General features: G+C 38.4%; 52 protein-coding genes (2 of these 52 cut by a window edge). 20 read left to right on the top strand and 32 right to left on the bottom strand.

Annotation, left to right across the window (positions count from 1 at the left end):
- The 4 genes in view from ESB04_RS06355 to ESB04_RS06370 are tightly spaced (at most 14 nt apart) and all read left to right on the top strand, a layout consistent with a single transcriptional unit that may run on beyond the window.
- A protein-coding gene (locus ESB04_RS06355) for a glycosyltransferase family 39 protein (RefSeq protein ID WP_129026888.1) crosses the window boundary here: on the top strand, positions 1-1,146 show its 3' portion. It extends 447 nt beyond the left edge of the window; the window shows 1,146 of its 1,593 coding nt (coding positions 448-1,593); the start codon falls outside the window, past its left edge; it ends in the stop codon at positions 1,144-1,146.
- Positions 1,094-2,104 carry a glycosyltransferase family 2 protein gene (locus tag ESB04_RS06360; protein WP_235832187.1) on the top strand — a complete coding sequence of 337 codons (1,011 nt, stop codon included), beginning with the start codon at positions 1,094-1,096 and terminating at the stop codon, positions 2,102-2,104. The genes ESB04_RS06355 and ESB04_RS06360 overlap by 53 nt, the downstream gene beginning before the upstream one ends.
- A gap of 4 nt (positions 2,105-2,108) precedes the next feature.
- Positions 2,109-2,774: a lysoplasmalogenase gene (locus ESB04_RS06365; RefSeq protein ID WP_129026889.1), complete on the top strand. Its 666-nt coding sequence runs from the start codon at positions 2,109-2,111 to the stop codon at positions 2,772-2,774.
- Between the two features lie 14 nt (positions 2,775-2,788).
- Entirely contained in the window at positions 2,789-5,713 is a 2,925-nt protein-coding gene (locus ESB04_RS06370) for an FAD-binding and (Fe-S)-binding domain-containing protein (protein WP_129026890.1), read from the top strand.
- A gap of 9 nt (positions 5,714-5,722) precedes the next feature.
- Here ESB04_RS06370 and nagB read toward each other — a convergent pair whose 3' ends face one another.
- Together nagB and ESB04_RS06380 are read right to left on the bottom strand one after the other, a co-directional pair.
- Positions 5,723-7,624, bottom strand: a complete 1,902-nt coding sequence (gene nagB, locus ESB04_RS06375) for a glucosamine-6-phosphate deaminase (RefSeq protein ID WP_129026891.1) — start codon at positions 7,622-7,624, stop codon at positions 5,723-5,725.
- Between the two features lie 10 nt (positions 7,625-7,634).
- Positions 7,635-7,841, bottom strand: a complete 207-nt coding sequence (locus tag ESB04_RS06380) for a helix-turn-helix transcriptional regulator (RefSeq protein ID WP_129026892.1) — start codon at positions 7,839-7,841, stop codon at positions 7,635-7,637.
- Positions 7,842-8,039: 198 nt separating this feature from the next.
- On the opposite strand from ESB04_RS06380, the gene ESB04_RS06385 reads away from it, so the two are divergent.
- Together ESB04_RS06385 and ESB04_RS06390 are read left to right on the top strand one after the other, a co-directional pair.
- Positions 8,040-10,415 (top strand): TonB-dependent receptor, encoded by a 2,376-nt coding sequence (locus ESB04_RS06385; protein WP_129026893.1) that lies wholly within the window; start codon positions 8,040-8,042, stop codon positions 10,413-10,415.
- A gap of 7 nt (positions 10,416-10,422) precedes the next feature.
- On the top strand, positions 10,423-11,337 hold the full coding sequence (locus ESB04_RS06390; RefSeq protein ID WP_164969610.1) for a DUF4249 domain-containing protein: 915 nt from the start codon (positions 10,423-10,425) through the stop codon (positions 11,335-11,337).
- 3 nt (positions 11,338-11,340) lie between these two features.
- On the opposite strand, the gene porT is transcribed toward ESB04_RS06390, so the two are convergent.
- From porT to ESB04_RS06410, 4 genes are all read right to left on the bottom strand, one after another.
- On the bottom strand, positions 11,341-12,009 hold the full coding sequence (gene porT, locus ESB04_RS06395) for a type IX secretion/gliding motility protein PorT/SprT (protein WP_129026895.1): 669 nt from the start codon (positions 12,007-12,009) through the stop codon (positions 11,341-11,343).
- Positions 12,010-12,013: 4 nt separating this feature from the next.
- A complete protein-coding gene (gene ubiE, locus ESB04_RS06400; RefSeq protein WP_129026896.1) occupies positions 12,014-12,739 on the bottom strand; it encodes a bifunctional demethylmenaquinone methyltransferase/2-methoxy-6-polyprenyl-1,4-benzoquinol methylase UbiE in 726 nt (241 codons plus the stop codon).
- Between the two features lie 72 nt (positions 12,740-12,811).
- Positions 12,812-13,738 (bottom strand): AEC family transporter, encoded by a 927-nt coding sequence (locus ESB04_RS06405; RefSeq protein ID WP_129026897.1) that lies wholly within the window; start codon positions 13,736-13,738, stop codon positions 12,812-12,814.
- A complete protein-coding gene (locus ESB04_RS06410) occupies positions 13,735-14,946 on the bottom strand; it encodes a sensor histidine kinase (protein WP_129026898.1) in 1,212 nt (403 codons plus the stop codon). Before ESB04_RS06410 ends, ESB04_RS06405 begins: the two co-directional genes overlap by 4 nt.
- A 141-nt stretch (positions 14,947-15,087) precedes the next feature.
- Here ESB04_RS06410 and ESB04_RS06415 point away from each other — a divergent pair, with 141 nt between their 5' ends.
- From ESB04_RS06415 to ESB04_RS06425, 3 genes are all read left to right on the top strand, one after another.
- Positions 15,088-15,429, top strand: a complete 342-nt coding sequence (locus tag ESB04_RS06415) for a PadR family transcriptional regulator (RefSeq protein ID WP_129026899.1) — start codon at positions 15,088-15,090, stop codon at positions 15,427-15,429.
- Positions 15,430-15,441: 12 nt separating this feature from the next.
- On the top strand, positions 15,442-17,877 hold the full coding sequence (locus tag ESB04_RS06420; RefSeq protein WP_129026900.1) for a PspC domain-containing protein: 2,436 nt from the start codon (positions 15,442-15,444) through the stop codon (positions 17,875-17,877).
- A 69-nt stretch (positions 17,878-17,946) separates the two neighbouring features.
- Complete coding sequence (locus tag ESB04_RS06425; protein WP_129026901.1) at positions 17,947-18,663, top strand: head GIN domain-containing protein; 717 nt, start codon at positions 17,947-17,949, stop codon at positions 18,661-18,663.
- Here the strand turns inward: ESB04_RS06425 and ESB04_RS06430 are convergent.
- Positions 18,660-19,268 (bottom strand): DUF1684 domain-containing protein, encoded by a 609-nt coding sequence (locus tag ESB04_RS06430; RefSeq protein WP_129026902.1) that lies wholly within the window; start codon positions 19,266-19,268, stop codon positions 18,660-18,662. The genes ESB04_RS06425 and ESB04_RS06430 overlap by 4 nt on opposite strands.
- Before the next feature lie 48 nt (positions 19,269-19,316).
- Between ESB04_RS06430 and ESB04_RS06435 the strand changes: the two genes are divergently transcribed.
- Positions 19,317-19,904 carry a riboflavin synthase gene (locus tag ESB04_RS06435; protein ID WP_129026903.1) on the top strand — a complete coding sequence of 196 codons (588 nt, stop codon included), beginning with the start codon at positions 19,317-19,319 and terminating at the stop codon, positions 19,902-19,904.
- Here the strand turns inward: ESB04_RS06435 and argH are convergent.
- The 5 genes from argH to ESB04_RS06460 form a co-directional block, all read right to left on the bottom strand.
- Positions 19,890-21,233, bottom strand: coding sequence for an argininosuccinate lyase (gene argH / locus ESB04_RS06440; RefSeq protein WP_129026904.1), 1,344 nt, complete (start codon positions 21,231-21,233; stop codon positions 19,890-19,892). The two genes, ESB04_RS06435 and argH, sit on opposite strands and share 15 nt — an antisense overlap.
- 2 nt (positions 21,234-21,235) lie before the next feature.
- Positions 21,236-22,327, bottom strand: a complete 1,092-nt coding sequence (locus tag ESB04_RS06445) for a M20 family metallo-hydrolase (RefSeq protein WP_129026905.1) — start codon at positions 22,325-22,327, stop codon at positions 21,236-21,238.
- Positions 22,328-23,113 (bottom strand): acetylglutamate kinase, encoded by a 786-nt coding sequence (gene argB, locus ESB04_RS06450; RefSeq protein WP_129026906.1) that lies wholly within the window; start codon positions 23,111-23,113, stop codon positions 22,328-22,330.
- A gap of 4 nt (positions 23,114-23,117) precedes the next feature.
- Complete coding sequence (locus ESB04_RS06455; protein ID WP_129026907.1) at positions 23,118-24,092, bottom strand: Rossmann-fold NAD(P)-binding domain-containing protein; 975 nt, start codon at positions 24,090-24,092, stop codon at positions 23,118-23,120.
- A gap of 88 nt (positions 24,093-24,180) precedes the next feature.
- Positions 24,181-24,735 (bottom strand): GNAT family N-acetyltransferase, encoded by a 555-nt coding sequence (locus ESB04_RS06460; RefSeq protein WP_129026908.1) that lies wholly within the window; start codon positions 24,733-24,735, stop codon positions 24,181-24,183.
- A gap of 143 nt (positions 24,736-24,878) precedes the next feature.
- Here ESB04_RS06460 and ESB04_RS06465 point away from each other — a divergent pair, with 143 nt between their 5' ends.
- The gene (locus tag ESB04_RS06465) at positions 24,879-27,491 is read left to right on the top strand and encodes a TonB-dependent receptor domain-containing protein (RefSeq protein WP_129026909.1); all 2,613 of its coding nucleotides are present in this window, start codon (positions 24,879-24,881) and stop codon (positions 27,489-27,491) included.
- A gap of 96 nt (positions 27,492-27,587) precedes the next feature.
- Here the strand turns inward: ESB04_RS06465 and ESB04_RS06470 are convergent, their stop codons facing one another.
- A complete protein-coding gene (locus ESB04_RS06470; RefSeq protein ID WP_129026910.1) occupies positions 27,588-28,562 on the bottom strand; it encodes a polyprenyl synthetase family protein in 975 nt (324 codons plus the stop codon).
- An 86-nt stretch (positions 28,563-28,648) separates the two neighbouring features.
- On the opposite strand from ESB04_RS06470, the gene ESB04_RS06475 reads away from it, so the two are divergent.
- Positions 28,649-29,536, top strand: coding sequence for a patatin-like phospholipase family protein (locus ESB04_RS06475; protein ID WP_129026911.1), 888 nt, complete (start codon positions 28,649-28,651; stop codon positions 29,534-29,536).
- Positions 29,537-29,601: 65 nt separating this feature from the next.
- Here ESB04_RS06475 and frr read toward each other — a convergent pair whose 3' ends face one another.
- Genes frr through ESB04_RS06490 form a run of 3 tightly spaced genes read right to left on the bottom strand, consistent with a single transcriptional unit; the run spans position 29,602 to position 31,639 of the window.
- Complete coding sequence (frr, locus tag ESB04_RS06480) at positions 29,602-30,162, bottom strand: ribosome recycling factor (RefSeq protein ID WP_129026912.1); 561 nt, start codon at positions 30,160-30,162, stop codon at positions 29,602-29,604.
- Between the two features lie 15 nt (positions 30,163-30,177).
- Positions 30,178-30,888 carry a UMP kinase gene (pyrH, locus tag ESB04_RS06485; protein ID WP_129026913.1) on the bottom strand — a complete coding sequence of 237 codons (711 nt, stop codon included), beginning with the start codon at positions 30,886-30,888 and terminating at the stop codon, positions 30,178-30,180.
- A 55-nt stretch (positions 30,889-30,943) separates the two neighbouring features.
- The gene (locus tag ESB04_RS06490) at positions 30,944-31,639 is read right to left on the bottom strand and encodes a fatty acid desaturase (protein ID WP_129026914.1); all 696 of its coding nucleotides are present in this window, start codon (positions 31,637-31,639) and stop codon (positions 30,944-30,946) included.
- Positions 31,640-31,721: 82 nt separating this feature from the next.
- Here ESB04_RS06490 and ESB04_RS06495 point away from each other — a divergent pair, with 82 nt between their 5' ends.
- Positions 31,722-33,479, top strand: a complete 1,758-nt coding sequence (locus ESB04_RS06495) for a family 43 glycosylhydrolase (protein WP_129026915.1) — start codon at positions 31,722-31,724, stop codon at positions 33,477-33,479.
- Here the strand turns inward: ESB04_RS06495 and ESB04_RS06500 are convergent.
- From ESB04_RS06500 to dusB, 3 genes are all read right to left on the bottom strand, one after another.
- Positions 33,471-34,739: a DUF2851 family protein gene (locus ESB04_RS06500; RefSeq protein WP_129026916.1), complete on the bottom strand. Its 1,269-nt coding sequence runs from the start codon at positions 34,737-34,739 to the stop codon at positions 33,471-33,473. The genes ESB04_RS06495 and ESB04_RS06500 overlap by 9 nt on opposite strands.
- Positions 34,740-34,839: 100 nt before the next feature.
- Positions 34,840-35,739 (bottom strand): DMT family transporter, encoded by a 900-nt coding sequence (locus tag ESB04_RS06505; protein WP_129026917.1) that lies wholly within the window; start codon positions 35,737-35,739, stop codon positions 34,840-34,842.
- On the bottom strand, positions 35,732-36,724 hold the full coding sequence (gene dusB / locus ESB04_RS06510) for a tRNA dihydrouridine synthase DusB (protein WP_129026918.1): 993 nt from the start codon (positions 36,722-36,724) through the stop codon (positions 35,732-35,734). Before dusB ends, ESB04_RS06505 begins: the two co-directional genes overlap by 8 nt.
- A 33-nt stretch (positions 36,725-36,757) precedes the next feature.
- On the opposite strand from dusB, the gene ESB04_RS06515 reads away from it, so the two are divergent.
- The 4 genes from ESB04_RS06515 to ESB04_RS06530 all read left to right on the top strand — a co-directional run bounded on the left by ESB04_RS06515 (position 36,758) and on the right by ESB04_RS06530 (position 39,540).
- Complete coding sequence (locus ESB04_RS06515; RefSeq protein WP_129026919.1) at positions 36,758-37,711, top strand: CPBP family intramembrane glutamic endopeptidase; 954 nt, start codon at positions 36,758-36,760, stop codon at positions 37,709-37,711.
- Positions 37,708-37,914, top strand: coding sequence for a hypothetical protein (locus tag ESB04_RS06520; protein WP_235832188.1), 207 nt, complete (start codon positions 37,708-37,710; stop codon positions 37,912-37,914). Before ESB04_RS06515 ends, ESB04_RS06520 begins: the two co-directional genes overlap by 4 nt.
- Positions 37,915-37,922: 8 nt before the next feature.
- The gene (locus ESB04_RS06525; RefSeq protein ID WP_129026920.1) at positions 37,923-38,753 is read left to right on the top strand and encodes a phosphatidate cytidylyltransferase; all 831 of its coding nucleotides are present in this window, start codon (positions 37,923-37,925) and stop codon (positions 38,751-38,753) included.
- A 61-nt stretch (positions 38,754-38,814) separates the two neighbouring features.
- Positions 38,815-39,540: a peptidase associated/transthyretin-like domain-containing protein gene (locus ESB04_RS06530; protein WP_129026921.1), complete on the top strand. Its 726-nt coding sequence runs from the start codon at positions 38,815-38,817 to the stop codon at positions 39,538-39,540.
- Between the two features lies 1 nt (position 39,541).
- Here the strand turns inward: ESB04_RS06530 and ESB04_RS06535 are convergent, their stop codons facing one another.
- The 10 genes from ESB04_RS06535 to ESB04_RS06575 all read right to left on the bottom strand — a co-directional run bounded on the left by ESB04_RS06535 (position 39,542) and on the right by ESB04_RS06575 (position 50,064).
- Complete coding sequence (locus ESB04_RS06535) at positions 39,542-41,653, bottom strand: carboxypeptidase-like regulatory domain-containing protein (RefSeq protein WP_129026922.1); 2,112 nt, start codon at positions 41,651-41,653, stop codon at positions 39,542-39,544.
- On the bottom strand, positions 41,650-42,813 hold the full coding sequence (locus ESB04_RS06540) for a hypothetical protein (protein ID WP_129026923.1): 1,164 nt from the start codon (positions 42,811-42,813) through the stop codon (positions 41,650-41,652). Before ESB04_RS06540 ends, ESB04_RS06535 begins: the two co-directional genes overlap by 4 nt.
- A complete protein-coding gene (locus tag ESB04_RS06545) occupies positions 42,810-43,646 on the bottom strand; it encodes a SagB family peptide dehydrogenase (RefSeq protein WP_129026924.1) in 837 nt (278 codons plus the stop codon). The genes ESB04_RS06540 and ESB04_RS06545 overlap by 4 nt, the downstream gene beginning before the upstream one ends.
- Before the next feature lie 4 nt (positions 43,647-43,650).
- A complete protein-coding gene (locus ESB04_RS06550; RefSeq protein ID WP_129026925.1) occupies positions 43,651-44,370 on the bottom strand; it encodes a tetratricopeptide repeat protein in 720 nt (239 codons plus the stop codon).
- 3 nt (positions 44,371-44,373) lie between these two features.
- The gene (locus ESB04_RS06555) at positions 44,374-45,657 is read right to left on the bottom strand and encodes a YcaO-like family protein (protein ID WP_129026926.1); all 1,284 of its coding nucleotides are present in this window, start codon (positions 45,655-45,657) and stop codon (positions 44,374-44,376) included.
- 4 nt (positions 45,658-45,661) lie between these two features.
- Positions 45,662-46,528 carry a TOMM precursor leader peptide-binding protein gene (locus ESB04_RS06560; protein ID WP_129026927.1) on the bottom strand — a complete coding sequence of 289 codons (867 nt, stop codon included), beginning with the start codon at positions 46,526-46,528 and terminating at the stop codon, positions 45,662-45,664.
- Between the two features lie 55 nt (positions 46,529-46,583).
- Complete coding sequence (locus ESB04_RS12395) at positions 46,584-46,736, bottom strand: hypothetical protein (RefSeq protein WP_164969611.1); 153 nt, start codon at positions 46,734-46,736, stop codon at positions 46,584-46,586.
- A gap of 196 nt (positions 46,737-46,932) precedes the next feature.
- The gene (pgeF, locus tag ESB04_RS06565; RefSeq protein WP_129026928.1) at positions 46,933-47,679 is read right to left on the bottom strand and encodes a peptidoglycan editing factor PgeF; all 747 of its coding nucleotides are present in this window, start codon (positions 47,677-47,679) and stop codon (positions 46,933-46,935) included.
- A complete protein-coding gene (locus ESB04_RS06570; protein ID WP_129026929.1) occupies positions 47,672-48,310 on the bottom strand; it encodes a gluconate 2-dehydrogenase subunit 3 family protein in 639 nt (212 codons plus the stop codon). The genes pgeF and ESB04_RS06570 overlap by 8 nt, the downstream gene beginning before the upstream one ends.
- Positions 48,310-50,064 (bottom strand): GMC family oxidoreductase, encoded by a 1,755-nt coding sequence (locus ESB04_RS06575; RefSeq protein ID WP_129026930.1) that lies wholly within the window; start codon positions 50,062-50,064, stop codon positions 48,310-48,312. The genes ESB04_RS06570 and ESB04_RS06575 overlap by 1 nt, the downstream gene beginning before the upstream one ends.
- Before the next feature lie 220 nt (positions 50,065-50,284).
- Here ESB04_RS06575 and mutS point away from each other — a divergent pair, with 220 nt between their 5' ends.
- A complete protein-coding gene (mutS, locus tag ESB04_RS06580; RefSeq protein WP_129026931.1) occupies positions 50,285-52,921 on the top strand; it encodes a DNA mismatch repair protein MutS in 2,637 nt (878 codons plus the stop codon).
- A 48-nt stretch (positions 52,922-52,969) separates the two neighbouring features.
- Here mutS and ESB04_RS06585 read toward each other — a convergent pair whose 3' ends face one another.
- Genes ESB04_RS06585 through ESB04_RS06595 form a run of 3 tightly spaced genes read right to left on the bottom strand, consistent with a single transcriptional unit; the run spans position 52,970 to position 55,286 of the window.
- Positions 52,970-53,851 carry an NAD kinase gene (locus ESB04_RS06585; protein WP_129026932.1) on the bottom strand — a complete coding sequence of 294 codons (882 nt, stop codon included), beginning with the start codon at positions 53,849-53,851 and terminating at the stop codon, positions 52,970-52,972.
- A 2-nt stretch (positions 53,852-53,853) separates the two neighbouring features.
- Positions 53,854-54,549, bottom strand: a complete 696-nt coding sequence (locus tag ESB04_RS06590) for a CBS domain-containing protein (RefSeq protein ID WP_129026933.1) — start codon at positions 54,547-54,549, stop codon at positions 53,854-53,856.
- A complete protein-coding gene (locus ESB04_RS06595) occupies positions 54,525-55,286 on the bottom strand; it encodes an alpha/beta fold hydrolase (protein ID WP_129026934.1) in 762 nt (253 codons plus the stop codon). Before ESB04_RS06595 ends, ESB04_RS06590 begins: the two co-directional genes overlap by 25 nt.
- 86 nt (positions 55,287-55,372) lie before the next feature.
- On the opposite strand from ESB04_RS06595, the gene ESB04_RS06600 reads away from it, so the two are divergent.
- Together ESB04_RS06600 and ESB04_RS06605 are read left to right on the top strand one after the other, a co-directional pair.
- Complete coding sequence (locus tag ESB04_RS06600) at positions 55,373-56,581, top strand: protoporphyrinogen/coproporphyrinogen oxidase (RefSeq protein ID WP_129026935.1); 1,209 nt, start codon at positions 55,373-55,375, stop codon at positions 56,579-56,581.
- Between the two features lie 65 nt (positions 56,582-56,646).
- A protein-coding gene (locus ESB04_RS06605) for a vanadium-dependent haloperoxidase (RefSeq protein ID WP_129026936.1) crosses the window boundary here: on the top strand, positions 56,647-57,671 show its 5' portion. Its footprint extends 289 nt past the window's final position; only the first 1,025 of its 1,314 coding nucleotides appear in the window; it begins with the start codon at positions 56,647-56,649; the stop codon falls past the right edge of the window.

Here is a 57,671-nt window from a genome sequence, read left to right on the forward strand (position 1 = left end):
CCATTTTTTGTGATATACAGCCAACAAGCCCGTAATTATACCACTAGTATCTTTTTTACCACAGCTTCTAATTTCTTTTTTTGGTCTGCCATGCAAGCGGAGCAACAGCAGAAAAACAGTAGAAATAGATGGGTAGGATGGATACTGACGAGCATTGGTGCCCTGTTTAGTACCTATTTGACAGCATTAGTTTTATTGGGTCAAGTATTGTTTTCATTCACCCAGAGAAACACTTGGAAGTTTTGGCAAAAACACATCCTCTCCGGAATTATTGTGATTTTTCCTTTTGCTTGTTGGATGCTGTGGGGTCCAGGCAAATATTTTTTAGCTTATCAAGCGGACGCAGCCAGACAATACCTAGATTATTTAAATACCAATGGACCCATCTTAGGATGGATTGAAGCGGCTAGTCCAGGAAATCTATTCAAAAGAACGGTTTCTATTCTTTCTGATCAGTTTTTATGGACCAATGATCTATATATTCGTCATGGATTCAAAATCGGGGCCGTGTGTTTGTTGCTTTTTGGGGCGGGAGTGTTTTCTTGGCTGAAAAAGTTGAACAGAGAGGCTAGGGCAGTATATATTTTGGGATTCATACAAATTATATTCCCCATACTGGTTTTGATAGCTACTGCCATTAATGCGGGTACTACCACAGGTTATTTTTTGCGATATGCAAGTTTTGGATTACCCTTTGGTATATTTATTACGGTAGGATTTGCGGAGTATATCTTTCAGCTAAATGTCTGGGCAAAAATTGTAGCCAGTATATTTTTATTCATTCAGGTGAATTACTTGGTTCAATTGATTTTGCCATTGTATAGTGACAAGCCTCAAAAATACACTTTCGCTCACGATAGAATCTCTAATCCCTACCCTTACATTGCTCAGAAAATTAAGAAATATTATCAACTTGGGGATACGGTTTTCTATCCATCTCGGATGAGTAATTTTTTAAATTCGGCTCATTTACAGACAAGGGTTGCTGATGTCAGTGACGCACAGCTGACCAATGTGTACTTTGAACCAAGTGATCTATACCTTCAGAAAATAGATACCTTAATCCAAGATTCCGTACTTTTAAAGAAAAAAAATGGCAGAAGATTGCTTATTTTTGATTTCAAAAAAGGGAAATATAGATATTAGAAGCATGACCAATGGAATTCCCCAGGTATCTTTCGTGATCCCTGTGTATAACGAGGAGAGTAATTTGCCTACCCTGGTGGAGCGCTTGACCAAAATAATGGATCAATCCCCCATATCATTAGAAGCTGTGTTGATTGATGATGGAAGCAGGGATAATTCCCGGGCCATGTTGCAACAATTGGCATTGGCTGATTCACGTTTTCATGTGGTGCTTTTATCTAGAAACCATGGTCACCAATTAGCACTCACAGCTGGTTTGTCTGTAGCTAGAGGCTCTGAAGGGGTTTTTGTGTTGGATGGCGATTTGCAAGATCCACCTGAATTATTGGAAGATTTTTATGCTAAATACAAGGAAGGTTACGAGGTAGTCTATGCCATCCGTGAAAAGCGGAAAGAACCTTGGTACAAGCGCATGGCTTACTTTGTATTTTATCGGATATTAAAGAAAATTGCTAACGTAGATATTCCTTTAGATAGTGGTGATTTCTCCTTTATCGGAAGAAAGGTGGTGGATATTCTCAACCAAATGCCAGAAGAGAGCCGATTTATTCGTGGAATGAGAACTTGGATAGGATTCAAGCAAGTAGGCATCGCATACAATAGACAGGAAAGAGCCTTTGGAGATTCTAAATATACCTTTTCCAAACTAATACAATTGGCATTAAATGGAATTTTTAATTTTAGTGAATTCCCGATCAAATTTGTATCAACATTAGGTTTCATAGCGATAAGCTCGTCTGTCGTTTATTTCATTTATGTGGTTATGAAAAAGCTCTTTTTTAGCCATGTCATTGAGGGATTTACTTCCTTATTATTCGTGATTATATTGTTTGGAGGTATTCAGCTTTTAGCTATTGGTATTTTGGGAGAATATATTTTGCGTATATTTTTTCAGTCGAAAAGTCGCCCCAATTTTATCATTGACCAGGAGATTTGCGAAGGTCAATATTTAAAATAAAGGGATGAAGGGGCCGAAATTTTTCTTGCTTTTGTATGGAGTGGCGGCTTTTTTGGACGTCTTGTTGCCCATGATATTTCCTTCTTTGTCAGAAATTAAATATTGGGCTAAACCTGCATTGATGATTTGTTTGATGGTATATGTGGGTATTAGCACGGAAGTTGATCGTAAACCTTTGGTATTAGCCGCTCTTTTTTTTGCTTGGCTGGGTGATGTGTTTCTGATGGTTCCTGGAAATAATCCCCTGTTTTTTCAATTAGGGCTAGGCGGCTTCCTAATTATGCAATGGATTTACATTTATTTGTTCAAAGGACATATTAAACAAGTTCTAGTGCCTATTAATGGAATGACCTTATTGGTTGCCATTTATGTGCTAGTTTTATTGGCTTTACTTTTGCCAAACATGAACTTTGGCCTGGCAATTCCCGTTGTGGTATATGCCATAAGTTTGGGAACTATGCTTTGGTTTGCTTCTCAAAGAAAGGCAAGTGTGAGTACATGGAATTACCAATGGGTTTTTCTAGGGGCTATTTTGTTTGTGCTTTCCGACAGTTTATTAGCCATTAATAAATTCTATCATTCATTCCCAGGTAATTCCTTTTGGGTAATGTCCACATATATCCTGGCTCAATTGCTACTCACGCAAGGTTTGGTTAAATTGCGTTCTTAAAATAAATTGACGGCATGCTTTCTACTGTTGAAACGACTCCAGTCTTGGCTGATTTAGCTGAGAAAATCCAAGGAACATTGTATACGGACTCTGTCATGCGTACTTTGTACGCTACAGATGCCTCGGCATACCGTGAGATGCCTTTGGGAGTTGTGATTCCAGAAACTAAGCAAGATTTAGAGGTCATTATTCGTTTTGCTGCACAACATACCATTCCGTTGATTCCACGTACCGCCGGGACTTCTTTGGCTGGGCAAGTGGTGGGAAAGGCTTTGATTGTAGATGTTTCTAAGTTTTTTAATAAAATTTTAGAAATCAATCCCGAGGAGTCCTATGTATGGGTAGAACCAGGAGTCGTGAGGGATGTGTTGAATGTGGAGCTCAAAAAATATGGTTTATTCTTCGGACCAGAGACATCCACAGCTAACCGTGCCATGATAGGAGGAATGTTAGGGAACAATTCATGTGGGTCTAATTCCATCGTTTATGGTTCTACCCGTGAGCATGTCTTGGAGGTAGAAGGTTTTTTATCGGATGGTACTTTGGTGAATTTCCGAGCGGAAAATCCATTTGAAACGCTAAAGAATTTGGAAGAAGGATCACGCCTGTTTACTATTTACTCCAAAACTTTAGAGGCTCTTTCTAATCCAGAAAGACAGCAAGAAATTAGAGAGGAATTTCCTAAGCCCAGCATTCATCGTAGAAATACGGGATATGCTTTGGACATGTTATTGAATTCAGAGGTTTTTGATCCGCAAATGCCTCCATTTAATTTTTGTTCCTTATTAGCGGGCTCTGAGGGTACTTTATGTTTTGCTACGAAGATTAAACTACATGTCGACAAACTGCCTCCAAAGCATTTGGGATTAGTTTGTGCGCATTTCAATACTATTGATGAAGCTTTAAGAGCTAATTTAATTGCCATCCAATTTAATCCATCGGCTTCGGAATTGATGGATCACTATATTTTAGAGTGTACTAAAGCCAATCCAGAACAAAGAAAAAATCGATTTTTTGTGGAGGGAGATCCCGGAGCCATTTTAGTGGTGGAACTTCGTTCAGATGATCCAGAGAAATTAGCTGAACAGGCTAAGGGGGTTGAAAAAGCGATGATGGCTGAAAATTTAGGCTATCATTTTCCTTTCATTACGGGGAATCAAGTGAAGAATGTGTGGGATTTAAGAAAGGCTGGCCTAGGTTTATTGTCTAATTTACCGGGAGATGAGAAGGCGGTAGCCGTGATTGAGGATACAGCGGTAGATGTGAATGATTTACCAGCATTCATTGCGGAATTCAACGAAATACTTTCAGAGAACAATTTATACTGTGTGCATTATGCACATGCCGGAACGGGTGAATTACATCTAAGGCCTATTATCAACCTTAAGACGAAAGAGGGACATAAGTTGTTTCGTCACATCGCTGAGGAAATAGCTAGGTTGGTGAAAAAGTATAAAGGTTCTTTATCTGGGGAACATGGTGATGGCCGCTTAAGAGGTGAGTTTATTCCTTGGATGGTGGGTGAGTCCAATTACCAATTGATGAGGGAATTGAAATCATGGTGGGATCCACAAGGTATTTTTAATCCCAACAAGATAGTGGATACTCCGCCCATGGATAGCTTTTTGCGGTATGAGGCAGGCCAACAAACCCCGGAGTTCAAAACAGCTTTTCGTTACCATGACCAAGATGTATTGCAACATGCAGAGCAATGCAATGGATCTGGAGACTGTAGAAAAACTCCAGTTTCAGGTGGCACCATGTGTCCATCTTTCATGGCTACGCGAAATGAAAAAGAGACGACCCGAGCCAGGGCTAATATCTTGCGAGAGTTTTTGACACGCTCTCCAAAAGAAAACCGCTTTGCTCATGAGGAAATAAAAGAGGTGATGGATTTGTGTTTGGCTTGCAAAGGATGTAAATCTGAATGTCCATCCAATGTAGATGTGGCCAAATTGAAAATGGAATTTTTGTATCAATATCAAAAGGAAAAGGGATTACCCATCCGTAGCTGGTTGGTAGGGAATTTTTCCACCATTTCTTCCATAGCTTCTAAAATCCCATTTGCCTATAATTTAGTCATGGGGACTCCTTTCTTACGAAGGATAGCCAATCAAATCGTAGGTTTCCATCCGGAGCGAAGCATGCCTTTATTGGCAAATCAAACACTGAAGGCTTGGTTGAAAAATAGAAAGGGTATTAGTTCCAGCAAAGCATTGTATTTGTTTGTGGATGAATTTACCAATTTCAATGATGCCGAAGTAGGAAGAAAAGCAGTATTGTTGCTCGAAGCTCTTGGCTATGAAGTACGGACATTAGAACATCCTATTTCGGGTAGATCTTTTTTGTCAAAAGGAATGTTAGATGAGGCAAAGCAATTGGCTCAAAAGAATGTAGAATTGTGGAGTGAATTAGTAAGTTCAGAGGTGCCTTTGGTTGGAATTGAACCTTCTGCTATTTTAACTTTCCGTGATGAATATCCCGACTTGGTAACTGATGAATGGGTAGAAAAAGCAACACATTTGGCTAAAAATGCCCTATTACTAGAGGAGTTTATAGCCCGTGAAATGGAAGCGAAACGTGTGTCTCCTAGTCAATTTACTCAAGAAAAACGTTTGATCAAATTGCATGGACATTGCCAGCAAAAGTCTATCAGTTCTTTAATACCAGCTAAGAAAGCTTTGTCTTTGCCTAGTAATTATGAGGTACAACTGATTCCTTCCGGATGCTGTGGCATGGCCGGATCTTTCGGCTATGAAAAGGAGCATTATGATTTGTCGATGCAAATCGGGGAATTAGTTCTATTCCCAACAGTCAGAGCTCAGGCTCCTGAGGTGATTATTGCAGCCTCTGGAACGAGTTGTCGCCATCAGATTCACGACGGTACACAACGCGAAGCGAAGCATGCTGCCGTGATCTTATATGAGGCTTTGGTTTAGGTCGGTTAATTAAAATCTCCAGCGAACAAAGGCTTCCATGGCCTCGTATTCAGCTAATCCTAGTTTGTTATATATATTGGCTGTGCCACGATTTCTTTCCTCTGCTCTTTGCCAGAATTCACGTGAGTCATCTCCTTGGAATACCACACCATCTTTTTGCGATTGGTGCTTGAATATACCCATACGTTTTTGGAATACTTGATCGGGTGACATGGGTACTGCCATTTCAATTTGGTCAATATCCCACTCTGCCCAGGCACCTTTGTATAACCAAACCCAGCAGTTTTTCATGTATTCACGGTGTTTTAAGCGTTGAATAGCTTCCAAAATGGCATCCAAACAAACCTTGTGAGTTCCGTGAGGATCCGCTAAATCACCTGCAGCATAAATTTGATGAGGTTGTATTTCCTCAATTAAATTCATGATGATTTGAATGTCTTCCTCGCCAATAGGTTTTTTACGCACTGTTCCAGTTTCATAAAAAGGCATTTCTAAGAAATGCGTATTCTCTTTTTTGATACCTACAAATCGACAAGTGTTTTTGGCTTCACCTTTTCTGATCAAACCTTTGATTTCTCTTACAGAAGGAATATCAATCTCAGAGTCACGTTTGCTCTTTAAAAATTTAACGGCTTCCTTATAAATTTTGTTGGCCTTTGGGTTAGAGCTTTCGAATTTCTCATTGAAATCTACCACGAATTCCGCAAACCTTAGAGCTTCATCATCAGCCACCGCTATATTTCCAGAGGTCTGATAAGCCACATGTACATCATGTCCTTGATCATGTAAACGCTGGAAAGTACCTCCCATGGAAATGATATCATCATCTGGGTGTGGGCTAAAAATGATTACTTTCTTTTTAGCAGGGAAAGCTCTTTCAGGACGATGGGTATCATCAGCATTGGGTTTACCTCCTGGCCAACCTGTAATGGTATGTTGCAGGTAGTTGAATACTTCAATATTGATATCGTAAGCCTGACCATATAATGATAACAATTCAGAAAGACCGTGTTCATTATAATCTTTGTTTGTCAACTTTAATACAGGCTTATCTAACTGTAAAGCTAAATGGGTTACCGCCTTTTTAATCATTTTACGATCCCAAATCACAGAATCTACTACCCAAGGTGTTTTAATGCGAGTGAGGGCAGCAGCGGCAGTTTCATCTAAAATGAAGGTGGCGTTATTGTGCTGCTGTAAGTAAGAGGCAGGGATGTCGGATGTCACTGGGCCTTCTACAGCGCGAGCTACACTTTCTGCTTTATGCTCTCCCCATGCAAGTAAAATCACACGCTTGGCATGCATGATTTTTTCTACACCCATGGTGATGGCTTTCTTATGCACTTTTTCCAATCCTCCAAAATCGATGGCCGCATCAATTTTCGTGCTGATATCTAAGGTCATCAGACGGGTTTTAGAATTGATTAAAGACCCAGGCTCATTGAAACCAATATGTCCATTGCGGCCAATTCCTAATAATTGAAAATCTAGGCCTCCTAATTTTTCTATTTTTTCATCATAATCCTTACAAAATTCAGGAATTTTCTCAATGGGTAGCGTGCCATCTGGGATATTGATGTTATTTAGAGGAATGTCAACATGATCGAACAATTGTTCCTTCATGAAGCGAACATAACTCTGAATGGCATCAGGTTGCATAGGATAGTATTCGTCTAAATTGAAGGTGATGACGTTTTTAAAGCTCAAACCTTCTTCTTTGTGCATTCGGATTAACTCTTGATACACTTTTTTAGGTGAGGAGCCAGTCGCTAATCCCAAGACAGCGGGTTTTTTTTCCTTGGCTCTTTCTCGAATTAGGCTGGCAATTTCATGAGCTACCGCTTTAGAAGCTTTTTCTGAATCGGAATAAATACGAGTGGGTACTCTTTCAAAACTAATGGCCTGTTCCATGGTGAAAAAATTAAGGTTTAGAGGCAATGACGATTAAATCTAGTTCAAGTATGTCAAACAATCGGAGAATGGTTTTGATGGCTGGATTTCCTTTTCCTAATTCGATGGAATGAATGGTTTTGATAGCCACACCGCTTTTCTCGCTCAGTTCATTCTGGTTTAGTCGAAGTGCACTTCTCTTTTCACGGATAATTTCGCCGAAAATTTTCAAGTCCATCTCTTTTTCTCTTGATTGTGATGTAAAAGTAGTATAAAAAATTAAAATAAAAATAAATCGGTAATATGTTACTGATTTATTTTAAAAATACACAAATGTTAAATTTTTAAAGATTATCAGTTTTTGAAACTTTATTGTCGTCTAATGGGTTTAACTTGTTATGTAATTACTAATCCCAGTGTTCAACTTATCAAATCAATGAAATTTAAAAACTTAGTAATCGTCATATTTAGTCTGCTTTGCAGTTCTGCATATGCTCAAAAATCTACTTTAAGCGGTTATATCAAAGATAGTTCAGACGGGGAAGGTCTAATCGGAGCAAATGTGTATGTCAAGGAACTCAAAGTGGGAAACCAAAGCAATACTTATGGTTTTTATAGCTTGACTCTAGCTCCGGGTGAATACACCCTGGTTTTTTCTTATACAGGCTATGAACGAGTAGAGAAAAAGATTCGATTTTCTGCTCAAAATCAGCAGTTTTCTGTAGAATTAAAGCCGCTCAACAATGAGTTGGCGGAGGTGAAAGTTACTGCTAAGGCTGTAGATGAAAATGTGAAAAGTATTGAAATGTCAGTTAATAAGATTGATATAAAAACCATCAAAAGAATTCCTGCTTTATTGGGTGAAGTAGATTTGGTGAGAGCTATTCAGCTTTTACCAGGGGTAAGTACTGTTGGGGAAGGAGCATCTGGATTTAATGTTCGTGGGGGAGGGGTTGACCAAAACTTGGTTTTGTTGGATGATGCTCCTGTATATAATTCATCCCATTTATTTGGTTTTTTCTCTGTTTTTAATCCTGATGCGGTTAAAGATGTGAAGTTGTTCAAAGGGGGTATTCCAGCTCAATACGGTGGTAGAGTTTCATCCATTTTGGACGTTAAAATGAAAGAAGGAAATACCAAGAAACTAGAAGTGAATGGGGGAATTGGGGTTATTTTTTCAAGACTTTCTGTGGAGGCCCCTTTAATTAAAGATAAAGCTTCATTCATTGTGGCGGCTCGTAGATCTTACATAGACATACTAGCCAAGCCTTTTTTAACTGGAAATAACGCCAATGCGCAATTTAATTTTTATGACCTAACGGCAAAAGTTAATTACAACATTGACTCAAAAAATACCGTTTTTTTGTCGGGATATTTTGGTCGAGACGTTTTTGGAACGGGCTTTGGATTTAACTGGGGGAATGGTACTTTATCAGCTCGTTGGAATCACGTGTTTTCTAATAAGTTATTTTTAAACGCGACCAGTTTCTACAGTAATTACGATTACTTATTGGATTCAGATTTGCAAAACAAGCGACCCAATGATTCCTTCCGCTGGACTTCTAATATTGTTAATCTAAGTTTCAAACCGGATTTTACCTATTATATCACGCCAGAAAATACCTTGACCTTTGGTGGACAGATACTTTCTTATGAATTTAAGCCAGGTAAAGCAGTTGCCTCTTCGGTAGGAGAGAAGCGTGAATTTGGGCAGGCAAACAAGAGAGGTTTGGAAACCTCCTTTTATGTAGGGGATGAATGGAAGCTTTCACCAAGTTTTTCTGCTCAATACGGTCTAAGGTACTCCCATTATTCTTATCAAAGTCTGGATGGTGAGTATTACAATCGAATAGCGGTTCCTATGACAGCGCAAAATCCCTCTGGCTATGTGCTTCAGATTTACCGAGTGAATCCAGATCAGGTTATTGCTTCTTATGGAAATTTTGAGCCTAGGGCAGCCTTGAATTGGTCATTGAGTGAAGCTTCATCCATCAAAGCAAGTTATAACCGATTAGCTCAATATGTGCACTTGATGTCCAATACAGCAGCATCCACTCCATTAGATGTTTGGACAAGTTCCACGAATAATATTAAGCCACAAATCGCCGATCAAGTAGCTTTAGGTTATTTCAAGAACTATGGGGAGAATGGGAATGACTATGAAGCATCCATTGAGGTGTATTATAAGAAGATGCAGAATCAAATTGATTATTCGGACCGTGCCAATTTGTTTTTGAATCCATATTTTGAGAAGGACCTCTTATTTGGTGATGGACGTGCTTACGGTTTGGAATTTTTTGTCAAAAAAAACGTAGGAAAGCTAACGGGCTGGTTGAGTTATACCTTAGCTAGAACAGAGCGGAAAATTGAAGGAATTAATAATAATGAATGGTATACCAGTCGATATGATCGTACCCATACCTTCAATTTAATCGGTCAATATGCTTTGTCTGCCAAGTGGTCTTTTGGTGCTAATTTTGCTTTTATCACAGGTGTACCTTATACCATTCCTGTTCAAAAATATGTTTATGAGGGTATAGCATACCCACAAACATTACCCGGAACAAGAGGCAATATTCGTGTGCCGGATTACCACCGTTTGGATGTTTCGGCAACTAAGAAAAACAAGAAGGGATTATTCGGGAAAGGAAGCTCAGAGTGGGTGTTCTCCGTCTATAATTTATACAACCGTAAAAATCCATTTTCAATTTACACCAGACCCAATGAAGACAATTCTGTTCAAACCGAAGCAGTCCAATTGTCTATCATAGGTTCATTCGTTCCTGCTGTTACATATAATTTCACGTTCTAATATGAAAATGAAGTCACTATATATTTTTTCTATTTTAGCGGTGCTTTTTTTAAGTTCTTGCGAAGAGGTGGTTACTTTAGACAGTCCAAAATCAAATAATTATTTGGTGGTGGAGGCTACATTGACCAATTTACCGGGACCTCAAAAGATATATCTTACCAAATCACAGGCCTATTTTGACAATTCGGCAGCACCCAAAATTTCTGGTGCAGAGGTTAAGGTGCGAGATAATATGGGTAAAGAGTATGTTTTTGTGGAACAAAAGGATCAGATGGGGACATACGTATGGCAACCGACTAACAATACCGAAATCTTAGGGAAATTGGGAATGACTTATCAATTATCTGTGAATTGGTCCAATGAACGTTTTACGGCATCTGCTACCATGAGACGAGTACCTACCATTGATTCTTTGTTGTATCAGTTTGATGAAGCTTCTGGTCGTCAACGTGGTGATGATAAGCCTAAAGAAGGCTATGATGCCCAGTTTTTTGCCAAAGATTTTCTTGGTTTGGGAGATTGTTATCGAGTGAAAGCGTATAAAAATGGTAAACTGTTCAATGATCCTTCCAACTTAGCCGTGATCTATGATGGGGCATTTCAGCAAGGTGCAGCTTCCGATGGATTGGTATTCAATTTACCCATTCGTAGGGCTATTTCTCCAGAGCTTTATTTGGCCAATGATTTAATCAAGGTGGAGTTGTATTCTATTTCAGAGGAACAATATAATTTTTATTCTCAGGCACGCTTAGAGTTGAATAATGCGGGCTTATTCTCAAGGCCAGCCGCTAACATCCCTACTAATGTTCAAAATCTCAATCCTTCTTCTACTTTACAAGGAGCAGGATGGTTTGGTGTGTCAGCGGTGAGTGTGATGGAAACGAAAGTGGATCCTAAGTTGGCTCGCAAAGGTCTGAAATAGGAACTACTCGAAATTGATGTACAAGGTAACGTTGTGGCTATTCAATCTACTTACATTGGAATATGGACTAGTAGTACTTGAAGGAGCCGAATAGAGGTTGGCAATTCCATGTGAAAAACGTATCTCTGGGGTAAACTTGAAATATTTAAAAAAGCCCTCAAAGCCAAAACCGTATTCAATAGCGAGGTCTATATTTTGAGCACTCAAAGCCGAACTATTTTTTTTGACATTGGCTTCTATCCCAAATTTAGAACCGGCCAATACGTACATTCGGTGATTCATTCTACGTAGGGATTTGTATTTTAAGAGCACAGGTATTTCAAACCAAGTAGATTCACGAGTGATATTGGTGTCTTCGCCATTCGCATTAATAAAGGTGATTTCTCTGTCGTACAAGGCAATATTTATACCGGATTTTAATTCGAAAAATCGATTGAAAGAGTAATTTGCCAAACCTCCAATTTGAAACCCGAAGTTTCTAGGAGATAAACTTGGAGATTTTAATAAATCTGCCTTCATGCTAAAATTCGTTGAGCTAAGACCAAAAAGGAATCCGAAATGGACCCTTTTGTCGTCATAAAATTCGTTATTGATTCGAACGTATTTATTTCCTTGGGCTAAGGAATGAAAGCCAACTAAACTGAATACAAGAAGGATAATGTATTTTTTCAAATTGCTAGTTTGATTTTTGACCTAAATAGATGGAACAGATACCTCCTGTCATTGGAATCCATTTAGTACTGACATATCCTACTTGGTGAAAGATTGAAAGAAAATTTTCGCCATCAGGAAAGGCTTGAACCGATTCAGGTAAGTAAGTATATGCTGCAGGATCCTTGGATATCATTTTGCCCAAAAGTGGCAAGATGAAAGAAGAATAAAAAGAGTATAATTGTTTCATTGGGAATTTTCTTGGATTTGAAAATTCAAGAATCAGGCAATATCCCCCAGGTTTTAATACCCGCAACATGTCAGTTAATCCCTTTTCTAGGTTTTCATAGTTTCTAACACCAAAACTAACGGTGATGGCATCAAAGCTTTCATCTTCGAAAGGTAATTTTTCAGAGTCTCCTAGTTGTAGGTGGATACGATTTTCCAAACCCATTTTTTTGATTTTCTCGATACCAAAATTGAGCATCCCTTGAGAAATATCCACTCCAATGATTTTTTCCGGTTGAATTTTCAAGGCTTCTATGGCAAAATCTCCCGTTCCAGTAGCAATGTCCAGCAAGGTCTTGATTCCCTTATTTTTCAATAAGTTAATCGCTTTTTTCCTCCAGATAATGTCAATTCCGCCGCTAAGCAAATGATTTAAAAAGTCATATTTCGGCGAAATGGAATTGAACATCTCAGCTACTTGCTCTTTTTTTCCTTGCGATTGATCTTTGTAAGGGACTACCATATTAGAAGATTGATATATTGACAAACGTATTTTGAATTCGTTTGTTTCCGCAAATTACCAAAATAATTCGGTTTAGGCGGTTGACATATGGAATATTGCCACAAGTAGCCACATGAGTGTGAAGCTAATCAACATGGAAAAATTCACTAAAGCCCCAGCAATGGAAGTGTCAAAATTCAATTCATCCGAATAAGTAATGAGGGTCATTCCTACGGGAAGAACGATACAGATTAACATCATATTTCTGAAATGTGCATCAAAAGGAAGGCTGTAGAATAAAAACAAGCCGATGGATAAACCAAGGATATATCTAATACCTAATACCTGAAAGACTTTGATAAAGGATTTTTTGGGCAACCTGACACTAAAATATATACCCATTAATAGTAAGACTAATGGCTTATTTCCTTGGGCAATGGTATCTATAACTCCATTGATAAAAGAAGGAATAGGTATTTCTAATAAATTAACCAATAGACCAATCACCATGGCTTGGAAAGGGAATAGGGACATAATACGTTTGAAAACGTGTTTCCACATGTTCCCCTTTTTAGCTTGTGCAGATAAATAATTCCCCATTCCATAGGTAAGAATGAAATTGATAAATGAATTACCAATATCAAACATGGCCGCATAGGTTAGTCCTTTCCATCCCCAAATACCCTCAATTAATGGGTAGGCAAATAAACCCAAATTATAACCCGAGCATCCCATGGTTAAAATACCTCGATACTCTGGACCTTCTTTTTTGAAAACATGAAATCCGACGAATGAGCACAATAAGGCAAATAAAATACATATGAGCGGAAGCCAAAGTAGCTCTGAAGTAAATTGAACCTTGATCATGGTGCTAAATACCAGTGCAGGAAAGGTGGTATGCATTAAAAACTTGGAAATCTTTTTAGCATCGCCCGTGCTGACAAAACCTAGGCTTTTTAGAATATAACCTATGGAAATCACCACGAGGGCAGAACCAAAAACTAAATTGGGGGAATTCATGCAGTTATAGGTGGCTTAGGCAAGGAAATTCGGAAGGTACTACCTTTATTGATTTCGGTGGATTTTAAAATAAGTTTACCCTCATGATAATTTTCAACAATGCGCTTGGCCAATGTCAGTCCAAGTCCCCAACCTCTCTTTTTTGTGCTAAAGCCTGGTGAGAAAATCTTCGACATGTTTTTATTTGAAATGCCTTTACCTGTATCTGTTATGTCGATGTATATGACATTATTTTTTCCTTCTGAAAGAATAATTTGAATATTTCCGCTTCCACTCATAGCATCTACGCCATTTTTACAAATATTTTCAATGACCCATTCAAACAAGTATCTATTTACTCTAGCGCACTGCTCTGGAGCCAAATAGCTGATTACATCTATGTTTACTTTACTTGAAATACGATTTTTTAAGTATTGAAGGAAGGTGTTAATTAGCTCCTCCAAATTTTCTTCTTTTAAAATAGGTGCCGAACCGATGTTGGAAAAGCGTGTAGTAATGGTTTCCAAACGTTGAATATCTTTACTCAATTCGATTACAATATTGGGATCCACTTGGGGTTCGTTCCGTAAGATTTCCACCCAGGCTGTTAATGAGGATAACGGTGTGCCCAGCTGATGCGCTGTCTCTTTAGCTAATCCAACCCACACTCGATTTTGCTCAGCCCTTCTTGAATAAGAGAAAAAGATATAACCTAAGAATCCAATAATGAGTACAACGAGTAATTGTGAAAGAGGATAGTAGCGAAGTAATTTCAGCAATTTTGAATTACCATAATAAATGTATTCCTTCTGAAAACCCATGTCCATTTCTATGGGCTTATTATTTTCTGCAATAATTTCAGTTAATTTTTGTTTCAGAATATCCTGTTTTGCCTCCGTGGAAAGCTGGTTTGGCATTGGAATATTGATGGAGTTTAAGTGGCCTGATCCATCTTTCCAGATCACTGGAATAGTATTGTTTTCATTGATTTTTTTGATCCGCTCAAAAAAGAAATTTATATCTGCATTTTCATCGCTCGTCATTACATAGCGGATTGTCTCTGCATAAAGCTCAATTTGCTGCTTTTCCCGCTCTTCGAGCTTAGAGACCAGTCCATCTGTAAAATACAGTGAGAAGCCTGCCATGAAAACACACACTGCAAAAAATGCCACCTTCAGCCAGGTGTCTCGATTATAAAAAGCTAGTGGTAAAGAAACTTCTTTAAACATGTGCAGATTTTTCAGCCTTAATAAAGGCTATTCATCACAAATTAGCCACCGTTTATCCAAAAATCAAAAAAAAGTTTATAAGGTACTATGTAATGCAAAGTACCTTACGTAGCTTTGTATCACATTAAAACACAGAAACCGATGGATATAGAAAATGCCAAGGTGCAGATGAGGAAAGGAATTTTGGAATTCTGTATTCTGCAGATTATTTCGCGAGGCGAGGTGTACGCTTCCAATATGTTGGAAGAATTAACCTCAGCAAAGATCATGGTAGTAGAGGGAACCTTATATCCTCTTTTAACCCGCTTAAAAAATGCTGGTTTTTTAGATTACAAATGGGTGGAATCCTCCTCAGGCCCGCCACGTAAATATTACGTATTGACAGAAAAAGGAGGAGAATTTTTAGAAGAACTTCATTTAACCTGGGATGAGTTACAAGGATCAGTGCATCAAATAACCAATCCTACTACCCCCAACTCATAAATCTATCATTGTATGAAAAAGACCCTATCAATAAATATCGCCGGTATTATCTTCCATATTGAGGAGGATGCGTTTGCCACATTGGATGCATATATCAAATCCATCCATGCGTACTTCGAGACTTTCGAAGGTTCAAAAGAGATAATAGCAGACATTGAAGCTCGAATAGCTGAGAAATTTTGGGGAATTCGTGAAGATGAAAAAACCGAAGCGATTTCTTTGGAGCACGTAAACGCCTTAATTGCTTCTTTAGGAACTGTAGCTGATTTCCAAGCTTTAGAAAGTGAGGAGGACAAGAAAGAAAGTAATCAAAACTATTCTCAAAGTCAGTCTTCCACCTCGACTAATCCTCAGTCAAAAGTGTTTAGAAGAGATTTGTCCAGAAAAATGATTGGTGGTGTAGCCTCTGGCTTGGCTCGTTACTTGCATGCTGATCCTATCTGGGTACGTTTGTGTATAATTGTGGGATTCTTTGGGTTAATTCCTTTATTCCATGTAGCTAATGTTATTTTTTGGGCATATATCATCTGCTGGATTGCTATTCCAGGTGAAATCAATTTAGAAGAGGATAAGTCATTCAGAAAATTTTATCGCGACCCTGAAAGGAAAGTAATAGGCGGTGTCATTGCAGGTTTTTCTGCTTACACTGGTTGGGATTTAGGATTATTGAGAGTATTAGCCGTTTTATCCGTTTTGTTTTTCGGTTCAGGAATTGTAGCCTACCTGGTGATATTAGCCATATCACCAGAGGCTAAAACCCTTACAGATAAGATGGAAATGACGGGTGAGCCTATTACGTTGGAGAATATTGAGAACAACATCAAAAAGAATTTTCAAAAAGAAGGAGAAGTAGAAGAAAGTACCCTTACCCGTATTTTATTAGTTCCATTTAGGTTGATTGCTGCATTTTTTGGTGCTTTCAAAGGCTTTTTTGTAGCCCTTCGTTGGATCCTCCAAATTTCAGTAGGTATCATTTTAACTATATTTGGTTTAGGTAGCATCATAGCCTTAATTACTCTTTCATCTGTGGGTTTTTCAGGTTTAGACCATGGTCAGGTACAAATTGCATTCGGTGAGGCTATTCCATTGTATTTATTGGCAAATGATTTGCCTAATTGGACTTATCTAGCATTTATCGCTGCTGTTTTACCCATATTAGTGTCTATCATCATCTCGGGAGTTTCTTTATTGGCTAATCGTAAATTTTATAATAAAACTTATCAATACATTGCTACCACCTTATGTATCATTGGCTGGATAGGACTTTTCATTGCCTTACCAACGGTCGGTAAAAATTTTGCCAGAACTGCCTCAGTGAATCAAGTGGAAGATATTTCATTAATTACTAAGCCTTACATATTGGATATTAAAAAAGAATCCCAGGAGTCAATTTGGGAGAAAATGTTGGGAAGCAGAGAGTTAGTTGATGAAATTTTAGACGAAGAAGATTTACATGATTACAATCGCGAGGGATTTACCCGTGCCCAAATTAGCATTGAAGGTTATTCCGGTACAACTATTCAGGTAATTGAATTTTCAAAATCTAATGGCAAGGATCGCTTAGACGCTGAAAAAAATGCCAGAAGTATTAAATATGGCTATTCAGTAGAGGGAGATAAAATAGTGTTTGATAGTCATTTTGGTATTACCAATCTGCGTTTCAGAAATCAGCGTTTGCGTGTCAAGGTATTAATTCCTTTTGGCCAAAGTTTCAGTATGACTCGAGATTTCGCCTATTACATTGAAAATGAGATTGATGGGGGATATTTTAATGAAAGTTCGGGAGATTTGTTTGTCGGATCCATTTGGAATTTTACACCAGAAAAAGGTTTAACCTGTTTGAATCGTGAGCCAATGGAGAACAAAGAAGAATCTTTCCATGAGGATCGTTCGAAAGGTGATGATATGGGGGCTAATTTTTCCATTAGTAAAGACCTTGAAAATTTTCAAACCATTGAAGCTTTAAATACAGAGAGTGCCAGCATACGAATTGTCCCTGGTAATAAATATCTTATTCGCTTTGATGGAACAGATAAGCCAAGTTTTTTAACTGAAGCAACTGTGAGTAATGGTGTTTTGAAATTGAACAAATTACAAGCTGGTATTCAAGTTGAAATTCATTCACCCAAGCTAGCAAAAGTTGAATTGGGAGGTAATGCCAGAACTGAGATTAATGGATTTAATCAATCGAAGTTGGAAGTGGTTTTACATGATTTTCATAGTGCTATTGTCGAAGGAAGTACAGATTTGTTAATAGCATCGACCGATCAAAACGCCGAATTAATTGCCCCCAATTTGACTGTTCAAAAGGCTGTGGTTTCCTTGAAAGATCAATCTAAAATGGAATTACAAGTTGTTAAAAGCATTACAGGGATCAAATCTTCCCAGGCAGATTTGATATACCCATCTAATTCAAATTTGAAGGCAGTGATTAAAACTCAAAAATAATTGGCCTAACAACATGCAACCATTTGCTCAATCGTTTCATCTTATCTACATTCAAACATATACAAACACATGAAAACAAAATTTAGTTTATTCATTTTATTGGGAGCCTTATTGATGTCAGTCGTGGCATGGGCTTCGCCTGAAGACTTTTCAAAAAAGTTTAAAGTATCCGGTTTTCAAAACTTAGACTTAGGTCATGCTTTTGAAATTAAAGTAGTGAAAGGAAATACATACTCCTTAGCAGCTTATGGCCGTCAGGAAGATGTAGAGGATTTAGAGGTAGATATTGATGGAAGCACACTTAAGGTTTTGTACAAGGACAGAAGTTGGGGATTTAATTGGGGAAAGAATCGTAAAAAAGTACGTTTGGTTATTTCAATGCCTCGTTTAGCCAATGCAGAGTTTTCCGGCGCTTGTCGGGTTGAAGTAGAAGGTTTTACTAATGAGGAGCAAATGAACTTCGTATTTACGGGAGCCTCTAAAGGCCAATTGCATCAAGTTAATGCTGATAAGCTCAATGTAGAACTATCCGGAGCTTCTAGATTAAATATTAGTGGACGTGTTGGGAAGTTAAATGTAGATGCTTCTGGTGCAAGCCATTTGGAAGGAACTGACTTACTAGCTCGCGATACAGATGTGGAGGCAAGTGGTGCTAGCCATGTAAGTATTCAAAGCCAAAAAACTTTACGTGTAGATGCATCGGGTGCTTCCAAAGTATCCTACAAAGGTGTACCCAACATCAGCAAAGATTTATCCGGTGCAGCATCTATTAACCAAGTAAACTAAAATTTTTCACCCGCGGAAATACTGAAGTTTAATTGGTTACTCGCCGGGGGAACAGGGCAAGCATAATCCGGATTGTACGCACAAAACGGGAAGTAAGCCAAATTAAAATCCGCCTTAAGTTTTTTACCGTTTAGATTTATTAGGGGTATATCTAAGTACCTACCGCCTCCATAGGTTTCTGTGGGGGCGGTTTTGTCTTTAAATGGAAGAAAAAAATCTCCATTATCATGTTGGTACAGTTTCATGCGAACAGCTTGGCCATTTAAATTAGCAGAAATTTCTCCCACGTAAATCATTTCTTCTTTAGTACCATCTGTCATAGGTATGGATATTTTACCCACCTGATCGCTTTTCTCTAGATCAAATTCAATTTGCCAAGTACTGGAGAAAGGATAATAATGCAAGCCTTCAAAATTTTCCTTATCCCTGATGGGTGAATCTTCTTGTTCCTTCATTGAAAGGTCTTTGTCTTTTCGATGTTTCATGACTGCTAAGGAATCCTCTTGTGATTTAGATAGGGAGCTAGTGGTGTTTTTGGGAATACTAATAACAATTAGGACCAAAGCTACTAAGGCAAGAATCAAAATCCATTTATTGAATTTCATAAGATTGGGTGTAATTTTGAATGAAACAAAAATATAAAATTTAATTCGATGTTTACAGGCATAGTGGAGGCCATGGGCACTTTGGAGAAAAGAATAGAGCGAGGAAGCAACATTGATTTCTGGTTTAGTTCACCCTTTACCCATGAATTGAAGATAGATCAATCATTGGCACATAATGGAGTATGTCTAACGGTGGTGGAAATTGATGGAATGAAGTATCGAGTAACAGCTATCGAGGAAACGTTGACGAAAACCAATTTGGGCTCTTTGGTAATAGGCCAAAAAGTGAATTTAGAACGTTGCTTGGCCGCTAATGCTCGATTTGATGGGCATATTGTACAGGGCCATGTAGATACTACAGCGGTTTGCACCAAGATTTTGACTTATGAAGGTTCATGGGAGTATTTTTTTGAATATACTGCGGCAAAAGAACATGTCACCGTCAGCAAAGGCTCCATTTGTGTTAACGGTACCAGTTTAACCGTAGTACATTCAGGTGTAAATGATTTTTCTGTGGCCATCATACCTTATACTTATGAGCACACGGTATTTCACCAACTCAAAGTGGGTGATTGGGTCAACTTGGAATTTGATATCGTAGGGAAATACGTCCAAAAAATGTTAGCCAGCAATTAATTTGGCAATGGCTTGATTCACTTTATCGAATCCAAAACGTTGAAATACTTGATTCTTTTGTGCTTGAATCTGATCTAAGCCTAAATTTCCTATACTTCCTAAATGAGTGTGGTGAATATTTCTTTGGCTTCCGTCAAATTGATTATTTTCAATCATTTGCCCTACTTGTTGGTAGGCTTCCCTAAATGGAACTCCCTGAACCACTAAGCGATTTACTTCCTCCACACTAAAAAGTAAGTCATATTTTTCTGGACTTAATAAATCTGATTTGACTTTCATATTTTCTACTAAATAGCGGGTAATTTCTAAACCGTCTTTAATTTCATCTATGGCTGGCATTAAGAGTTCCTTTGTTAACTGGAACTCCCTGTGATATCCAGAAGGTAAATTGCTAGTCAATAGCTGTAGTTGATTAGGCAGTGCCTTTAATTTATTCGCTTTTCCGCGAAGCAATTCCGCCACATCTGGGTTTTTTTTATGTGGCATGATGGAACTACCTGTTGTCAATGAATCTGGTAGTTCAATAAATCCAAAGTTTTGCGAATTATATAAGCAAACATCCATGGCCAATTTGCTCAAGGTTGTGGCAATTTGACTGATGGCAGTTAATAGGTAAAATTCAGTTTTGCCTCTAGACAACTGGGCATTAACTACATTGACATGTGGGAATTCAAACCCCAATAAGTCGGTGGTTAGCTGGCGGTCTAATGGGAAGGATGAGCCATATCCAGCCCCTGAACCTAGTGGATTTTTATTGGCTAATCGAAATGCAGCTTCAAGTAACTCCACATCTTCCACTAAACTTTCAGCATAAGCGCCAAACCATAATCCGAATGAGGAGGGCATGGCTATTTGCAAGTGAGTATATCCTGGCAGCAAATCATTTTTATGAGCTTCACTTTTAATGATAAGGAGTTGAAATAACTGTTCAACTGCTTCAGCTATTTCCTGAATTTCCGCTCTCATGAATAATTTTAAATCCACAAGAACTTGGTCGTTTCTGGAGCGTCCTGCATGAATTTTCTTGCCCATATCCCCTAATTTTTGGGTTAGTAGGAATTCTATTTGCGAATGTACATCTTCCATGCCAGACTCAATTTCAAACTCTCCTGCCTCAATGGAAGCCAAAATTACTTTTAACTCTTTAGCCAGTGGAAGAAGTTCCTCTTTTTTCAATAGCCCAACTTCCGCCAACATGGTAATATGGGCCAAAGAGCCTAATACGTCATAATGGGCCAATTGTAAATCATATATTGGATCATTTCCAATGGTAAATTTTTCAATTTTAGCATCGGTTGTTTGATTTGCTTTTTGCCAAAGTTTTGCCACGTCTATAAGGTTTTATGTTGGTATTGAACAATGGTTTCAGATAGTAAATCTTGGTAGATCTGAATACCTTGTTTTATTTCATCTAAGTAAATAAATTCATCTGCTGTATGAGATCTGCCTGAATGTCCAGGGCCAATTTTTACTGAAGGACATTTTAGTAATGCTTGGTCAGAAAGAGTAGGTGAGCCGAAAAGTTCGATTCCCAATGCTTTTGCTGCCTGGCATACTACATGATTTTCCTCCATTTTACTGGATTGAAGTCGGATGGACCTAGGCTTTAATTCTGAAGAAAGTTCCTTTTGTAAAATTTCAAGAATTTCTTCTAGTCTATAACATTCATTCACTCGACAATCGATGGTAAATTCGCAGGTGTCCGGAATGACATTATGTTGTTTGCCTCCTTGAATGATGGTAACAGTTGTCTTCACGGGTCCCAAAACAGGAGACACCTTTTTAAAAGATAAATTGGCGATTTTTTGAATATCCTGCATGGCCACATAAATTGCATTGACGCCTTCATTTCGGGCGGCATGCCCAGCAATTCCATGAGCAATAGCATCGATGACCATTAACCCTTTCTCAGCTATGGCCATTTGACAATCCGTCGGTTCACCTACAATAGCCCAATCAATTGTGGGAAAACTAGGTGATTGCAAAAGGGCTTCGATTCCATTTTTTCCTGATATTTCCTCTTCTGCCGTTGCAGCCAAAACGATATTGAAGGGTAAGTCCTTTTTATCATAAAAAGAACAAAATGTTTGTATCAAACAAACCAGGCTAGCGCCAGCATCATTGGACCCCAGACCGATGAGTTTACCCTCCTTTTCTGTCGCCTCCCATGGATGGAATGTCCAGGAGTCATTGGCTTTTACCGTATCGTGATGAGAGTTGAGTAAAATATTGGGTTTTTTAGGGTCAAAATGTGCATTGACTGCCCAAATATTGTGTAAAAATTGTTGAGGTTTTATCCCTTTTTGTTCTAAAAAAGACTGAATAATTTGAGCGGTACCTGCTTCCTCTCTGCTCAATGAAGGGCATTCTATCAGCTGTGATAGTAGGGATTTGGCTTCTATATAGTCAGAATCTTTGCACATCTATGCAGTAATTTTAGTGCCTCCTTCATTTAATAATACCTGACTTGCATGGCAAAGCCGAACGGTATTAACACCCTGAGATATGGCTTTAATAGCATTTTCTAATTTTGGAATCATTCCTGCTGTTACGATTCCTTGCTCTTTCAATTGTAGGAATGAGGCTTCATGGATATGTGGAATCACGGAGTTATCATCTTCCGGATTGCTTAATACCCCATTTTTTTCAAAACAATAGGTTAAGGTTACCTCGTAAAACTCACTCAAACCTATGGCGATAGCTTGGGCCATGGTGTCTGCGTTAGTGTTTAAAAGTTGCCCCTGTTTATCTGCTGTAATTGGGGCAAATACGGGATAATATCCCTGTTGCACTAATTCATGTAAAGCTTTTCCGTTTACTTGTTCAATATCACCTACCCAACCATAATCAATGGGATGAGGTTTTCTTTTCTTGCTAAGTACAAGTGCCGCATCTGCCCCCGTTAAACCTAGCGCGTTCTTCTGCTTAGATTGTAAGGTTGCCGTGATGGATTTATTGATCCAGCCTGCATATACCATGGTGACAATCTTTAAACTGGCAGTATCAGTTACCCTACGACCCTCAATCATTTGGCTTTGTATTCCTAGTTCTTTAGCCATTTCAGTGGCAATTTTTCCGCCTCCATGAACTAGGACAAAGGGGGATTTGATTTTGGAAATATCGGTCAAAAAAGCTTCCAATAGAGGAGGGTTGTCTATGACATTTCCTCCTATTTTAATCACCTGAAGTTTGGGAAGGGCTGCGCTCATGTGTTTAAAATAAATAGGGACTTTCTTTTTTAGCTAGTGACAAAAGCATCTCTTTGAGTACTGTCTGAGCCGCCCAAACACGATTTCCAGCTTGTTGAACTACTATGGAATGCTCAGAATCCAACACAGCGTCTTCTACCACTACATTTCTTCTGACAGGTAAGCAGTGCATAAATTTGGCATCATTGGTTAGTTTCATTTTTTCCATGGTGACCATCCAAGCGGGATCTGAGTTAAGGATTTTTCCATATTCTTGGTAAGACGACCAGTTTTTGGCATAAATAAAATCAGCCCCTTCAAATGCTTCTTTAGGGTCATAACATATTTTCGCATACCCGCTAAATTCAGGAGCTAATTCATAACCTTTAGGATGGGCAATAGTGAAGTCTACATCCGCATGATTCATCCATTCGGCAAATGAATTCGGTACACATTGAGGTAAGGCTTTTACATGCGGAGCCCAAGTTAATACAACCTTAGGTCGCTCTGTTTTTTTAAATTCTTGAATGGTAATAAGGTCGGTCAAGGACTGTAAGGGATGGCGAGTAGCAGATTCTAAGCTAAGAATGGGTCTGCCGGTATATTTCATGAATTGTTTTAATACCAATTCGGAATAATCTTCGTCTCTATTGGTTAAACTAGGAAAACTTCTAATCCCGACAATATCACAATATTGACCAATCACGGCAGCGGCTTCTGAAACGTGTTCTGCCTTGTCGCCATTCATGATGACTCCCTCGTTCATTTCCAGTTGCCAGGAGTCTGCTCCTACATTCATCACCATGACACTCATTCCTAGATTTTGCGCTGCTTTTTGCGTGGACAATCTCGTTCTTAGGCTTGAATTAAAAAATAATAATCCGATGGTTTTATTTTTTCCAATAAAACAATCGGAAAAGGGAGCTCTTTTCATTAAAAGGGCTTCATTAACCAATTGCGGAATATTATAGGCGTCGTGAATGGAAGTGAAATGATGCATAAGATGAGGTCCTTGACAGGGTTTGGCTAGTTTAATTCAGTAAAAATACCGAAAAATGCTCGAAAGGAAACAAAATAGCAGAATTAAGTTAAGCATTTCGAAGAAGGAGCTTCCAAGTAAATACTTCTAAGCCTGTTGGTTGGATGAGTGTTTTTTGACCCGTTTGAATGAATTGGTTTTTTTTCAGAACCGCTTGAGAGGCAAAATTTTCTATGGGTGTTTCTGCTACTAAATACTTGAGGTCTATATCTTGACTTGCCCATTCGATGGCATATTGAAGTGCTTCGGTGGCATATCCTTTTCCTCTAAATTTTTTATCCAAACAATAACCTACCTCGGTAAAGCCCTCATTATTGGGTAATCCCGAAAATCCAATTCCCCCTATAGAACAGGATTTTTCCATTAGGATAATTTCCCAATTTGTATACCAAATAAAATCGAAGGGAAATTTTCTAGTCATAGGAATCCAAAAATCTTGAAGAGCAGATAGGGTTTCCTCATGGTAAAACTTTTCAAGTTCCCAGGAATTATGTTGTAAACCTATTTGAGATTCTAATGCTTCACGTCCATATTCTTTCCAAGTGACCAGTAATGAATGGTCCAGAGGAATTAATTTTAAGCGAGGAGTTTTTATAGATATCATGTTTTGTAGACGTTTTGCATCCTTGAAATTGACCTACAAATTATGACTATTGGTCGCAAAAAAGAAATTACTTATATGGAATACAACAGTTTTGTAGTCGATTTTATCTTATTAAAATCAAAAAGCCAATTATAAAATAAACTATGAAAAACTTATTCGCTCTGATTGCCTTAGTAGTATGTGCAGGACAGCTTAAAGCTCAGGTACCTGGTGGGTTTGGTGCTCCTCCAAGAACAACTCCTGCACCAGCAGTTGCTACACCGAAAGGAAATGCAAAAATTATAGGCTATGCCTTGGATTCCACAGACAATAAACCAGTGGAATTTGCCTCGGTAGCTTTAATCAATAAAGCGACTAATCGTCCAGTAGATGGAACGGTAGCTGACCAAGTAGGAAAATTTACCTTGAATAAAGTGGCGGTCGGAAGTTATAAAATTGTTATTTCATTTTTAGGATACGAAAGCAAAACTATCTTCATTGATATCAGCGCAAAGAAAGACGACCATGACTTGGGAGTAATCAAAATGCAATCCTCCACCAAGATGTTGCAGGAAGTTACCGTAGAAGGTCAGAGAGCCATGATTGAAGAAAGAGTGGACCGTACTGTTTACAATGCAGAGCGTGATCAGACCAATAGAGGAGGGGATGCTACTGACGTTTTGAAAAAAGTTCCTATGTTATCTGTCGATTTGGATGGTAACCCTTCTTTAAGAGGTTCTACCAATATTAAGGTATTGATTAACAACAAACCTTCTTCCATCATGGCAGCCAATGTGGCCGATGCTTTAAAACAGATTCCAGCGGATATGATCAAGACGGTAGAGGTAATTACGTCTCCATCAGCTAAATACGATGCTGAGGGCTCTGCAGGTATCATTAATATTGTAACTAAAAAGAACACTTTACAAGGCCTTACTTTAGGTTTTGATTCCAGTGTGGGTGTGAGGGGATCTAATATGTCTTTAAATGGCAATTTCCGTAATAAGACTTGGGGCATGTCATTGGGTGGATTTGGCCGTTCTCAGTACAATGTGACTGGAAAATATGAAAATACTCAAACCACGAAAAGTCAGGGTGTGGAAACTATTAACTTTCAAACAGCTGAAAGTAGAACCAACAATCTATTCGGTAATTATCAAATAGGTTTTGATTGGGATATTAACAAGTACAATTCCATTACGGCTTCATCTAGATTTGGAGTAAGAAATGGTAATAACTATCAAGATAATTTACAACAGATTCGTAATGGGGTTTTGACTAGTTTGAGAAATACTAACTCTTCCGATGCTTCTGGAAATGTGGATTTGAATATTGATTATTCTCATACGTATGATACTCCACAAAAAGAATTTAGTATTTTGTCTATGTACAGTCGAAGCAACCGTACTAGTGATTTCTACAATGACATCATGAACCCAAAAGCTACGATGAGTCAAATTTTAAGTTCCATCAAAAATGAGAACTTGGCATATAATGAAGAGGCTACATTTCAACTGGATTACCAGACTCCTATTTTGAAAAATCAAATGGTGGAATTTGGAGCAAAAGGAATCTTGAGAAATGCATCCTCCGATTATAAATCATTCATTAATCCATCTGGAAATAATCCAGCAGGATATAATCAAGTGAATTTAGCAACTTTACCTACCAACGTTTTTGATTACAATCAAAATATCTGGGGTACTTATGCTTCTTATACCTTAACCACTAAAAACAAATGGAGTGTTAAAGCGGGTGCACGTTATGAGCACACTGATATTTCAGCTAGCTTCTTAAAGAAAGAGGGTCAGAACTTGAGCATTCCTCCCTACGGAGTTATTGTACCTAGCTTCAATATGTCGAAAACATTTAAGTCTGGTACTTGGAGATTCAGTTATAACAAGCGTATTCAACGTCCATCGGTTCAATTCTTAAATCCAAACGTGAATGCAACAAACCCATTGAACATCTCAACGGGTAATCCAAACCTGGCTCCAGAGTTTACACACAATTATGAGATTGGTTACAGTAAATACATTAAGTCGTTCTACATTTCTTCTGCTTTGTTCATGAGAAATACGACTGGTGCGATTAACCAAATTCGTGAGGTGATAGGAGATACAGTTAAAACACGCTCTGTCAACATCGGAAATGAGGATGCGTACGGTTTAAACTTAAATATCAATGCCAATTTAACTAACCGCTTGATGATTGGTGGAGGGGCTGACTTCTCTTATTTGAAGTTGGCAAATAATGTTCCTGATCCATTGTTGAATGCAAAAAATGAAGGATTAGTTTCTAACTTCCGCATCTTTGGTAACTACAATTTAGGCAATGGCTGGGGGGCGCAACTATTCTCTTTTTACCGTGCTAATGAGATTCAATTACAAGGTAAGCGTGGTGGTTTTGGAATTTACAGCTTAAGCTTTAAGAAGGATTTCAAAAACAAGAAGGGAAGTGTAGGTTTTGGAGCGGAGAACTTCTTTACCTCCGAGATGGTCATTCGCAGCGAGACGGTTACTCCAATTATTTCACAAGTTGGATTTAATACGATGCGTAACATGAACTTCAAGGTTAATTTCTCATACCGTATTGGTAAAATGAGTTTCACAGGAACCAAGAGGAAGAAATCAGTGAATAACGACGACCAAAAAGATAGTGGTAGTGGAGATGCGGCACCGCAGCCAGTTCAAGCTCAACCAATGGGAATGCCAGGAGGAGTAAGAATGGGTGGAGGCACTGGAGGTGGAGGAATGGGCGGAGGTCGTCCGAGATAAGATTTTGTTTTAAAGTAGTTTAGTGCTTAAAACTGGAAGCCCATGGTTTCCAGTTTTTTTTGTGCCCTTTAAATTAAGCTAATTTATTGGAGGCGTCTATTTATTTCTTTCGATGGTATATCCAAGCAAATCATTTAAGGAATTTCGATACTTGGATTCTGGAAATTTATTGAGTATTTCTCTGGCCTCCGCAGCAAATTCATGCATCCTTTTGGTAGCATATTCTAATCCACCTGTATTTTTAACAAATTCAATAACTTCCCGAATACTTTTTGGGTTTTCAGAATCATTTTTAATTAAATGAATGATTCTTTTCTTGGTACCTGAATTGGTGTTTTGTAGAGAATAAATCAAAGGTAATGTCATCTTTTTCTCCTTAATGTCTATACCTAGGGGTTTACCTATTTCTGCATCACCATAATCGAAAAGATCATCTTTGATTTGAAAGGCTATGCCCACTCGATCACCAAAGTCGCGAGCAATTTGAACATTTTCTTCACTGGCACCTACGGATTGTACACCCACAGCACAGCAAGCTGAAATAAGCGTAGCAGTCTTTTTACGAATGATATCAAAATAGATATCCTCAGTAATATCTAATTTTCTAGCTTTTTCTATTTGCAATAATTCCCCTTCAGACATTTCTCTTACTGCGGTGGAAACAGATTTTAGTAAATCAAAATCATCGTTTTCAATGGACAGTAAAAGGCCTTTGGACAACAGATAGTCTCCTACCAATACGGCAATTTTATTCTTCCAAATAGCATTGATGGAGAAAAAACCTCTCCGGTAATTAGAATCGTCTACAACGTCATCATGTACTAGGGTAGCTGTGTGTAGCAATTCAATGAGAGCAGCCCCGCGGTAGGTTTTTTCATTGATTTCACCCATTACTCCTGCAGAGAGGAATACAAACATGGGACGCATCTGTTTTCCTTTACGCTGGATGATGTAATTCATGATGGTATCCAATAGCATGACTTTGGAACGCATGAATTGACGAAACTTCCCTTCGAATGCTTTCATCGGTTCCTCTATGGGTATTTGAATTGATGAAAGCGAGTAGGACATATTAATGGAGAAAGAAGTTCTAGGCTTGTTAATTTTCGTAAATTTAAAACAATTTAAGACAAATTGACCTTTCAATATCCAAATTTATGAGTAAGATTTTGGCATTAGCTGGAGGCTCAGTGAAAGGAGCATTTCAAGCAGGAGTGATTCGAGCATTATTTGAAAGAGGTTATCAGCCAGATTTAATTTATGGTATTTCGGCAGGTAGTTTAAACGCTGCTTATTTAATTGACCAGTTTGGAAGGCAAAAGTTAAGTGGAGAACCCATAAATTTCCCTCAAGCGGGGAAAGATTTATGGGATTTTTGGGAAACGAGAATTACACACCCCGAGTGTTTATCGAAACCTCTAGGCATATTTGAGTTGGGGTGGTCGGCTCTTACTAAAAAGTTTCGAGGTTTGGTGAGCACCAAACCATTAAGAGAACTTGTTGAAGGAGTTTTGGATATGCGTAATCTTCAGGCTAGTCCAATTGAAATGCGCATCGGTGCCGTGAATATTATTGAGGGGGGTATTCATTACGTTGATCCTAGTTATCAGCATTTTTTTGATTATTTATTAGCCTCCTCTGCTGTACCGATATTGATGCCCGTGGTGAATATTAACCAGGATAAGAGGCGGAGTTTTTTAGATGGAGGTTTACGCGATGTGGCACCCTTACAAAAAGCTATTAAAGATGGTGGAAAACACATTGTTTGTATCAGTTGCCACACTCAGACCATTGAAGGTGGGATTTTTGATACAGGTGATTTGCTTGCTTTGGTTGATCGGGTGATGGATATAGCAGTCAATGAAATTCTAAATGCAGATTTAAAGGAAGCTTTACTTATCCAAAATCAGCGCAGCGATTTGTCCATTATTTCCATTAGGCCCATTCAGCCATTGTCTATTGATATACAAAATTTCAACAAATTGGACATTCGCAGAATGTTGGAAATAGGCTATGCCATGGGTAAGGCTGAAGAGTATTTTTAGCATTTCAAATTTTGAGAAATAAAAAAGCTGGCCTAAGGACCAGCTTTTTTATTGGGGATGAAAAACTAGACAGACATGATGTCTTTTTCCTTATCCATAAATATTAGATCTATTTTGGCTACAAAAGCATCCGTTAATTTTTGAATACGATCTTCAGCTGCTTTGATATCATCTTCTGCAACTCCTTCACCCTTTAGTTTTTTGATGCTATTGTTGGCATCTTGTCTAGCATTACGGATATTGATTTTGGCAGTCTCAATTTCTTGTTTAACGCGTTTTACTAGATCTCTTCTGCGCTCTTCTGTCAAGGGAGGAATCGACAAACGAATTAATTCTCCGTCATTCATTGGGTTTAAGCCCAAGCTAGAATTACGAATGGCTTTTTCGATTTCACCAAAAATGCCTTTTTCAAAAGGTTTAATAGCAATGGTTCGGGCATCAGGAGTTGTGATGGATGCCGCACCTGTAATTGGAGTTGGAACTCCATAATATTCAATCATTAAACCATCCAACATATTGGTGCTGGCTTTTCCAGCTCTAATTTTTGAAAGCTCAATATTAAGGTGTTTGATGGCACCTTCCATTGTTTCTTGTCCTGCTTCGATATAAAATTCTATCTCCTCCATGTAATTTGATTGTTATTAACTAATTAATGTACCTACCTCTTTTCCAGAAACCAAATCACATAGGTTCCCAATTTTGTTCATATCAAACACGATAATCGGTAATTTATTTTCTTGGCAAAGAGTAAATGCCGTGGTATCCATGATTTTTAGGCCTTTGCTGATAGCTTCAGAGAAGCTTAAATGAGAATAACGAGTAGCATTGGGATCTTTCTCCGGGTCGGCAGTATACACGCCATCTACACGAGTTCCTTTTAAAACTACATCGGCCTCGATTTCAATGGCACGAAGAGAAGCGGTCGAGTCAGTAGTAAAGTAAGGGTTACCTGTTCCAGCTCCGAAAATGACAATCCTACCTTTTTCTAGGTGGCGCATGGCTCTTCTACGAATAAAAGGCTCACATACGGCTTCCACTTTAATGGCAGTCATCATGCGGGTATATAAACCATGTTTTTCTAAGGAAGCTTGAACGGCCATTCCATTGATTACAGTGGCTAGCATACCCATATAATCTCCTTGAACTCGATCGATTCCCGCTTTGGCGGCACTTGCACCTCTAAAAATATTTCCACCTCCGATAACAATGGCCACCTCAACCCCTAAATCATGTACTTTTTTTATTTCTGCGGCATATTGATCTAAAATATGTGGGTCAATCACTTCTGTGGGAGTGGAAAGCGCTTCACCAGAAAGTTTTAGTAGGATTCGTTTGTATTTGGGTTCAGACATTGGGATGTTTGGGGTCGATTATGTGCGCTGCAAATTTAGAAAAAATATTCATCTATCAGATAGAAATTTGGCTGTTTTGCTCCTTTGCTTCCGTTAATTTCCACCAAGGTAAAAAGGGCTTGTCATGGTGCTCATAATGATAACCAAAATTGTAACAAGAGATGAAGGCCCAAAGATGATTTTTGGTCTGACTTCTGGATTGATGAATATTATTTGCTTCATGTTCTCCTCGGTGAGGCAAGTAAGTGCCAAAATAAAACAGCTGGAGGGTGGCAAGGATGGCAGGTAATTCCCAAATCAGGATGATGTTTTCCATGGGAAACCAAATTTTTAAAACATTATAAGTAATAGCCATGGCCAGAATCTGTGTCCAGTGAACATATTGAAACATAAATTTAAACCACCAAATGAAAAAGTTTCCCTGATGTACATCTGGGTCTTGGTCCGTATTTACGTAAGCATGATGCATGTGATGCTTTTTCCTCAAAAGACTATAATTGTTAAAGGCAAATAAAGTGGCACATAGTCGGCCGATACCATGATTCAACTTAGGAAATTCTGGAGAAACTACTCCGTGAATGGCATCATGTGACGAAATAAAAAGACCTGTATAGAGATGAGTTTGAATCAATATGCCCAAATATAAAAAAGGATTATTCCAATTAAGTGGCGTTTGAATCCAGTATATCAAGTGAAGTGACCAACAAAGGATGATTATCCCTGCGCTCCATATACCGGTATATTTTTTCATAAAGGATATATAATTTTGTCTTTGTAAAATTGGTGTTTTTATCGTTATCAATGTGTATTTTAAGCAATATTTTCGAATCAAAATGATGAAAACCCTCTACTTAACATGGATAATGGCCATTTGTTTGGCAGTCGATAATAGTTCTCTTATAGCACAATCTACTTATTGTAATCCGATGAACTTGGATTACGGTTTTACCCCGATTCCCAATTTTTCTGAAGCGGGTAGGCACAGGGCCACAGCGGATCCTGTGATAACTTATTTTAAGAATAAGTATTATTTGTTCTCAACCAATCAATGGGGCTATTGGTGGAGTAAGGATATGTTGAAATGGAATTTTGTTTCTAGAAGATTTTTGCAACCTTATCACCGAGTATATGATGAATTATGTGCTCCGGCGGTTTTCGCCATGGGTGATAGTTTATACGTGATTGGATCTACTTATGCCAAAGATTTTACCCTTTGGTCTAGCAGTTCCCCTGATACTGATACCTGGCGGGAATCGGTACACGCCTTTACCGCGGGAGCTTGGGATCCGGCTTTTTTTCTGGATGATGATGGTCGGCTGTATTTGTACCATGGTTCTAGCAATTTCTATCCGATGTATGGTCAGGAGATTGATCGTAAGACCATGCAGCCTACTGGAGAGAGAAAGGAGTTGATTCGTTTGAATGATGAAGTACATGGCTGGGAAAGGTTTGGGGAGTATCAGGATAATACCTTTTTAAAGCCCTTTATGGAGGGGGCTTGGATGAATAAATACCGCGGAAAATATTACTTGCAATATGGCGCACCGGGTACGGAGTTTTCATCTTATGGTGATGGAGTCTATATTTCAGATAAGCCTTTGGGACCATTTACTTATCAGGCACACAATCCCTTTTCCTTTAAACCTGGTGGTTTTACTCGTGGTGCCGGTCATGGAGCCACTTTTCAAGGACAATATGGAAATTGGTGGCATGTGTCTACTATAACTATTGCCGTTAAAAATAGCTTTGAAAGGCGTTTAGGATTATGGCCTAGTCGATTCGATGCAGATGGTATTTTGTATACAGAAACGGCTTATGGAGATTATCCGCATAAAATGCCTACCTCGACTTTTGAAAAGCCCTCAGATTTATTTACTGGATGGATGCTGTTGAATTATAATAAGCCTGTGCGGGTATCATCTAGCTTGCCAGGTTATGGGGCTAATTTTGCAGTGGATGAACAAATGAAAACGTATTGGTCGGCGACCTCAGCTAAAAAGGGGGAATTTATCGAGTCTGATTTAGGGGAAATTTCCACTGTTCATGCCGTACAAATCAATTACGCGGATCAAGATGTAGATTCAAGTTTTTTGGGTAAAATACCTGGAATATACCATCAATACCGAGTGTTGGCTAGTAAGGATGGTAAAATTTGGCAATTAATCGTTGATAAATCAAACAATAAAACGGATGTGCCGCACGATTATGTGGAATTGGTTAAGCCGGGGGAATTTAGATATATCAAATTGGTAAATGAGCACATGGCAGCAGGGAAATTTGCCATCAGCGGATTGAGGGTTTTTGGGAAGGGGCATGGGGAAATGCCAAAAGAAGTTAAGGATTTTGTAGTTCTCCGAGGAGAGCATGATAAAAGGTCGGCATGGATAAAATGGCGACATGACCCCAAGGCCACTGGATATGTACTATATGCAGGTATCGCACCAGATAAATTATACACCTCAGTTCAAGTCTTTGGAGCCAATGAGTATTATTTTAAATCCATGGATAAGGACAGAACCTATTATTTTCAAATTGAGGCTTTCAATGAAAATGGTATAGGTAAAAGAGGCCCCATTTTGAAATCAGAGTAGGATAAATTTACCCACGGAGCAATCCAAGCATTTTTTAGGTTGACAGTAGTGTTTATACCAATGTAAACAGGCTTGAGAATCATGGGCATTGTTAATGACCAAATCATTTTGGATATAAATACGGGTAATACCATTAAGCTCTGCTTCCATTTCAAAAAGCCATCGATATGCTTTTTCGGTATAATGTAGTTTTTGATGTACTTCTGAGTAAGCTAAAAGCAGGGGAATGAAGGTGTTTATACAAATGGACTGAAAGGTTGATTTTCCAATTTGGTTGCGGGGTTTTTTACTCATTTTCCCAAAATGGTAATGTTTAATCCAATAGGAATCCGCGCTAAGCTCAAATAGTTTTCGTATGACATTCAGGTCGTTGAATTCTAGTAAAATTGAAATTAAGGAACAATTGTTCCGTATAACTTCTGCAAACTGTGCGAGGCGGATGGTTGGAAAATTGGCGGGTCTAAGGCGTAAAAATTTCCAATCAGACAGTTTTAAATAGGATTCTTCCCATTGGTATTTCTTTTTGAGATGAATGTATTCTCTTCTAAGCTCCCAATGGTACTCATCTTTGATGGGTTCTTCTAACATACCTGCTTGCCCCATCATGGCAGCTTCTATGCTTAAAGGTCTATCTCGATTTCTCCAAATTAATTTGAGAGGAATGGCCCTGCTAAGTCGCAACATAGGTTCAGCATTAAGTCCAAAACCAAAGCTTTTACACAGAGACTGATAGAAGGTTTCCTCCCAATCTTGTTGGTTGCAATGCCATAGTTCCAAGACGGCTCTGCATTTTGATTTCATCCTTTTTTCTGCACAAAGGGTGAGCATTTGAGTTTTTAGTTCATGTGGTACTTCCTGAAAAAAGGGTTGACAAGTTAGGTTGTTGGTCGAGGCTCTAGCCAATTCCATTAAGTTTTCTTTTTGCACCCGATGGCATAATTCCAAGGTAGCTATTTCACGTCCATCTTGATAATAGATAGGTAAATCTGCTTTCCAAACTACATGCAAAATCACATTTTCAAAATCGCTGTCTTGGTGATGCGCATGTGCAAGCCAATCAGAGGACAATACGTGCAACTCCACCGATCCAATCCAAGCCATAGGTCCTAGGATGATGTGAGCCTCTTGAAAATCCGCACCAGCATGTGTATTTAGATAGCCAGGGTGGATGATTTGGAGAAATTCGCCTTGCTGAGTTTGCAGGTTTTTGGGGTTGAAGCGTTGTTTGCTCCAAATTTGACTTAGGATGAGCTCGTTCATGGCTAGATATAGAACCTATTTGTTAGGTCTAGGCAATCTAGCCATGGAAAATATAAGTTGTTTGGTATTCTAAAGTTTTACCTTTGACATGATGATATTATCAGTTTTTGGTCTGATTAACTTGGTACACGCCCCAAAGTAAGATGCACATGAATACGATTTGGGACCAATAAATACTTTCTCCATCCAATAAACCCCAAATGACGGCCACGATTGGGATTAAATAAGTGACCGAACTGGCCACAAGGGCATTGGTCCACTTGATCAATTGATTGAAGAGAACCATGGCTATAGCTGAACCGAAAAGTCCTAAGGCCATGGCGGCAACTAGCGGCCAAATAGCAGCATGGTCAGACAGGGGACGGGCGAAGAAGCCTGAGTAAGCTAAAAGCATCAGGGCTAAAGGACCAATGAGCATGAATACCCCAGCGGTGGAAGTGAGGGGGTGGATATCAGAGAATTTAGATTTTACGGTGTGTAAATTGATGCCATATAAGAAGGTAGCTAAAATCACCCAAAGAGCATGCACGTTGAATTGAAGACTAAAGCTCTTACCTGCTACCAATAAGCCTATACATCCAATTAGACCCAAAACGATTCCTCCGGTTTGTTTTAACTCAAATTTTTGTTGGAATAGGAGAATACCAATGATCAAGGTAAATAATGGAGTAAAGGCATTTAACATTCCAGACAAGGCGCTAGGCAAATGTTCCCCAGCTATGGAAAATAAAATGGCTGGCAATAAATTTCCTGTTAATCCAGCTAAGAGAAAGGAGGGCCAGTGATTGGCTTGAATGTACTTTCTTCTTTTGATGAATAAAGGAAAAAAAAATAAAGCTGCCGAAACAATACGTAAAGCTCCCACCTCCATAGCGGAATAGGTGCTAAGGCTTTTTTTAACTAAAATAAATGAGCTCCCCCAGATGATAGAAATGGCTGCAATGGCCAAAGCCACCCATAATGTGGGAACTTTTTGTTGGACTGATTTTTCTTTATTCATGGACAACTGTCTGATAATGCTCCGCAATTTCTCTCAAAATTTGAGATATTTCTTCGTAGGAATGAGAAGTAACTAATCTACTTCTGAACGGTTTGAAATGATCCATGCCTCGGAAATAATTGGCATAATGTCTGCGCATTTCTACAATACCCCCATGATTTCCTTTCCAACGAATGGAGAAATCGAGGTGACTCTGACAAACCCGAATACGTTCTTCTAAATTAGGAGGATCTAAATGGGTGCCTGTTTGGATAAAATGTTTGATTTCATTGAAAATCCAAGGGTAACCGATGGTGGCTCGTCCAATCATGATACCATCTACACCATATCTATTTTTATATTCTAAGGCTTTTTCTGGGGTATCAATGTCTCCATTTCCGAAAATAGGTATTTTGATCCGAGGATTATTCTTGACTTTGGCAATTAATTCCCAATTTGCTTCGCCTTTGTACATCTGTACACGTGTACGGCCATGGATGCTCAAAGCTTGAATACCTATATCTTGTAATCTTTCAGCTACATCTTCAATGTTTTTGGTAGACTCATCCCAACCCAATCTGGTTTTCACGGTAACAGGTAAATTAGTCGCGTCCACCACAGCTTTGGTCATGGCGACCATTTTGGGAATATCTTGCAAAAGGGCAGCACCGGCACCTTTGCAAGCCACCTGTTTGACTGGACAACCGTAATTGATGTCGATTAAATCAGGTCCGGCTTGTGTGGCAATTTCGGTACAAGAGGCCATCGTTTCTATGGATGAGCCAAAAAGTTGAATACCAATTGGGCGTTCATATTCAAAAATATCTAGCTTTTGAACGCTTTTGGCAGCATCTCTGATTAATCCCTCAGAGGATATAAATTCAGTATACATCAGGTCTGCTCCATTCTCTTTGCAAACCGCGCGGAAAGGAGGGTCAGATACATCTTCCATGGGTGCCAAAAGCAGAGGGAAAGATCCTAATTCGATGTTGCCTATTTTTACCATTCTCATTAAAAATTCAGTAAATTTACTACCATTATGGAAGAAAACTATATTTCTGGACCCGCGCGTTGGTTTGGATTAATTTCAAAGTTGCTCAGTTTATTAGGATTTTTTCTCCTAGGGAGCTTTTTAGGGCAGTTTTTTGGATTAATGGCGGTGGTTTTAATATTGGAAATTCCTGCTGACAATGTACCTGAATTTCAAAAATTGATGTTGGATTTCATGGCAAATCCAGAGAAATATCAAGATGGTTTTAAGGGGGTTATGGCATTGCAGTGGTTTGTTTCATTGTTCTCTTTTGTAGGAGGTACTTGGGCCTATCTACGATTTATTGAAAAGAGGACTTTATATGATTTGAGTCCTATCACTGCGCCTTCTCTTCGGATTTTTTCTTGGGCTATTATCGCTTTGTTAGTATCTATACCCTTGATGGAATTTATTATTGAATGGAATCAGTCCATTATTCTACCTCCTGGTTATGAGGCTTTGGAAACTTGGATGCGAGCTTCTGAGGATAATATGGCTAGGCTAACTAAGTTTTTACTGAATTTTGAGACTCCCATGGATTTTGTCACTGCCCTAGCAGTAATCGCAGGAATGGCGGCCATTGGTGAGGAATTGTTTTTTAGAGGGGCTTTGCAAAATTTGTTTGAAAGGCATTTGGGGAATGCACATGCGGCTATTTGGTTGTCTGCGGCTATATTCTCTTTTATTCATTTTCAATTTTATGGCTTTATCCCAAGAATGATACTAGGTGCATTTTTTGGGTATTTGTACGTGTGGTTTAGGAATATTTGGTTACCCATATTAGCGCATTTTTTTAATAATGCATGGACATTAACCTTGTCCTATTTACATCAGGAAAAAGTAATTGATTTGGATCCGGAACAAGTGGGGGAAGTAATTCCTTTTTGGTCGTCAGTAGTTTCATTAATCTTCTTTATATATTACATTCGTTTATTACATCAACAAAAAGAAGAAGAGTTATGATGATGGATTGGGTTTTAGTGGGAAGTTCTTCCAATGGCATTGATTTGGAATTACAAAAATCGATGTTAATGGAGCGCTATGACATTCCAGCCGTGGTAATCAATAAAAAGGTTAGCCCATATAATCTTGGGGTGTACGAATTATATGTACATGAAGATCATTTGGAAACGGCTCAACTAGCCATCAAAGAATCAATGAATTAATTTTATCTATGGGATTATCAAATTTGAGTAATTTATGGCAAAGGGTAATTGCGGCCTTAATTGCTATTCCTTTTTTGTTGTTCTGTATTAATTTCAACGATTATACTTTTCTGGGTTTATTTTTGTTGATTGGAGTGTTAGCCCAGTTGGAGTTTTATAAATTAGTGGGAAGTTTAGAGGGGAATTTACCATTGACCTTTTATGGTACCTTTTGTGGAGTAGTCTTGCATTTGCTGACATTTTTTATTGAGAAAGGTATGATAGGTTATCATAATTATTACATATTGTCTCCACTATTAACGGTCATATTTTTTATCAAATTATATAAATCCAATGACGGAAAGCCCTTTCAAAACATAGCATTCACCTTTTTAGGGATTATTTATGTGGCATTGCCTTTTGCTTTATTGACGGTTTTGGCCTTTATGCGATCAGGTACTTATGACCCTAATATTATAATGGGTTGTTTATTTTTGTTGTGGGCTAGTGATTCTGGGGCTTATTTTGCCGGAACCTATTTTGGCAAAACTAAATTGTTTGAAAGAGTTTCTCCTAAAAAATCTTGGGAGGGCTTAATTGGAGGACTGATTTGCGCCATGCTGACAGCTTATATAATTTCAGGTTATTTTACCAATTATGAAGTATGGGAATGGTTTGCTATAGGGGGAATCATAGTGGTGGCAGGTACTTATGGTGATTTAGTGGAATCTTTATTTAAACGCAGTATTAATATTAAGGATTCAGCGAATACGATACCAGGTCATGGAGGATTTTTAGATCGCTTTGATGGCTTGTTGTTATCTATTCCATTTATTATCACCTTTTTAAAATTATTTTAATTTTCATTCGTTAAGCCAACGTATATTTGAGGTTGAAATTAACATTATGAAGTGCAGCTCGATGAAAATTGACAAACGAGGATTATTCGGACTTTTCTTTTTGCTAGCATGTCTTGGTCAAGATGTTTTGGCGCAAGGCCAAGATAAAACGGTTTTGTTTTTAGGTAGAGTGGTGACAGCCAGTAAAGCAGAAGATTTACCTTTAGCCTATGTCTACAATCCTAAAGCGGGTCGGGGGGCTCTCAGTGATAATTTTGGCATGGTTGAGATGTATGTTTTCCCAGGTGATAGCTTGGTATTTACCTATGTAGGTTATCAAAAGAAATATTACATCATCCCTAAAAATACGGATCAGGTACATAGGGCCATAATTTCACTTTCTGAGGAATCTAAAATTTTATCCGAGGTAAAGGTCTTTCCTCACAGCTCAGAGGAGGAGTTTAAACAAGCCTTCTTGAAAATGCGCTTGCGAGATGAAAAGCAGAGAGGTATTTTGGCCAATAATTTGGAACAATCAAAACTGAACGTTTTTGCCTTACAGGCTGGCATGGGCGCATCGGCTAATTTTAGAAACTTTTCAGATCAAATGGTCTCTGCGCAGGCAAACAAGACATTCTTTGCTAGTCCTATGCTTTCTTTAACCAATCCTTTTGCATGGATTAGTTTTATTCAATCCATCAAAAATGGAGATTTAAAGAAAAAAGAATGGAAAAAGGCTTATGAATTTTTGCCCAAAGAAAATATTTCCAGGCAGCAATTCTTGAGAGAGACGAATTCCAACAAATAGCTTATAATCTTAGCTGTACTCCCCAATAAATAATTCTTTTTTGAAAATATTCTTCAAAGGAAAATTGGTAATCGGAGCTATAATTCATGGATCTCACATTATCGCGATTAAACACATTGCTTACCGACAAATAAGCAATCCATGCTATTTTTTTAGATGAAGCAATTTGTCTGCTCAACATGGCGTCTGTCCTCCAATAGGGAGTGAAACTTTCCTTCGTTTTTGAATCAAATTGAGGGATGAAAATTTGTAATTCGGGAGAGAATTCTGATGAAATAAGTCGGGAGTAATACGTTCCAGCTCTGAATACATTACTTAAGCTGAGGTCAACTAATTTCCATTTCCATTGCGATTGAGTTCTGATAAAATAGGGAACCTGATAGGGGGATGCTATTGAATTGGTACCTAGGTTAATCTGACTCCAATGACTTCCAATACCTATTTCATGTTTTGATTTAGAAAGTAAAATTTGAAAGTTAGATTCAAATCCCCAGGCATGTGATGCATTTAGTGAAGACTTTTCCGATTTGTAAAAAAGACCAAAGCTCCATTTGTTTAATTCATTTTCTTGAACCCAATCCCATGAAATTTGCTCTGTGAGCATAGGGATATAATCTTTTTCATTGGTAAACCAATTGGCTATTTGATTGCTGTAGGCCAAATTCATGTAGGTAGTATTCGGATTGAAAAACCATCTCGAATGTATTTGTTTAGACAAATGAGAGGTGTTTAATTGAACCAATTCACTCCACTTTAAACTTAATCCCAATCGTATTCTAGATGATAGGGAATAGTTGTTAGAAAGAAATACCTCATGTTGTGCTGAAGCCGATCTATTCGAAAACTGAATGGAAGCGGCAGTGGGTCTGTAGTCAAAAGAATAGAGAGGTTTGGTGATTTGATAGTCAGTTTCGGATAATAGCCATTGATAGCCTAGTTTTATCGTCCAGTTTTCTTTTGGGAACATTTGATAATCAATTCCCGTAAATATTTGCCTTTTCCTGGGTTGATAGCTGTAGTTTCCGGTACTATCTGCTTGCCGTGATTGACTAAAGCCCAATTTCAATATCCATTGTGATTTTTCTAGCAGCTTTGATAGATGAATCGTTTGAGTATGTCTATTTTTTTGATAATTAAAAAGTCCTTGATAGGATGGGTGCTTGAAATTACTGGCATATTTCTCTTTCATGAACAGGCTAAATAGCTTTATTCGCCATAGATTTTTAGTTTGAAAATAGGCATTCATACCCCAATCACTTTCACTGAAATTAGGGATATCTATCAAGGAGCTTGGATTGATTGATTTAAGTAGAGAACTAAATTGATGATGCGCAAAAACATTGATACCATTTTTACCCTTGGCCCAAGGGGTATAATTGATTCCACTCTGAGCCATGCTCAGGTCTACGTCCACGTGTTGGGGTACAAATGTTTCATTGCTTTGTATTTGAACAATTCCGGTGCTTGCGTTGATGAGTTCAAGCGGTGGATTACTAGGAAAAATCAGTAAGTCCTTGATCGTGTTGATGGGAATTAAGCTGAAAGTTCCCAGGCTAGACATTTGGGTAAATTTGATCGGTTCGGGGATGGGAATGTCGTTGATATAAATTTGTGTTAACTGAGGATTACTACCTCTAAAGCTAATGGAGGCGGATTCGCCATAGGGACTAGCTGCCGAGGAGGATTGCACGGCTAACAGTGGGTCAGCTTTGGAAGAGGCATTTAAAACGATATCCAATGAACTTAATTTTTCATTGATAAAATCTTCCGACATAGGTACACTAGCTTTTACTCGTACCTCTGCCAATGCATGGGGTTGATCCAATTCCATTCGGACAAGTAGTGATTCGTTTTTTAATAGTAGCAGATGTTGTTTTTTATATCCTAACATGGAAACAATTAAGGTATCAGGAAGACCTTTGGGTAATTCTTTGAAATGAAAATCTCCAATAGAGTCGCTTAATGTGCTTAGTTTGTTTTTGATTAGTTGAAGACTTACATGATCTAATTGAAGTCTACGGTAAGAATCGATGACTTTTCCTTTTAGGCTATTTTGAGCCATCAATGGAAAGAGAATTAATAAAAAGCAAATTAGGAGGTAAAAGCTTTTCATGGGAATACACTAATGAGATATGGTATAATGATCCAGAGAGCTAATAGGCAATAATAGGCCGTTATGAAGCAGTAGCTCAATACTATATAGCTAAGATATAGGTAGTCTTTACCTGTAATAGCAATTTCATTTCGATGAAAGAAATTTGATTTCCATTTTTGGAAAGATCGGCTTGCTTCATGAAAAAGGGCTGGTTCTCCCATCCATTCCGTAAGTAGGAAATAGCCATCAGTTCCTGGAATAAAGGGGATCGCATTGAATAGAATTCGAAATGCGATGAAGCACTGTAATATTTTCCAATGGGAAATCCATGTTATATCTGATATTTGTTGTAGAATGACATTGATTCCAACAAGCAAAGAAATGTCGAAGAAAATACCTGCCGTAATGACCGTGATGCGGTGTTTTTGATTTTCCCAAAAATGTAATGAATTGGTATTGATGTGCACAAAGGGGATAAATCCCAAGACCAATGAAAATCCTAAATCAGCTACTAATCCACCATATTTTAGATAAATGAGATAATGAGCAAACTCATGTAAAAAGGTGGTAAACAGTAATCCAGAAATCAGAAATGGTAATAAAAGTTGATTACTATGTAAATCTATGTCTAACCACTTTTGTACATATCCATCAATAAATAAAAGAGGAAATATACCAGCCAATAATAAAAATAGTGTTAATAATTGGCCTGCTAATTGGACCCATTTTTTTTGAGCTATAAATTCCATCCAGGATTTCTCTAATGGGATTTTAGCGATTTTGTAAAAGCGCAAATTGCCCTTTCCAATGAATTCTATGGGTATGGAAAGGAAGTAAAAGCATTGGCTTAGGATAAGTTTCCAAGCAGAAAAGTGTGCTTTCTGATTGGCTGATTTTTGTAAAAGGTAAATTTTAAAGGCATCTTCTGTCATCAATAGCCCTATTTCTTCCGAGTATTGAATTAAATCTTGAAGAACATTTTCCTCTGCCTCGAAATTCTTGGATATAAATTCCAAGCTGAGTTGGCAATCCTTGTGGGTCACGAGATGATTCAGTATTTCCCATTCCACTTGGCTGATGAGTATTAAAGTATCTTTCCAGGTATGTTTAAAATAAAGATCACCAGCGCTTTTGTTGCTGTAAATCAACTTAAAATCAGGGTTCAAGAGGTAGTTCATATTCCTTTACCTAATGAGAGTGCTAAAAGTGTAACTTGACTTGGATGTTTATATCCAATTAATCGTGCCATTGATTCATCGTCAAACCCACCAATGGCACAGCTGGCAAGTTCTAATGATGCGCTTGCCAAATACATGGCCTGAGTTATTTCACCAGCCTCGATCATGGCCCATCTAATGCCTCTATTTAAGTATTTGAAACAGGATCTCTCCAGTTCAGCACCTAGAATAATAAACGCACTAGCATGAGCATAAGCAATGTCATTTTTTTGATGAGTGAACAATGATTTATTCAAATTTTGATTTAAGTCTTCCGCACTTGAAAACTTATGTATTAGTTTTAGCTTGAAGGAAAAAATATCATATAAGAAAATTCCAATGGGGAGTTTCTCTATATGTTGGTTAATAAGATATACATCGATGGGGTAAAGCCCACCTCCCGACGGGATATTTCTTCTAGGAGGTATCAGCATAGCAGGGTCATAATGTTGGGTGATGGAATAGCTTAATTGAAGAAAATGGGAGAGTTCTTGGAGGCTGATGTGCTCATCAGATTTATAATTTCTCTGACTAATTCTCAATTGATTTAACTGATGTAAAGCCTCGGCTAAGGGGGCTAATTCTTGAGTATTTAGTAATTCGAATTCTTCGCAAAAGCCCATTTCATAGCTATGCTGGCTGATATTTCGCATGAAGTATTCGCTAGACATTACAGCGTGTAATCGCTCACTGTATTCTTTTGCTTGATAGCTATACAGCTTACTTTGTTCCAAAAAGTCATAAGAGACATCGGAAATACAGGGTTCAAATAATAGATTTCTAAGCTTGTTCATGGCATTATAATTTGAAATGTTGAAAGGAGGTATTTTCAGGGAACTTGGTTTTGGCTTCCTGTAAATACTGCTGCGCTTTCGATTTTTGATTTTCCTCTTTCAAGAATCGAATGAGGTATAAATACGATTCGGAGAAACCCCATTGAGGTTCTTTAGTATGGATGAGAGGGTTTTGAAATAAGTGGATGGCTTTAGTTAAATTAGCTTCAACCCGTTTTCTCCCTCCATAAATTTTGGGAGTATAATAATCGTAAATAGCTAATGCATAATATGCTCTTGGGTTTTGAGGATTGAGTTCGATGGCTCTTTCGGCTAGCTTGCCGACCTTTCCAGCTTTGATGGGTAAAAGGAAAACATTGGTGAAGTTTAATTTTAGACCATCAATCAATGATTGTAGGGCAACTACCTCTGAGTTTGTTTGATTTATTTTTCCTAATAATTTGGTAGCATGCTCCAGGCATTGTTCCGCTTTTTTTTCTTCTGAAGGATTTGAAAGCTTGTAATTAAAATAGTCCATGTAATGGGCGTAAGCATTCCAATAGTAGTACTGATAATCGTTGATAGGATGGCTATTCATAAAAGAAATGATTTTTTGAAGACTATCTTTGGGTGTTTTCCAAGTGATTTTTTGAATTTCTTGAAGCATAGTTTCCATGTTGCCTTGTGATTTGCTGAACCAAGGGAAAAGTAGGAATAACGATAGAATTAAGACTGTTTTTTTCATGACTTATGGGAATGGATGAGGGTATTGAGTAAATAAAGTTTCACCTGATGTTACATTTAAATTTTTTAAGAAAGGTTGGCTATGTATTCCGGTTAGTAAATTCCATTCGGGGACAATTACTCGTACTACCTCAAACCCTTGTGATTGCACATCTTCCGTACTTAATGGAACCGCGAGAATATATCGTAGATCAAGCTGACTAATTTCTTGCCAAGACTGAATACTTTTGGCCCTTTTATTTATTGTTGGAATAAATGATTCTTTGTTTATTGCTGCTTGTAGGACTACCGATTTTTTTCTCCATTCAGGAAATTTATTATAGAAGGCAAAATGCTTGTCAAAACTATCAATACCTCTACAATCATCTTTATCCTGAATCCAATTCTCAGGTTTTTGGCTCAATCCAATCGCATATTCCACGCCTTGGTAGGCCTCTAAACAGGCTTTTATAATGGATTCATCTTTGCTAAATCGGGTAGCACAACCCATCGATTGGAATAATTTGCCTTTATAGGGGAAGTAAAGAATAACTAAATGGGTTTCAATCGGACTGAGAGGTGAGAGGTCAAATAGCATGATGTGCACTCTCTTGTTTCCAAAAAGATGCTGGATTTTTTCGTGTGAAAATATTTGTAAGACCGCCTCTTGATTTAGTCTTGGTATATGGTGAATCCAATGATTTTGTCGATACCAGAATTCTGAAAAAGCATGACGTTCGGCACATTCTAAAAATCCACCTACCAGGGCCTCTTCCATATTTCGACCCGCTGAAATTCCAGTGGAGGTTTGAAGAGTAAACTGTTTATTTTCATCAAACGAGGTGTCATGGGGGAGATAAACAGCAAAAGCAGGAATCCATATTAATTTATCTCCAAGGATATTTTTACATTTAACCCAACTGATTTTATCATCTTCGCTTATGATTCGATAGGGGAAGTTAGGCTTGTATTGGTCCTTGTGGAAAGGAATAAATAGTTCAAGGGGTAAATGGGGTATATTTTTATGTTTTAGTTCCACTTCACTAGCCATCAGTAAATCTGCCTTATTTTGATGCGATGCAGCATATCTTTCGACCCATTCACCGATGGCACTATTTTTTGCTGCTATGGGACTGAAACCTATACCCGAACCTTGAATAAAGGAAGTATTAGATGCTAAATGGTCTAAATGATTTGCTTCGACATAGCATTGGTATAATCCCTCAGGCAAGCATCTTCTGGTAGGAATGGCGTAGGTATTCCCATGAATTAAATCACTTTTTGCCGCAGCTTCTTTGGATTGGGTCATAGCTTTAGGAATTAAAGAGAATGGATTGATTCTGATGGCTACAAATATTACAGTGTGGCACCTTAAGGATTTTTAGTTTTTGTATTTCCCAATTGCGAGGATTTACTAACACACTTTGACCAATTAGAGTGGAGTAGGTGCGATCTGAAATAAAAAATGACATCATTTCTTGATGTAAGAAGTTGACAAACGCAGGATAGTAAATCTTACTTTTTAGGACAGGGCTATATATACTTTCTCGGTCTTGATTTGTAGCAAGCCGTTTAAATGCTTGTGGATTCTTAAGCTGAACTTGTTTTCTGCTCGCAAAACAATTCAAACAGGGACTATTCACTTCAGAGTATATCATTGGCCCAATTGTAAAAGTATTACGATCAATTTCCGCATAAAGCAGTGGGATATTTAAATGATAGCTTTGTTGTGCTAGTCGATCTACCCGCTCTCGATGAGGGAATAATGAACCTATGTAGAGTATGATATCAGATTCATCGATTTTTTCCTCGTATACATAGCAGAAAGTGCCTAAACTTATTTCATTCAATGAATCAATTATGGGCTGAATTTGGTCAGACGATGATAAATCAATTGTAAGGTGTATTTTGATGGATCTACCAGCATTTTCTTTTTGGATAATTTGCTTTTCCAGCATCCAATTCCATAATTCATGAAAGACCTCTTGATCATGTTCAAAAAGCTCTTTATGCTGTTCAAAAATGGTTTTCGGGGTCAAATTCTCTTTGATGCCTTGTAGTATATCTTTTATCAAAGGGGTAGATTCCCCCTGAATTTCAATCAGGTTTTGATCGCCATCAACGATGTATAAGGTATTGGAGCCACAAAATATGGCTTGGTGGGTGATGGTAGTTTTCATTAGTGGTATGTATTTAATAAAAATGGGTGGAGATGTTCTCCACCCATTGATCAACTTATGCTGTCGCTTCAGCTGGGTTGTCGTTGTTTGACTTGCAGCAAGTGCAAGTGCAGGTACAAGTAGAACCAGCTAATGCCACTTCATTTGATCCACCAAATGAAGCATCTCTGTTTTCTAAAACAGTCAGGGTTAATTTTAACTTTTTCATTGTGTTAAGGGTTAGGTTGATTGAATTATTTCGAAGGCAATTTCAAGAAAAAGTTCAGATTAGCCAAGGCATGTCAAGCCCTTTAGATGACAATATCAATTTCTAGATAATTTTATATAAGAGGAGGCTGATAATTCAAATTGGAATGAGTTTTTTCCAATAAGTTTGAAAAGTCAAATCAAAAGATTGATAAAATTTAAGCATGAAATCCTGCCAAGGCCAGCATTCTACCCGTAATACCTTGTTCTTTTCTATGTGAAAAGAAGTGCTCGTTGTGCTCAACAGTACACCAAGGCGAAATTTCTATCTGAGTAATTCCCAATTCATTGAGTTGAATTACCTGGTGTTTTTTGAGATCTACATGCCATTTATCTTGAAACAATTGTTTACAGGAGGATGAAAATTGAGCAGCTACTTCATCCCCTACTTCAAAATGGGTAAGGCTGATGCATGGACCTATGTAAGCAAGGATATCTTGAGCTTGGCAACCGTATTTTGAAAGAAGTAATTGAGCTGTTTTTGCTACAATGCACAAAACAGAGCCTTTCCAACCGGCATGTATAGCCGCAGTTATTTTTTGATTCTGATCTACCAGAAGAACTGGGCAGCAATCGGCTATGCCAACCGCCGAGAAAATATTCGGTGTAGTGCTTATGATGGCATCAAAACCTTGAGCATAATTTGGCTCGCTACATTCCCAAATTACATCTTGATGAGTTTGGAAAGATCTAGCTAGATGTGCAGGATCAATGCCTATGTTTTGGCATAAAAGAAGCAAGTTTGCCTGAATATTTGTAGGATGATCTTCGGTATGAACTCCTAAATTTAAAGACTGATAGGGGGAGGGGCTTTTTCCTCCGTGGCGGGTACTGACACCCGCCACTAATTGAGGAATATTTTTAAAAATTTCCGGTTTAATGAATAAATCGGAATGATTAATCATCGTAAGATAAACCGTATTGTTTTAGTACATCTTCAGGAACACCTTTCCATTCATTCGGAGTATTTCCTTTGTAACCTAAATCATCAAGACCAATACGGGAGGTATAAAATCCTGTAGCCGTCAAATTTCTCATCAAGGTAAAAAATGTTACACCTTGTGAAAATTGAGGTTTTACCTTTTCGGGATAAGCAATATCTTCTACGATTTCAATGCGTTGTTTAGGAGTGATCTCTGTAAACAATTTATTGAAACGACGTTTTGATTCGCCATCTATCCATCTTAATCCTCCGCGCATCGGTGTTTTGAATTCAGGCTTATCTTTTACGATAAACTCAATGAATTTAGTGACACCAGCCTGGGAAGCACTTCCCGATTTTCCATCCGCAGGAATGATTATATCCGATAAAATCGTGATGGTCTCCAATTCATGTTGATTCAAGAATTTTTCTGCCATTAATTTGGCATCACGTTCTGCCTCATCCAAAGTTCTACCATTAGGTACTTTAATGGGAGCCACTTTTTTAGGATCTGGTGCTCCCTCTAGAGCTTCCATTGCCTTTACCTGAGGATTCAATGCAGCTAAGCCCAATGAACTTAAGCCGATATTTTTTAAATAATCTCTTCTTTTCATTATAAGTTGGCTTTTTTACGTTGATCAATAATATATTCTGAAGTACGCATGGAAAGTGCTAGGATAGTCCAAGTAGCATTTTTGTCTCCTTGAGATACGAATGGCGCCGCATCTGCCAAGAATAAGTTTTTCACATCATGTGCTTGACAGTTGGAATTCACTACGGATGTACTAGGATTATTACCCATACGTGCCGTACCTACCTCATGGATGATACGTCCTGGGTCAGCTAAACCATAATTAGTATCTGCACCAGGTTTTTTACCCATTGCTTTACCACCCATGGCATCAATAATTTGCTCAAAGGTATCTTGCATGTGCTTGGCTTGCTTGATTTCGTAATCACTCCATTTATAATGGAAACGTAATACTGGAATACCGTATTTGTCGACCACGTTCGGGTCGATTTCGCAATAGTTATCTTCTCTAGGTACAGGTTCACCACGTCCAGCAAAGCTAACGTATGCTCCATAGAAGCGACGATAATCTTCTTTTAAGGTAGCTCCATATCCACCCGCTGCCTTTTTCAAACCATCACGAGTGAAGTTTTCACGGCCGTTTAGACCTTCAATTCCCCATCCAAAACCGTAGCTTGGCATACCCATACCACCACCGTACTCGATGTGGTAACCACGAGGGAAATCTAATTTGCTGTTATCTCCCCACCAAGGTGAATAAATGTGTGAACCACCTACACCGTCTTCATTGTATGTCTTACGATCAAATAATGAAGGGATAATAGCGGAGCGAGAAGCTCCAGTAGAGTCATTGATATATTTACCTACGACACCGCTGGAGTTAGCTATTCCATTCGGGAAGCGAGAGCTCTTAGAATTTAATAACAAACGAGCCGTTTCACCTGCTGAAGCAGCTAAAACTACAATTTTACCTCTAACGGTATATTCTTGCAAGGTACCAGTATGTACATAAGAAACCCCAGTAGCTAATCCTGATATAGGATCAGTCGTTACTTCTCTTGCCATAGCAAAAGGTAACAAAGTTAAATTTCCTGTCGCAGCCGCTGGCTTCACTAATACCGAAGAAGAAGAGAAGTCAGCATAGGCTTGACATGCTCTTGAACATTGCGCACAATAGAAACATTGCCCACGCTCATTGTTAATCGGTTTCGTTAATATGGATAAGCGTGAAGGGTAGGTAGGAATACCTAGTGTCTTGTTCGCTTTTTTAATCATTAATTCATGTAAACGCGCTTTTGGAGGAGGCAAGAAAATACCATCAGGGTTATTTCTTAAACCTTCATTGGTTCCAAAAACACCAATCAAACGATCGACCTTATCATAATAAGGTTTCATGTCATCGTAACCAATTGGCCAATCATCTCCCAGACCATCCAAACTTTTTCTTTTGAAGTCATCCGGTCCAAAACGCAAGGAAATACGTCCCCAGTGGTTGGTACGTCCACCCACCATACGAGATCTGAACCAATCAAATTTGGTTCCATCTTTACGGGTATACGGCTCTCCATCAATCTCCCAGCCACCATAAGCTGCATCAAAGTCGCCAAATGGACGGGTGGTATTGGCTCCACGACGAGGTGACTCGTATGGCCATTTTAATTGAGTGATATTTTTGGGATCAGCTGGGTCATAAGGTTGACCTGCTTCTAATAAACAGACTTTAGCTCCTGCTTTGGTTAACATATGGGCAGCCATACCACCACCAGCACCAGAGCCAACAATCACTACATCAAATACCTCTTGCTGGGACTTGATGTATATGGAAGAATTAATCATAGTTATGGGTTTCGAAATTATTTGGCAAAATAGGCAAATAATTTTTCAATTTCTAATTTTATTTTCTTGGAAATAGCGGTTCAAGGACTTTAAGCATGATTTTTGAAAAATTAGGTCGGAATGCTGAATAGTTTTTGAGTACTTTATTTTTGAAATGAAGTAGCTTGTTTACATTTTCGGGCAAAATGCCTATTTTTACAATCTTCATTTCCATTCAGATTTGGCCAGAAAAGCAGCAGACGGACAAGAACCTTTGAAAAAAGGTGAGACTCCACTTTCCCGACAATTCAATCAAATAAAAGCCAAATATCCTGGTGCAATTTTGCTATTTCGGGTAGGGGATTTTTATGAAACTTTTGGGGAAGATGCTGTGAAAGCATCCAAAATCTTGGGTATAGTGTTGACTCGTAGAAATAATGGAAATGCTGATGATCATTTAGCGGGTTTTCCGCATCATTCCTTAGATGTTTATTTGCCTAAACTAGTACGGGCGGGACAACGAGTAGCCATTTGTGACCAATTAGAAAACCCCGCTGAAGCTAAAGGCATTGTTAAGAGAGGTGTAACCGAATTGGTGACACCTGGAGTTTCCTTTAATGATCAAGTATTAGACAATAAACAGAATAATTATCTAGCATCCATTGTCTTTCCTGACCACCATCAAAACCTCTATGGTTTGGCCTTATTGGATATTTCCACGGGTGAATACATGTGTTCTCAGGGGCCTTTGGCTTATATTCAAAAATTGATTCAAAGCTTTTTACCTTCTGAAATTTTATATCCTAAAAAGTTTCGTAATCAATTTGTCGAGTCTTTTGGAGATCAATTTCATTCCTTTAGTTTGGAAGAATGGATTTTTACTCATGATTTCACCTATCCTTTGTTGACCCAGCATTTTAATACCCAAAATCTCAAGGGTTTTGGTATCGAAGAAATGCCCTTGGGAATCATTGCAGCTGGAGTGATTCTACATTATCTCGCTGAAACAGAACATAAGCAAGTAGCGCATATTTCATCCATTCAGCGGATTGATGAGGAGAAATATGTGTGGTTGGACCGCTTTACCATTCGAAATTTAGAATTAATCCATCCATCACAAGAGGGAGGAGTTCCACTCATTAAATTGTTAGATCAAACCTTGACGGCCATGGGTGGGCGTTTGTTACGCAAATGGATGGTACTTCCTTTGAAACAATTGGAGGAAATTAAGGAGCGCCAAGCTGGAGTGGCAGAATTGGTTCAGCAGCCAGACTTGTTAGAATTATTGGTGACTTATTTGAGGCCAATCGGCGATTTAGAGCGTTTAATCTCCAAAGTGGCAGCTAGTCGGATTAATCCAAGAGAATTGGTTCAATTGAAGAAAGCTTTGCAACAAATTCCACTGATTAAAGAGCTATTGAGTAAGCAGGTTTATCTGTCTAAATGGGCAGATAGATTAGATGCTTGCCAGTATTTGGTGGAGAAAATAGAAATGGCGCTAAGAGAAGATGCTCCTATGTTGGCACATCAAGGTGGGATCGTCAAGTCGGGGTATTTAGAGGAATTGGATGAATTGCATCAATTGTCTTCAAACGGAAAAGAGTACTTACAAGATTTGCAAAGAAGGGAAGTAGAACGAACCGGTATAACGTCCTTAAAAGTTGCCTATAACAAGGTTTTTGGCTATTATTTAGAGGTAACTAATGCCCACAAAGATCGGGTACCTGCGGAGTGGATTAGGAAACAAACGCTCGTAAATGCGGAAAGATATATTACGGATGAACTGAAGATTTATGAGGAGAAAATTCTCAGTGCGGAGGATAGAATTGCGCAGATTGAATATGATATTTTTCAGGAATTAATTCGTGAAGCGTTGAAATATTTGGAGCAGATTCAATGGAATGCGCTGGGTATAGCCACTTTAGATGTGCTTCAAAGTTTTGCTTCCATAGCAAAAAAACAAGGTTATGTGCAGCCTGAAATAGTGGATGAAGATGCCATTGACATTAAGGAGGGCCGTCATCCTGTCATTGAGCAGCAGTTGCCCTCAGGGGAATTATATGTTCCCAATGATGTGTATCTGGATAATGAAACCCAACAAATCATTATGATCACTGGTCCTAATATGGCGGGGAAATCTGCTTTGTTACGTCAAACGGCATTAATTGTACTAATGGCTCAAATGGGTTCATTTGTTCCTGCAAAATCGGCGCGAATTGGTCTGGTAGACAAAGTATTTACGCGGGTTGGAGCCTCAGATAATTTATCAAAAGGAGAATCTACCTTCATGGTAGAGATGACTGAAACTGCCGCCATTTTAAATAATTTATCTAATCGATCGCTGGTGTTGTTGGATGAAATAGGACGTGGAACTTCCACCTATGATGGAGTTTCCATGGCCTGGGCCATAGCTGAGCATTTACATAATCATCCCAAAAGCAAAGCCAAGACACTATTTGCTACCCATTACCATGAATTGAATCAATTGGCAGATGATTTTCCTCGAATCAAAAATTTTCATGTTTCGGTGAAAGAAATGGGGAATAAAATCATCTTTTTGAGAAAGTTATTGCCTGGTGGTTCGGCACATAGTTTTGGTATTCATGTGGCTCAAATGGCTGGTATGCCTACTGCTTTGGTATTGCGGGCACATGAAATTTTAAGGCATTTAGAGAAGGATCATATCAAAGAAGATCAAGAGGAAAAATTGAAGCAAATGCCTAAGGCTAATTATCAATTGAGTCTTTTTGGAGCTGAAATTCCTGCGAGTTTGCAAGAGGTAAATGATCAGTTAGAGAAACTTGATGTCAACGCGCTTTCGCCTATTGAGGCCTTGTTGAAATTGAATGAGCTGAAACAACTTTATCAGTCTAAGTGATTGATTATCAGAAATTAAAATCAATTTTGTATTCGGCAAAATTGTTGATTAATTTCTTACATCTAGCCCCCAGTTCAATTTGTTTCTTAGGGTTTGAAGAAAGTCGTCACCTGGAATTTTAATTAATTTGGCGGGGAAGACAGCTTTTTGAACTTCTATGCTGAATTGACTGTCCAATACTTTGGAGCGGGAATCAATGGAAATCAAGAAATTTTGACTTCTACTACTCACTTCAAATCGTAATTGAGAATCGCTGGAAACTACCAGTGGACGCACATTTAAGTTATGTGGACTCATTGGAGCAATGATGAATATATCGGAGCCAGGCATGACTAATGGACCTCCGACAGATAGAGAATAGCCGGTAGAGCCTGTAGCTGTAGAAACGATCAATCCATCTGCCCAATAAGAATTCAGGTAATTTCCATCGACATAGGCCTTGATGACAATCATGGAGGAAGTATCTGTTTTCATGATACCCACTTCATTGAGTCCAAAGGATTGATTGGCGAATAAATCGACTTCTGATTTGACAGACACCAAACTACGTTCCTCTACCCTGAAATTCCCTTGAATTAGGAAATCCAAGGCTTGGGAAACTTCTTGCGGCGAAATAGTAGCCAAGAATCCTAACCTTCCCGTATTAATACCCAGAATAGGAATCATTTTATCTCCTATGTGGGTCAATGTTTCTAGTAAGGTACCATCACCCCCTATGCTCCAGGCCATGTCAACTCCTTGTGGTCCCATTAAGGAAGAGTAAGCAGGAATATGGTCTACCTCAAAATCGTGTGATAATAAGTGAGTTTTAAAACTATCTGAAAGAGTGATGTCACAGTTCTTAGAAAGAATATTGCTCCATAGTTGTTCCATCAGGCTTTTAGTGTCACCTGTAAATGGTTTTCCATGAATGGCAATTTTTAAACTCACAATTAAGGATTTAAGTATTTTAATAGTAAATCAAATCGGAGTTTGTCTACATCCTCGTTCGGCCCAAAAGCAAATGCTTTTTCGATGGCAATGTCATGTCTTTCTAAACTTTTAACCAAACGAGCAAACTGATCAGTTTGAACTTGAATGATCCATTCTGGTAAGGCTTGTGGATTCTTTTCAGAGCGGTGTAAGCAGCTACGGACCATTAGGCCTTTATGCTCTTCTACTAAACGTAAAACAACGCTCATGGAATCTCGTTGTGCATGAAAAGACATGCGAATGATTCCTCCGTTTTTGGCTTCTAGACCCGAATGAATGAACATTTGAGCTAAAACGTCTTGATGTAAATACCCCATCCATCTACCTTCTTCATTGATGACAGGTAATAAATTAAAACCGGTACTTTCAAACAGAGGAAGGCTGGCCAAGATGTCTTCTTCCAATTCTAATTTATCGCCATTGAAAGAGGGTTGAATATCTTTTAATTTGGCGGAAGATGAGATAGATTTTTCTATTTCTGTGGCAGAGATGGAACCTATCCATTTTTTATTGTCCACAACGCTTAGTGCTGTTACCTTATTAGCTTGAATAAGTTTCAGCGCTTTTTGTAGGCTATCTTGCAAAGTAAGTGTGGGATAGTCGACAGATAAATAAGATAGGGCTAACATGGCTAAACTTTCGTTTTTTGTAGCCATTTATCAAGAATGGCATTGAATTCATTAGGTCTTTCCATCATGGGTGCATGGCAGCATTTATCAATAAATTGTAATTCTGAACCGCGAATTAATTGATTGAATTCATGTCCTACATGCGGAGGAGTGATGGTATCATTTAAACCCCATATAAGTAAAGTAGGGGTGTTAATATGGACAATATCTTTGGCCATATTATTCCTTTGAGCTGATTTAGCGATGGCGATAATTCGCATCACTTTGGGTATGCTGTTGGTTATTTCAAAGACCTCATCCACTAGCTCTTTACTAGCTGTTTTTGGGTCATAAAATGTATACTCAACACGCTCTTTGATGTATTCATAATTTCCACGTTTAGGGTAAGAGCCACCCATGGAATTTTCAAATAAACCTGAAGAACCGGTTAGTATGAGTCTTTGTACCTTTTCTGGATGTCTTAAGGTATAAATAAGTGCTACATGTCCTCCTAAGGAATTACCAATTAGGCTGAATTTATCCAATTGTTTAAAGGCGACAAAGTCTTCTACAAAAACCGTTAAACCCTCACAACCTGCCTCTTTGATAGGCATATCATGTATAGGCATTAATGGTATAATGATTCGATAATTTGATTTGAAGTGGGAAATTACTCCTTCCCAATTGCTCAGAGCTCCGAAAAGTCCATGAAGCATCAATAATATTTCCCCTTTACCCTCATCGATATAGTGATAACCGTTTTCCTCCTTAATTTTGTAATTCATTCCAGGGAATCATTTAATGTGCAAAGTAATAAAAAAGACTTTAAACTTTTGTAAGTTGAAAGAGTTTGTTTAAATATAAATTTAACATGAAACCAATCGTCATTATTGGAGCTGGTATTGCGGGCTTACAGGCGGCCAATGTGCTGTATGAGGCCAACATTCCATTTATTCTTATTGAAAAACAAGCTCAGGTAGGAGGTAGAGTACAAAGTGAACATTTTCAAGGCTTTATACTTGATCATGGCTTTCAAGTCTTACAAACTTCATACCCTGAAGTGCAGCGTAGTTTGCGTTTGAAGGATTTGGATTTATCTTATTTTGATGCAGGAGCCTACCTCTGGTTGGATCATACTTGGACCAGTTTTTACAGTCCTTGGCAGCATACATTTGCCTTATTTCAAGCATTTGAAAAGGGAATTATTCACTTTTCAGATTTGTTTAAATTGGCAAAACTTTGGTTGAGAATTCAATGGGATGCCACTCCAGAAACCAATCTGCAGCTTAGCTCGTGGGAATACATTAAATCCTTGAATTTTTCGAACAACTTTCGCGAGTCATTTTTGAAGCCCTTTTTTCAAGGCATATTTTTAGATAATCAACTGTCGCAGCCGGCTTCTTTGTTTTTGTTTTATCTGAAACAGTTTTTGGAAGGAAAGGCCGCAATTCCTAAGGCAGGAATGGGGGCTATTTCCCAACAATTACTAGATGTTTTACCTCCAAGTTGTGTCAGATTAGGGGTAGAAGTCAAGAGTTTAGAAAATGGGAAGGTGGAGTTAAGCAATGGAGAGGTTCTGGATTACCATAAAGTTATTTTGGCAGCTAATCCAACCGCGGCAGCTACTTTATTGGATATTCCGTTGGCCAAGGGAGCGATCTTGCAAAGTAAAACATTTTATTTCTCTGCAGATAAATTTGAGAATGAAGGAAAACTCTTGCATTTGATTCCTCAAAACGAAGAATCTGAAATTTTACATTTTACCTGTTTAAGTAAGATAAATCCCCATTGTGCTCCCCAGGGAAAAGTATTGATGTCGGTTACTACCTTAAAAGTTGATATTTCCGAGGGTGAAGTTTTGCGAGAGATGGAAAAATACCTGTGCCAGGGTAAATTAAATTGGAAATTTTTGAAAGCATTTAGCATTCCCGAATCTTTGCCTAAACAAGGTTTTTGGAAGCATATTAAACAGAAAGCTCATAAAAAGGGAATTATCTTGACAGGAGATTATACCCAATATCCTTCTTTGCAGGCCGCATTTGCCTCCGGACGTTTGGCCGCTGAATCTGCGATTAGCTGATTTTTGTCAATATTTATTTTAGCATACCAAGTATTGGTATATTTGTCTTACGAAAATTAAGCCCAATGAAAGGATATTTATTTTTATTTATCATTGTTTGGATTTCAGCTTGTCAATCTGGTAATCCTAATTACCAGCAAGAGGCAGCCAATCCTGAATTTTTAATTCGCTCAGAAGTCATGCTCACGGAGAGTATCATTCATGATATTTTCGCACCTCCAGTTTCTTCTAGGATTTATATGTATGCTAGTATTGCGGGTTATGAGGCCGCATTGCATGGTAACAAGGGATATCGCTCACTGGTGGGGCAATTGAACGGTTTTGAAAAAGTAGCTCAGCCTAATCCAGGTGAAGAATATTGTTTTCCTGTGGCATCAGTCAGAGCTTATTTGGCAGTAGGTAAAAAATTGACATTTGCTCAAGAACTTTATGCGGAATTTGATAAAAAACTAGAGGCGGATTATAAGAAAATTGGTATACCCCAAGATGTGTATGAGCGCTCTATTGCATTCGGTGATTCTGTAGCTGAGTCCATTATGAAATATGCAGCTAAAGATAATTATAAACAAACACGAGGATTTAGGTTTACAGTTACTAATGCCCCGGGGACTTGGACTCCAACGCCACCGGCATACATTGATGCCGTGGAACCTTACTGGACGAAAATAAGACCAGCCGCACTAGATTCTTCTTCCCAATTTCGCGCACCAGTTCCTAGTCATTTCGATTTAACACCCGGAAGTCCATATCATAAGGAAGTGATGCAAGTTTATGAAACAGTCAAAAATTTGACCAACGAGCAGCGGGACATTGCTAATTTCTGGGATTGCAATCCATTTAAAATGAATATAACAGGGCATGCCATGTTTGCGACCAAAAAAATGTCGCCAGGTGGACATTGGTTGGGTATAGCGGGACAAGTATCAAGACAGCTAAAGAAGAATTACATAGAAACTGCTGAGGCTTTTGCCTTGACGTCCATTGCTATTTTTGATGGATTTATTTCTTGTTGGGATGAAAAATATCGTTCCATTAGAATTCGTCCTGAGACGGTTATCAATGCATCCATCGATAAAACTTGGATGCCTGT

It is taken from the genome of Aquirufa rosea, from assembly GCF_004118285.1.
GTDB classification, from domain to species: Bacteria; Bacteroidota; Bacteroidia; order Cytophagales; family Spirosomataceae; genus Aquirufa; species Aquirufa rosea.

Coding starts and splice junctions, on each gene's coding strand:
- ESB04_RS06425 (WP_129026901.1), top strand. CDS start 17,947: ATGAAAACAAAATTTAGTTTATTCATTTTATTGGGAGCCTTATTGATG.
- ESB04_RS06525 (WP_129026920.1), top strand. CDS start 37,923: ATGGGATTATCAAATTTGAGTAATTTATGGCAAAGGGTAATTGCGGCC.
- ESB04_RS06515 (WP_129026919.1), top strand. CDS start 36,758: ATGGAAGAAAACTATATTTCTGGACCCGCGCGTTGGTTTGGATTAATT.
- ESB04_RS06545 (WP_129026924.1), bottom strand. CDS start 43,646: ATGAACAAGCTTAGAAATCTATTATTTGAACCCTGTATTTCCGATGTC.
- ESB04_RS06365 (WP_129026889.1), top strand. CDS start 2,109: ATGAAGGGGCCGAAATTTTTCTTGCTTTTGTATGGAGTGGCGGCTTTT.
- ESB04_RS06415 (WP_129026899.1), top strand. CDS start 15,088: ATGGATATAGAAAATGCCAAGGTGCAGATGAGGAAAGGAATTTTGGAA.
- ESB04_RS06590 (WP_129026933.1), bottom strand. CDS start 54,549: ATGGCTACAAAAAACGAAAGTTTAGCCATGTTAGCCCTATCTTATTTA.
- ESB04_RS06475 (WP_129026911.1), top strand. CDS start 28,649: ATGAGTAAGATTTTGGCATTAGCTGGAGGCTCAGTGAAAGGAGCATTT.
- ESB04_RS06560 (WP_129026927.1), bottom strand. CDS start 46,528: ATGAAAACTACCATCACCCACCAAGCCATATTTTGTGGCTCCAATACC.
- ESB04_RS06435 (WP_129026903.1), top strand. CDS start 19,317: ATGTTTACAGGCATAGTGGAGGCCATGGGCACTTTGGAGAAAAGAATA.
- ESB04_RS06430 (WP_129026902.1), bottom strand. CDS start 19,268: ATGAAATTCAATAAATGGATTTTGATTCTTGCCTTAGTAGCTTTGGTC.
- ESB04_RS06535 (WP_129026922.1), bottom strand. CDS start 41,653: ATGAAAAGCTTTTACCTCCTAATTTGCTTTTTATTAATTCTCTTTCCA.
- ESB04_RS06470 (WP_129026910.1), bottom strand. CDS start 28,562: ATGTCCTACTCGCTTTCATCAATTCAAATACCCATAGAGGAACCGATG.
- ESB04_RS06540 (WP_129026923.1), bottom strand. CDS start 42,813: ATGAACTACCTCTTGAACCCTGATTTTAAGTTGATTTACAGCAACAAA.
- frr (WP_129026912.1), bottom strand. CDS start 30,162: ATGGAGGAGATAGAATTTTATATCGAAGCAGGACAAGAAACAATGGAA.
- ESB04_RS06460 (WP_129026908.1), bottom strand. CDS start 24,735: ATGATATCTATAAAAACTCCTCGCTTAAAATTAATTCCTCTGGACCAT.
- pyrH (WP_129026913.1), bottom strand. CDS start 30,888: ATGTCTGAACCCAAATACAAACGAATCCTACTAAAACTTTCTGGTGAA.
- ESB04_RS06360 (WP_235832187.1), top strand. CDS start 1,094: ATGGCAGAAGATTGCTTATTTTTGATTTCAAAAAAGGGAAATATAGAT.
- ubiE (WP_129026896.1), bottom strand. CDS start 12,739: ATGGTAGTCCCTTACAAAGATCAATCGCAAGGAAAAAAAGAGCAAGTA.
- ESB04_RS06505 (WP_129026917.1), bottom strand. CDS start 35,739: ATGAATAAAGAAAAATCAGTCCAACAAAAAGTTCCCACATTATGGGTG.
- ESB04_RS06555 (WP_129026926.1), bottom strand. CDS start 45,657: ATGACCCAATCCAAAGAAGCTGCGGCAAAAAGTGATTTAATTCATGGG.
- ESB04_RS06600 (WP_129026935.1), top strand. CDS start 55,373: ATGAAACCAATCGTCATTATTGGAGCTGGTATTGCGGGCTTACAGGCG.
- pgeF (WP_129026928.1), bottom strand. CDS start 47,679: ATGATTAATCATTCCGATTTATTCATTAAACCGGAAATTTTTAAAAAT.
- ESB04_RS06410 (WP_129026898.1), bottom strand. CDS start 14,946: ATGTTTAAAGAAGTTTCTTTACCACTAGCTTTTTATAATCGAGACACC.
- ESB04_RS06490 (WP_129026914.1), bottom strand. CDS start 31,639: ATGAAAAAATATACCGGTATATGGAGCGCAGGGATAATCATCCTTTGT.
- argB (WP_129026906.1), bottom strand. CDS start 23,113: ATGAGCGCAGCCCTTCCCAAACTTCAGGTGATTAAAATAGGAGGAAAT.
- ESB04_RS06465 (WP_129026909.1), top strand. CDS start 24,879: ATGAAAAACTTATTCGCTCTGATTGCCTTAGTAGTATGTGCAGGACAG.
- ESB04_RS06420 (WP_129026900.1), top strand. CDS start 15,442: ATGAAAAAGACCCTATCAATAAATATCGCCGGTATTATCTTCCATATT.
- ESB04_RS06455 (WP_129026907.1), bottom strand. CDS start 24,092: ATGCATCATTTCACTTCCATTCACGACGCCTATAATATTCCGCAATTG.
- ESB04_RS06380 (WP_129026892.1), bottom strand. CDS start 7,841: ATGGACTTGAAAATTTTCGGCGAAATTATCCGTGAAAAGAGAAGTGCA.
- ESB04_RS06405 (WP_129026897.1), bottom strand. CDS start 13,738: ATGAATTCCCCCAATTTAGTTTTTGGTTCTGCCCTCGTGGTGATTTCC.
- ESB04_RS06570 (WP_129026929.1), bottom strand. CDS start 48,310: ATGAAAAGAAGAGATTATTTAAAAAATATCGGCTTAAGTTCATTGGGC.
- ESB04_RS06445 (WP_129026905.1), bottom strand. CDS start 22,327: ATGTGCAAAGATTCTGACTATATAGAAGCCAAATCCCTACTATCACAG.
- dusB (WP_129026918.1), bottom strand. CDS start 36,724: ATGGTAAAAATAGGCAACATCGAATTAGGATCTTTCCCTCTGCTTTTG.
- ESB04_RS06530 (WP_129026921.1), top strand. CDS start 38,815: ATGAAAATTGACAAACGAGGATTATTCGGACTTTTCTTTTTGCTAGCA.
- ESB04_RS06550 (WP_129026925.1), bottom strand. CDS start 44,370: ATGAAAAAAACAGTCTTAATTCTATCGTTATTCCTACTTTTCCCTTGG.
- ESB04_RS06595 (WP_129026934.1), bottom strand. CDS start 55,286: ATGAATTACAAAATTAAGGAGGAAAACGGTTATCACTATATCGATGAG.
- ESB04_RS06575 (WP_129026930.1), bottom strand. CDS start 50,064: ATGATTAATTCTTCCATATACATCAAGTCCCAGCAAGAGGTATTTGAT.
- ESB04_RS06500 (WP_129026916.1), bottom strand. CDS start 34,739: ATGAACGAGCTCATCCTAAGTCAAATTTGGAGCAAACAACGCTTCAAC.
- ESB04_RS06385 (WP_129026893.1), top strand. CDS start 8,040: ATGAAATTTAAAAACTTAGTAATCGTCATATTTAGTCTGCTTTGCAGT.
- nagB (WP_129026891.1), bottom strand. CDS start 7,624: ATGGAACAGGCCATTAGTTTTGAAAGAGTACCCACTCGTATTTATTCC.
- ESB04_RS06370 (WP_129026890.1), top strand. CDS start 2,789: ATGCTTTCTACTGTTGAAACGACTCCAGTCTTGGCTGATTTAGCTGAG.
- ESB04_RS12395 (WP_164969611.1), bottom strand. CDS start 46,736: ATGAAAAAGTTAAAATTAACCCTGACTGTTTTAGAAAACAGAGATGCT.
- ESB04_RS06520 (WP_235832188.1), top strand. CDS start 37,708: ATGATGATGGATTGGGTTTTAGTGGGAAGTTCTTCCAATGGCATTGAT.
- ESB04_RS06495 (WP_129026915.1), top strand. CDS start 31,722: ATGATGAAAACCCTCTACTTAACATGGATAATGGCCATTTGTTTGGCA.
- ESB04_RS06390 (WP_164969610.1), top strand. CDS start 10,423: ATGAAGTCACTATATATTTTTTCTATTTTAGCGGTGCTTTTTTTAAGT.